This is a genomic window from Herpetosiphon geysericola (genome assembly GCF_001306135.1).
In the GTDB taxonomy this organism is placed as follows: Bacteria; Chloroflexota; Chloroflexia; order Chloroflexales; family Herpetosiphonaceae; genus Herpetosiphon; species Herpetosiphon geysericola.
The window spans coordinates 1-57,671 of the sequence record NZ_LGKP01000021.1; the positions used below are offsets into that span (position 1 = coordinate 1).

The following is a 57,671-nucleotide window of genomic DNA, read 5'->3' on the forward strand; positions in this document are numbered from 1 at the left end:
GGTGGCCACGCGATTTGAGAAACTGGCCCTGAACTATCTCGGATTCGTCCATCTGGCGATGATTCAACGCTTGGTGCGTATCCTTGCACCAGCGACATCGGTATCCTGAATTATCAGACAGAGCCTAGCCAAATTGGCGCAGCACCTGCCAATAGATCTGCATGCGCTGCCAACGCAATTGGCGTTTATGCCCAAGCAGCCACTTAGCGCTCTCAACCAGTAGCTCATACAAATAGCTGCTTGCTAAAAAGAAGTGTAAGGCGGTAGCAAAGGCTGGGCCTTCGTACAAGGCTGCATAGCGCAGCTTCGATTGTTGGAAGGCCCAATGTTTGCGGGCTGGCGCTTGTTCGCTCGATTTGCCTTCGTGGTGAATAATCACTGCTTGCGGCACATACCAAATTGGCCCAAACCGCCCCAAGCGAGCTTGCCAATCGACTTCCTCAGAATACATCCAGAAGCGCCGATCCATCGCGCCTGCTTGCTCGATTGCCGATTTGCGTACCAACAAGGCAGCACCCATCAACCATTCGACCTGCTGCGGCTGATCGTCAGGCAGATCGGCGCAACGATAGGCAGCAGCCCAAGGATTAGCAGGCCACCAGCGTTCTAGCAACGTGCTTTCGAAAAAGTAGCTGGCTTTGGTGGGTAAGCGGCGACGTGACGATTGAATTGAGCCATCGGGGTAGCGCAATTGCGGCCCAATCACACTCGCAGCGGGGTGCGCTTGCGCCCAATCCAGCAACTGAGGAATTGCATCTGCTTGCATAACTGTATCAGGATTGAGCACCAAAATCCATTGACCTTGGGCTGCCGCAACCCCAACATTAACGCCGCCAGCATAGCCTAAATTCGCCCCTGTTTCGATGATCTGGACACTGGGAAATTCATGGCGAACCATCGCAACCGAAGCATCGTGCGAGGCATTATCGACCACAATCACTTCATAGGTGTAGGTGCTAGCAGCCAGCGATTGGTCGATTGAGGTGAGACATTGACGCAGCAAATCTGCCACGTTCCACGAAATAATCACGACACTACAATCGAGCGCCATGTTAATCCTCCGGCCAATAGCTAGCCCGCGATTGCCAAAAACCATCGTAGTTGCGTGCTTTGGGCAAAAATCTGCGATCAAATGGCGTTCCGGCGATGGTTTCGAGCCAACTGAGCCATGTACCAGCACGCATCAGATTGCGCACACGATCAAGCTCAGTTTCAATCATCTCGCGCTGCTGATTGCTTAGCAAGCCAATTTGATTGGCCTCGATCACTTCATCTTCATCTTCGACCACATGGGTCACGCCATTGGCAGCCACAAAACAATCAAGATAGAGATCAGTTTGATAAAAACTGCCGCTAATATCAATAGCTTTGCTGGCAAAATCGATGCGCTGGACAATCAAATTGCCCCATTCATCATACATGCTGGTGATATTGAGTGGCCGCGAACGCCACCACCACGAACGCCCAAACGCCCGCGAGGCTCGTTGATCAAATAGCCGAGTGCGTGGTGCATTGCTACCCCAGCCAAGCGTATCGGTAATGCGCTGCGGCGTGCCAAGCGACCAGTCATAGATCAAAACCTCAGCATCGTTGCGCACAACCCGACCAAATCCATACGAATGGAACACATGATGGCGACCATCAACAAAACGGCGGCGGTAAAACGTAGGTGGGAGCTTATCCATCATGGTCTTCCCTAAATGCAGGTGGCTTTATCCCTACAGTATAGCAGATGGCCGTAGTTCAGCGAAACAAGCTCCTTGTGAGCTGAAATAATGATACATTTGTGCTGTATACTACACCCTTGGATCTTAAGGTAGATGGGAATTAAGCTATGGATTTGTTAGATCGTTTACTTGGCCATGATGTTTGGACAACTCGCCAATTATTATTGCAAGCTCAAAGCCTCACGCCGGAGCAACTTGATCGCCAGTTTCCAATCGATCAACGGAGTTTGCGTCAATGTTTCGAGCATATTATCGAAAACATGGAAGCTTGGTGCGATCTCATGGCCGAGCGCCCAGTGCGCGATTTGAGCGATACCTCGATCGAAGGTTTATTGCAACGCTTGGGGGCTGCTGGGAAAGATTTTGCCACGATTGCGCGCAGCATCAGCCGCGAACAACGCTGGGATGCAGTATATACCGATGGCTTGGATGATCCGCCAACCCAAAAAACCTATGGTGGCACGATTGGCCACTTAATTACCCATAGTATGCATCATCGCGCCCAAATTATGCTGATGTTGGAGCAACTTGGCTGCACCGAACATATCGAGGGCGATTTGCTCAGTTGGGAAGCCCAAGCTTTTGGCTGGTAATTACAGGCTCGATTGATTCATGCTACTCTTTAAAGCGCAATTGATTTAGTTGATGAGGTTTGGCAATGGCAACGAGCAGCGAAGTTTTGGCCATTTTGGCCCAACGCCGATCATACGGCTTAAAAGAAGTTTCTCCTGAGCCAATCGAGCGCTCAGCGATTGAATTAATTTTACAGGCAGCGACCTTGGCTCCAAGCCATGGCGTGACCGAGCCATGGCGCTTTGTGGTCTATACTGGCGCTGCGCGGGCAGAATTGGGCGCAGCCTTGGTTGCCGCCGCCCAAGGCGATCCATTTCAAGAGGCAAAGCAACGCGATAAAGTTTGGATGGCGCCAGTCTGGATTGCACTTGGCATGCAGCCACAGCCCAAAAATCCTGAATGGGAAGAACTAGCAGCGGTGGCGATGGCAGTCCAAAATGCCCACATTATGGCGGCGCAGCTTGGTTTGGCCGCCAAATGGTCGAGCGGCGCGATTGGAACCCACGAGCTTGTGGCCAAAACCGTGGGCTTTGAAGCCCCAACCAAATTGTTGGGCTTTTTGTATGTTGGCAAGCCTGCCGTAACCCCCAAACCGTTGGCGCGCGCCGATTGGCAAAGCAAAACCACCTGGAAAGAATAAAGGAGTTTGATCGATGAAGCTCTTTTTACAGCGCGCTTGCTTGCTATTGATAGTACTCTTGGCTGGCTGTAGCAACCAAACCCAAACACCAACCGTTGGCCCAACCTTGCAAGCTGAGCCTAGCCCAACCCAAGCCGAGGCAGCAGCAACCGCAACCACAACCGAGGCCACAGCAGTAGTCGGTGCGCCTCAAGTGCCGCTGGTCGCAGCGTTTGATGATCAGACCAGCCCGATTAAGCTGTTTGGTTCGCTGGTCAACGCGCTTAATCGCCAAGAGTATGAACGGGCCTATAGCTATTGGGCTAGCCCACCAGGCGGGATTGATCAGGCTGGATTCAACGCAAGTTTCTTTGGCATCGATGCAGTGGTGGGGTTGGTGACAGCTCCAATGGTGAACGCCAACCAAACCGAAGCGCGCATGGCAGGGATTGTGTTGCTCGGCATGAAGGATGGCGGCGCGCGCGCAGATACAGCCTGTTATGTGGCGACTCGGGCCGACGTGAATAGCCCATGGCGCTTGAGTTCAAGCAAATCGATGCCCACCAGCAGCAATGATGTTTTGGGCGTGCTCGATCAACAGGCCCGTGAATGTGGCACGCCGCTTGCGCAATTGCCACTTAGCACCCAAACCACGATTCCCGAGGTGCTGTTTAGCTACTATGCCGCGCTTGCGCAGGGAGATTCGGCCAAAACTGCTGAAACATGGGTTGAGGGAACCTTGCCCAATGTGCCCGATAAACTACGCCAAAGCAAGCAACTGAGCGTCTATGTGAATGTAAACCCAGTTGAAACTGCGGCTGCGGCTTTTCTGCAAACGATTGTTTTGGCCGATACCAACGCGCTTTGGGTAGGCTGTTATGGCGCGAGCAAACAAGCAGAGGTTTGGCGCTTAAACAGCGGCTATCTGCAAGACAGTGGGCCTACGACGGTGCTGATTCAAACATTAACCCAAGGCTGCGATATCTAAATGGCAACCCTCCGCCATACCCGCTATCAAATTGCGATTATTGAGCACGACCAGCTTTTAATGATTCGCTTTGCTGATGCAACGAGCAATTTTTGGCTGTTGCCCGGCGGCGGACGCGAGCCTGAGGAAAGCGAAATCGCCTGTGTCGAACGCGAAGCGTGGGAGGAGCTTGGCGTGCAAGTTGCGGTTGAAGGGCTGATTCTGCACCAACAGGATCAGCCTGACCCAACCTATCAAGCCTTTAAAACCTATCGTTGCCGGATTATTGCTGGCAGGCCAAAACCTGGCTATGAAACGCCTAATCCCAACGATCCAAGTGCAGGCATTGCTGAAGTTGGCTGGGTTAACCTCGCAGCCCCGCAAACTTGGCCCAGCCTAATTGTTAACGATTTATATACTTTTACGATTCTGCAACAGCTACGCCAAGCCTTGAACTACACCTAAAAACGAGCCACCCTTGGAGCTTAACCAGTAGGCTTTTGGCCGATTAGAATCGCCTAGAAGCGTGCTTGGTTAATCCCAAGGGTAGCTCACTAAGCTAGCAAATTGATAAAACTTATTTTTCAGAAAAAATTAAGTTTTTTATACCTTTAATGCTTGTCAGTGCTATCTATCTATGTTACCCTGCATGCTAATTAAAGGAACTATCCAATCGAGGACTCAATTCCTATTGTCCAACGAGTGTTTGCCGACACAGCGAGCGTGATTTTCGAGCTCTCCGGACACTGGAGCAGGTATGGCTTGTTTATATATTGTTGATGATCAACCAGACACTCACATTATTCTCGCGCGTCTTCTAGAGTTAGATGGCTATACGGTGGTTGGCGCTCACAATGGGAGTGAAGCGTTAAAGCAGATTCCGCTTGTTCGCCCAGCCTTGGTGTTATTGGATCTGGCGTTGCCAGGCATTGATGGTTTAACCGTGGCCAAGCAGTTACGCACCAATAGCAGCACCAAGCATCTGCCAATTATTGCTATGACCGCTTTTGGCAGCAACGAGTATCGCAGCCATGCAATTGCTGCTGGCTGTAGCGAATATCTTTTGAAGCCGCTGGATTTCGTGAAGCTGCGCAGCGTGATTGCCCAATTGGTGCTGCAAGTAGCCTAGAACAACGTTTGATCTGGTGAGGCTGCCAACCCGATATCCATCGGGCTTTTTTATTGTTAACGGGATGCAGCATGGAGTTAACTCCATGCTGCATCCCAGTTTTTTAGAAGCGATCGGTAATCGTTTTGGCTTGAGTGAACAACAAGAGGTAATCGGGGCCGCCAGCTTTGGAGTCGGTGCCGCTCATGTTGAAGCCACCAAACGGTTGCACCCCAACCAAAGCGCCAGTACACTTGCGGTTGAAATACAAGTTGCCAACATGGAAATCGCGGCGAGCTTCTTCGAGCCGTTCGCGGGAGCGGCTGAATACTGCGCCAGTCAGGCCATATTCGGTGTTATTGGCAATTTGCAGCGCATGCTTCCAGTCGTTAGCTTTGATAAACGCCAAGACTGGCCCGAAAATTTCTTCCAACGAGAGCCGAGCTTCGGGGGCAATATCGGCAATAATTGTTGGCGGAATGAAATAGCCATCTGCTGGATCGCCAGTTTCGCCACCGAGCATCAAACGGCCTTCGCTCTTGCCAATTTCAATGTATTCGCGAATTTTGTCGAAGGCTTTTTGATCGACCACAGCGCCCATGTGCTGCTTGGGATCGGTTGGATCGCCCATAGTGAGTTTCTTGGTGCGATCAACAACCTTCTTCAAGACTGAATCATACACGCTCTCGACGATAATTGCCCGCGAACAAGCCGAACATTTTTGGCCTTGGAAGCCAAAGGCCGAGGCCACAATCGCATCGGCGGCAGCATCGAGATCGGCGGTTTCATCAACCACAATCCCATCTTTGCCACCCATTTCTAAGATCGTGCGTTTAAGCCAGATTTGGCCTGGTTGCAATTTCGCTGAGCGTTCGAAAATCCGCAGGCCAATTTCTTTCGAGCCAGTGAAGGCAATCACGCGGGTTTTGGCGTGATCAACCAAGGCATCGCCCATTGCGCCGCCAGAGCCAGGCACGAAATTGACCACGCCATCGGGCAAGCCAGCTTCTTCGACCAACAAGCGCACAAATTGGGCGGCAATTGCTGGCGAGGCCGAGGCTGGCTTCAGCACAACCGTATTGCCAGCGGCAATCGCGGCAGTGGTCATACCAACCATAATTGCCAAGGCAAAGTTCCATGGTGGAATAACCACGGTCACGCCGAGCGGGATATAGCGGAGTTCGTTTTCTTCGCCGTTGTAGGCAACGACTGGTTGCGGGCCACCAAACTTAATCGCTTGGCGACCATAATATTCCATAAAATCGATAGCTTCGGCCACATCTGCATCGGCCTCAGCCCAACTTTTGCTCACTTCGTAAACCAACCATGCCATAAATTCAAACTTACGGCGGCGCATCACAGCCGCAGCGCGGAACAAATAGCGAGCGCGTTCTTCTGCCGCAACGTTGCGCCATGTTTCAAACGCTGTCGCGGCAACTTCGACCGCTTGATTGGCATGCTCAACCGTTGCCTTGGCAAAACTGCCAACAACTTGGCTTGGCTTGGCCGGATTCAGTGAATCGAAGGTGTCGGCCAATTCGATATGTTCGCCACCAATTAGCAGCGGATACGTCCGGCCTAATTCATCGCCAACTTTACTAAGCGCCGTGCGCATGGCATCGGCATTGGCTTTAACACTGAAATCGACAAACGGTTCGGGGCGGTAATCGGGTAACATGTACATCTCCTAGCGATAAGCGCCATTGCTTATTTGGATCAGGTTATCAATATTTTATCCGAAATTATGCCGATTAAGTTAGCTCAATTCGCGCAGATCAAGCGCTGGGCCATGGCTACACAACAATTTTGGCTGTTGACGGGTATTCTGCCAACACGCGCCACACATGCCAATCCCGCATGGGTAGGCTTGATCAACGATAAATGAGGCAAAGCCTTGTTGCCAAGCATAACGCTCGCGGCGAATCCGTTGGCTCAAACGATTCGCCAAATCGATGCTGCCTGCGGCTAACAAACGATTGGCCCAAACCAACGGCGAATCAAGTTTGCCGCTACTTTCCAGCAAATCAAGCACATCGTCGCTGGTTGCCAAATATTCAATCTCTGCTGGCAGCACAAATGGCGGCACGCGCAACTCATCGCTGGCGCTGGCAAGCAGCAGCACAGGCGCGCCCGTTTCGCTGATGCGTTGGGCATAGAACAACATGCTGTAGATTGCATTGCCCTCAGCAATCAGCAACGTTGCTTTTTGGCCATCGCTACTCAGCGGTCGGCCCAACGGCCCAAGCACATCAAGCTCGCTGGCTTTGGGCATGCGCGCAATCGTCGCCAAGAGTGGGTCGTGCAAATCCAAGGCCAAGGTGGCGGTGCTACTACGATTGGTCGCAATAATCCAAGCTCGACTGCGCAAGAATGGGTCGTTGCCCAAGCCATGATGCAGCATTGCCCATTGGCCTGGCTGCGCGCTGGCAAGTTGCGGCGAGGCCACAGTCAGCAAGCCATAGTGCGAATTCAATTGTTGCTGATCGAGTATAACTGTTTGCATATCAGCATTATCCGAGAAGATCGAGGCTTGTGCAAGGAGTGTCTGAATGAGGGGGCAGGAATTTTTTGTTGATCCACGAAGAGCACGAAGGTACACGAAGAGTTATTGGCTTTGGGCTATCGGAGATAGATTGGAAATACCAAAATTTTATATTGATCCACGAAGGACACGAAGCTACACGAAGGGCTATTGACTGAGGGTTAGCGGAGATTGTTTGCAAATACCAAGGATAGGCGAGACAACAGGAATTTTTCGTTGATCCACGAAGAGCACGAAGTTACACGAAGTTAAGGCTGATTGAGTGGTTGCCTAATAATTGTAGAAATTTCAGGCAACCACCTTACCCAACATTCGTGCCCTTCGTGTCCTTCGTGGTTAAAAACGTATCTCGTAACCGCGAAGAACGCGAAGGGCGCTAAGCTAAGGTTAATTGAGTAGTTGCCTGATAATTGTAGAAATCTCAGGCAACCACGAAACCCAACATTCGTGCTCTTCGTGTCCTTCGTGGATCAAAAAGCCTACGCTTGTGGCCCGGCGTTTACCACGGTTTCGCCAGCGCGTTCGGCATATTGCTCGAAGTTTTTACGGAAGCGAGCGGCCAAATCATCGGCAACCCGATCGTATTCGCTGGCATCGGCCCAGGTTTGGCGTGGTTGCAACACGCTGTTATCAACGCCTTCGATTGCCACAGGCACATCGAGGTTGAAACGCTCATCGTGCCACATTTCCACATTATCGAGCTTGCCTTCCAATGCGGCATGCACCATCGTGCGGGTATCGCGCAAGCTCATGCGCTTGCCAACCCCGAAGGCTCCGCCAGTCCAGCCAGTGTTGACCAAAAATACTCGCACTTTGTGTTCGCGCATTTTTTGGCCGAGCAAATCGGCGTAAACAGTTGGATGCAATGGCATAAACGGTGCGCCAAAGCAGGTACTAAACGTTGCTTGTGGCTCCGAGCCAACGCCCGTTTCGGTGCCTGCCAACTTGGCGGTATAGCCCGACAAGAAGTGGTACATCGCTTGTTCAGGGCTGAGCTTGGCGATTGGCGGCAAGACCCCAAAGGCATCAGCGGTCAAGAAGATGATTGTTTCTGGTTGGCCGCCCATACCTGTTTCGCTGACGTTGGGAATGTATTCCAAGGGATAGGCGGCGCGGGTGTTTTCGGTCAACGACGCATCATCATAATTGGGATCGCGGCTATCGCTGAGCACCACATTTTCGAGCACAGCCCCATAGCGAATTGCATCGAAAATTTCTGGCTCCGATTCGCGGCGCAAGCGAATACACTTGGCATAGCAGCCGCCTTCAAAGTTGAACACGCCGTTGGCGCTCCAACCATGCTCATCATCGCCAATCAAAATCCGTTCGGGGTCGGCTGAGAGGGTGGTTTTGCCCGTGCCCGAAAGCCCGAAGAACAAGGCCACATCGCCTTTGCTGCCAATATTGGCTGAGCAGTGCATTGGCATCACGTTTTGGCTTGGCAGCACCATGTTCAACACCGTAAAGATCGATTTCTTGATCTCGCCAGCGTATTCAGTGCCCACAATCAAAATCAATTTTTCATCGAGATTGATCATGGCGGCAACTTCTGAGCGCGAACCATCGACCGCTGGATCAAGTTTCAAACTTGGCAAGTTGAGCACTGTCCATTGGGGTTGTTGATCGCTACTGATCGCATCGCGGAACAATTGCTTAGCGAACAAGTTATGCCAGGCATACTCGGTCACCACACGAATTGGCAACGCATAGGCCGGATCAGCGCCAGCGCTGGCATCTAAAACAAACATCTCACGTTCGGCCATGTGCGCCAACGCCTTGGCCTTGATCGTGGCATAGGTTTCGGGCTGCATAGCTTTATGGAATTTCGTCCAGTGCATTGACACGGCTGCAGGTGTTTCCACCACAAACTTATCATCTGCAGAACGACCCGTGCGGGCGCCCGTGGTGGCAACGACAGCCCCAGTAGCCGATAAAACGGCTTCGCCCCGTTTGAGCGCAGCTTCCACCAATTGCGGCACCGTTAAGTTGCGATAGGCTTGCTTGACATGTAAATTAGCGCCTACAGTGTCGCCTTCACTTAATACGGCTCGTTCGGTCATGAGATGGCTCCTTTAGTAAAGAGAAATAGATTAAACTGCCGTAGCGGCTACCACCAGCACAAGCGCGTTTAACCTGCGCTTGGTGAGCCAGCTAGCGTAGCAGCTACAACACCGATACATCGTTTATCGAAAGCCCAAAGCGACTGCCAAGAAACTCGGCAGCCCTGCGGCACATTACCATTCGCGAGAGAAATATCTCAAAATAATCCATCACCGAGGCCATCTCGGTGTCGATCGTCAATTGCAGTGTAACACGCCGTTGCTCGCTATCAACCCGCAAGAACGATTTGGTCGCGGCGTAATTAACCCGATCATGAATATCAAAGGTCGTGGGATCGCTATTTTGCACCCGCGAACGATGGACATCAGATTTGTCGGCCAAAATCAGCGCCGCCGCCACCGTTGAAACCGCATGGCCGCGTTCTTCCTCGTGATTGCCAATCGCACCCATAATCGTGATGATCTCGTCGATTGGCATCGCGAGGCTGCTCAAAATATCTTTGGCCAGAATTGCCCCAGTTTGGCCGTGATCGTTGCGATTGATGCTATTGCCAATGTCGTGCAACAAGCCAGCAATTTCGGCCAGCTCAATCTCGCGCGCCGAAAAGTTAAGTCGCCGCAAGACATTCGCCCCAATGTGGCCAACCAAAGAAGCATGGCGACGACCATGCTCAGTATAGCCAATCAGCTTGAGCTGCTGGTTGGCAGCGTCAAGGTAGGCATAGGTATGGGGGTGATTGCGCACTTGGGTAATTGTCACACGGCGGGGGTCAGCCTTAGCTAATTCGCTGGCTGGAGCCTGGACAGGTTCACTGGTTAATTCGGCGACCATTGCCTCGCGTTGGGCAACCGCAGCCTCAATTTTAGGAGCAACAACCTCACGCATACGATCCTTCGCGTCAAGCGAAAGCGCATCCGCTGTATGGGTTAGCTTCTCGACTTCATTGGCGAGCCGCGCATCATCGCGCATATCCATAGAAAACCTCGCTGAAGCAACAACCGTAGCCCAAAACTACTCAGTTCATTACTTCAATGAATGGGCCAGCATTCCTGCCAGCTTGCATAAATGTCAATTGCCAATGCGATCATTCAACGTTGAATAATCATGATTGGGGACTGGTTGATGGGGATCGGGGGCTGGGAGATTTGAGCAAGCCCAAAATTCACCGATCCAAAACCATAAAACAACTACTTGGTGGCTGATCGTTGGAGATCAGGGTCTAGAAATCAATTTAGCAAATAGCTATGATTGAATCCCAAGCACTACCGATCCCCGACCCCCAACAACCGACCCCTAATTTATATCACTCCCCGACAAACTTTCGCGGAGAATTTCGAGATTTTCTAGGGCAAGACCTGTGCCGATGGCCACGCAGTTGGCGGGCTGGTCGGCAACATAACAGGGCACGCCGGTTACTTCGGTCAGCAATTCGTTGATCCGGCGGAGCATCGAGCCACCGCCAGTCATTACCATGCCTTTATCAATAATATCCGATGATAATTCTGGTGGCGTTTCGACCAAGACCGAGCGCACAGCGCTGATAATTGCTTCAAGCGGCTCTTGAATCGCATCGGTAATTTCGTTGGAATCGACCTCGATTGTGCGTGGCAAGCCAGCAACTTGGTCGCGGCCACGCACTTGCATGGTCAATGGTCGGTCGAGCGGCAAGGCTGAACCAATTTCAATTTTAATACTTTCAGCAGTCCGTTCGCCGATCATCATATTATATTTACGTTTGATATAGGCGGCGATGGCTTCATCGAACTTATTGCCACCAACCCGTACCGAATTGCTCACCACAATATCGTTGAGCGAAATTACGGCAACTTCAGTTGTACCACCACCAATATCAATAATCAAGTTGCCAGATGGTTGAGCCACCGGAATATTCGCGCCAATCGCAGCAGCAAGTGGCTCACGAATCAAATAGGCGCGGCGGGCGCCAGCTTTACGCGCGGCATCACGCACGGCCCGCATTTCAACGGTGGTTACCCCAGCCGGAATACAGATCATCACATCGGGCTTGCCAAAGCCACGGGTTTTATCAATAAAGTGCTCCAACATCGCCTTGGTGGTTTCATAATCGGCGATAACCCCATTGAGCATTGGGCGAATAACCTCAACGCTTTCTGGTTCACGGCCAAGCATCGCGAGGGCATCAGTGCCAACTGCGCGAATCTTATTAGTTTTGCGCGAGAGCGCGACCACCGACGGCTCGGACAAGGCAATTCCTTTGCCCTTGATGTAGACAAGCACATTGGCCGTGCCTAGGTCAATCCCAATTTTTCGTGCCATACCTTAGTTATTCCAAACGAAGAAAGAACACCAAGCGATTACCACTGGTTTGCATGCCATGGGTGCTAGCTGATGTTCTTTCGACTCATGCTTGCTATTGTTGACGGTTGCGGCGCAGCTTGGCAACTTGCAAACGAACCGTAGCGCGGCGCAGGGCAATTTCGGCCTGAGCAACATCGACAGCGCCTTGGCGATCGCGCACAGCTTGTTCAGCTTTGGCGCGTGCTTGTTCAGCCCGTGCTTCATCGATTTCATCAGCGCGTTCAGCGGTATCGGCCAAAATCGTTACCCGATTTGGCAAGACTTCCATGAAGCCGCCGCTGATGGCGTAGGGCATGCTAACACCATTTTTTACATAGTGCAATTCGCCTGGTTGCAAGACAGTCAATAGTGGCTCGTGGCGAGGCAAAATCCCCACCCGACCTTCATACGAAGGAGCGCTAACCATATCGACTTCTTCGGAAAGAACCACGCGCTCAGCGGTGACGATTTCCAATTGGAGTGGCATACATCCTCACAGCGATTATAGACAATGCGCCGGAATGGGGCGGGTATAATGCCCGTTCCAGCCGGCGCAGGGTCGCATAATCATTGATCGCTTATTGCTTTGATGCGTCGTAGGCGGCTACCACATCGTCGATGCCACCCTTCATAAAGAAGAAGCTTTCGGGAATGTGGTCGAACTCGCCGGCGAGAACGCGGGCAAAGCTCTTAACAGTATCGCCAACGGCGACGTACTTGCCTGGAATGTTGGTAAACACTTCAGCCACGCCGAATGGTTGTGAGAAGAAGCGTTCGAGCTTGCGGGCGCGGGAAACTGTCAATTTGTCGTCGTCTGACAATTCTTCGACACCCAAGATTGCAATAATATCTTGCAAGTCTTTGTAGCGTTGCAACATCCGTTGGACTTCGGTCGCGACGCGGTAGTGTTCTTCGCCCACAATGTTGGGGTCGAGAATCCGGCTGGTCGAGGCTAGTGGGTCTACCGCAGGGTAGATACCTTTTTCCGAGATCGAGCGTTCCAGCGAAATCGTTGCATCCAAGTGGGCAAAGGTTGTTGCTGGAGCTGGGTCGGTGTAGTCATCAGCAGGCACGTATACTGCTTGCAACGAGGTAATCGAGCCAGTTTTGGTCGAGGTGATGCGTTCTTGCAATTCACCCATCTCGGTACCAAGGGTTGGTTGGTAACCCACCTGTGAAGGCATCCGGCCCAAGAGCGCCGACACTTCCGAGCCTGCTTGGGTAAAGCGGAAGATGTTATCGACGAACAATAGCACGTCGCGGCCTTCTTCGCGGAAGTATTCAGCCATAGTCAAGGCTGAAAGCGCCACCCGCAAGCGAGCGCCTGGTGGTTCGTTCATCTGGCCGAACACCATCACCGTTTTATCGAACACGGTTTGGTCGGTGCCAGGAATCTTCGAATCCTTCATTTCGTGGATCAAGTCGTTACCTTCACGTGAGCGCTCGCCTACGCCTGCGAACACCGAGTAACCGGATTGTTCTTTAGCGATATTCGAAATCAACTCTTGGATAATAACGGTCTTGCCCACGCCTGCGCCGCCGAACACACCGGTTTTGCCACCCTTGGTGAAGGGTGCGATCAAGTCGATGACTTTGATGCCGGTTTCGAACAACTCAGCGCGGTTTGATTGTTCTTCGAAGGTTGGGGCTGGGCGGTGAATTGGCATTGTTTTGGTTGTACCAACAGCGCCTTCACCGTCGATTGGCCGACCTTGAACGTCGAACACCCGACCCAAGGTTTCTGGCCCGACTGGCACACTGATTGGTGCGCCAGTGTCGATAACGTCCATCCCACGGACAAGGCCGTCGGTGGTGGACATTGCGACCGCGCGCACGACGCTATCGCCCAACTGTTGTTGGACTTCGCAGATCAGCGAGGATCGGCCTTGGCCCAAGGGAATTTCCAACGCGTTATAAATTTGTGGCAGGCCATCGGCAGGAAATTCTGCGTCGATAACCACGCCAGTAATTTGTAAAATCTTTCCAGTTGCCATGGAATTCTCCAAATGGTCAACAATCGCTAGCCAAAACTAGCTGATTATTGGTTGAGCGCTGTTGCACCAGCGGCGATTTCGCTAATCTCAGTGGTAATGGCTGCTTGCCGAGCCTTGTTGTAGGTCAGGGTCAAGTCGCGCACCAACTCTTTGGCATTGTCGTTGGCATTGCGCATGGCCATCATCCGGGCCGAATGTTCACTTGCAATTGATTCAAGGATGGCTTGGTAGAGCTGCACTTCAATAAAGCGTGGCAATAATTGGTCAAGCACATCTTCTTGGCTTGGTTCGTATGAGTAATCGACCTTGGTTGCACCAGCGTTGCCTGGGGCTTCGACTGGCAAGAAACGGCGCAATTTTGGCCGTTGCACCAAGGTGTTTACGAACTCAGCACAAAGCAAGTAGACTTCATCGTAGGCATAGTTGCCATTCGCATCGGGGCTATAGCCGTTGATCGCGGTTGTGGCAGCAGGCAATACATCCACCAGCGGTGGCGCATCGCCCAAACCAATAATTTCAGAATCGAGCTTTTGACCAGCCCGCAAGATGAAATCGCGACCTTTTTTGCCGACAGCGATGACTGAAACACTACGACCTTGGCTTTTTTGATCTGTGATAAAGCGAGCCGCTGCACGCGTCAAGTTTGAATTAAGCGCACCGCACAGCCCACGGTCGGGCGTGATCAAAATCAACGCAACACGAGTTACTGTGGGATGCGGCTGCAACAACGGGTGTTTCGAGCTGCCACCCATCGAACGCATTGTCAACTCGCCCATAACATCGTACAGGCGATCGGCATACGGACGGGTTGCAAGCACGTTTCGTTGAGCGCGACGCATCTTCGAGGCCGACACTAGCTCCATCGCTTTGGTGATTTTGCCAGTGTTCTTGACACTCTTGATCCGCCGCCGAATTTCTCGTGCTGAAGCCATAAAATCCTCGTAAAGAAAGAGATTGAGGCAAGGGCGGGATCAAGGTTTAACTGACCCCTGACCCCCAGCCCCTAACCCCTATCTATTTATAACTCGCCGTTTGCTTGAATTCGGTCACGGCTTTGCGTAAGTTGGCGATGGTTGCTTCGCTCAAGACTTTTTCGCTGGCGATGCTGCGGCCAACCTCAGCATAGCTGCTGTGGATAAACTGCCAGAAATCGCGCTTGAAGTCGTTGATCCGAGCAACTGGAACATCGTCCAAGAAGCCGTTCCCAGCAACCCACAGAATAATCACTTGGTCTTCCAAAGCGATTGGTTGGTATTGTGGTTGCTTGAGCAATTCCGAAAGGCGTTGCCCGCGTTCGATTTGGGCTTTGGTGCCTGCATCCAAGTCGGAGGCAAACATAGCAAAGGCTGCCAATTCGCGGAACTGGGCCAATTCGAGCTTCATCTTACCAGCAACGGTCTTCATGGCTTTGGTTTGGGCCGATGAACCGACGCGGCTCACCGAAATACCCACGTTCAAAGCTGGACGTTGGCCAGCATAGAACAAGTCCGATTCCAAGAAGATTTGACCGTCGGTGATCGAAATCACGTTGGTAGGAATGTAGGCCGAAACGTCGTTGGCTTGGGTTTCGATGATTGGCAAGGCCGTAATCGAACCGCCGCCATTGGCATCGCTCAAACGAGCAGCCCGTTCCAACAAGCGTGAGTGCAAGTAGAACACGTCGCCAGGGTAGGCTTCGCGGCCTGGAGGGCGGCGCAGCAACAACGACACTTGGCGATAAGCCACAGCGTGCTTCGACAAATCGTCATAGATGATCAAGGCATCTTTGACGATGTTGCCATCGACCGTCACGCCGCCTTCCATCACTTCTTCAGCGATGGCACAGCCTGAGTAAGGGGCGATGTATTGCAATGCTGCTGATTCTGAGGCTGAAGCATTGACCACGATGGTGTAATCCATCGCGCCATTTTGCTCAAGCGTGGTGATGGTTTGAGCCACTTTCGAGCGCTTTTGGCCGATAGCTACATACACACACACCATGCCCTGACCGCGTTGGTTGATGATCGTATCGATCGCGATCGCAGTCTTACCAGTTTGGCGGTCACCGATGATCAACTCGCGTTGACCACGCCCGATTGGAATCAAGGCGTCGATCGCCAAAATCCCAGTTTGCACTGGTTGGCTAACCGATTTACGCTCGATCACCCCGGGGGCGATCCGTTCGACTTCGCGGGTTTTGGTTGCGCTGATTGGGCCTTTGCCATCGAGTGGGCGGCCCAGTGGGTCAACGACGCGGCCAAGCAACTCTTGACCAACTGGCACAGAAATAATCTTGCCAGTTGAGCGTACCAAGTCGCCTTCTTCAATTTCGAGATAATCGCCCAAAATAACGGCAGCGACGTTATCTTTTTCCAAGTTCAGCGCGATGCCCATGACGGTTTCGCCTGACTTCGTTTGCTTGAATTCAAGCAACTCCGAAGCCATAACATCACGCAGACCTGAGATCCGCGCTACGCCGTCACCAACGCTAGCAACCGTACCAACGTTGACCGCAGTTGGGTCAGCGCTGATTGGTTGCTGAACGCTGGCTTTAAGACGACTAAGAATATCTTCTGTTGTTACAGCCATTGTTTGCCTCTATGATCGAAGTATGAAGGATGAAGCTGGTGCTTCAGCACTTCTCACAGTTAACCGGCCATCATATTGCGTTGGACTGCGTTGAGGCGTTGGCGGAGAGTTGAATCAAGCACCTTATCGCCAACACGCACCAACAAGCCGCCCAGAATTTCTGGATCGACTTTGTAGGTGATGTCGAGCAATGCGCCATAACGCGCCTTGAGATCGTTGGCGATCTTGGTGCGTTGTTCAGCGCTCAGTTCTACGGCACTTGTAACTTCAGCCGCGGTTGGGCCGCCCGAACGCGCCAACTGCACCAACTCATCCAGCACGCTTGGCAAGAGATCTTCTTGGCCTTCGGCTTTGAGCGCTGCAACGAGTGAATCATAGACAGCGCGGGCGTAGCTTGCGGGTTCGCGGCTGCTCATTAATTCAGCCTCCCAAGTTGGTCAATTGATTTATTGATCAACTCGTCGTGACCTTTAGTTTGCAGTTCGCGACCAAGCACATTGCTGGCGGTTTCGGTAACCAAAGAAGCCAATTGGCCTTGCAAGCCACGCAACATTTGTTGGCGATCTTGTTCGGCTTTATTACGAGCTTCTTCTTCAATTTTGGCAGCATTATTGCGAGCAACAACCAACAATTCGGCTTCTTGCGCCCGAGCGCGTTCTTGCGCTTGGCTGATGATGGTTTGACCTTCACGGCGAGCTTCTTGCAGCTTCGCATCGTAGTCTGCATCAACCCGAGCCAATTGTTGCTTCACTTTTTCAGCGTTATCCAAGCTCTCGCGAATGCGTTCTGAGCGAGCTTGCAGGGCATTCAAAATTGGTTTGTAGAGAAACATATTCAACAAAATCGCCAACAATGAGAAGTTGACAATTTGTGAGAGTAGCAGTGGGAGATCGACCCCAAGCTTATCCATTACATCCCCCTTAGCAAGAGCGCCACGCCAACTAGGTGCATGGCGCTTGCAGGAATAGTGTCATTGAATCGTCGTTCGTCAGCGGCTTGGCTCTTAGATAACTTCGAAACCAATCAACAACGAAATAACCAGACCGAAGATCGCGAGACCTTCTGTCAAAGCGATACCGACGAACATATTGGTGCGGATTGTGCCTTCGGTTTCAGGATTGCGAGCAATTGACTGCAATGCGCCCGATACCAACATCCCAATACCAATACCAGGGCCGAGGGTCGATAAAGCAATAGCCAAGGCCGCTGCAATAAGGCGTACACCTTGATCGGTCATGAGCTGAATCCTCCAAAACTGAGTGTCAATAAGTAGTCAAAAGAAAAGTGTATGATCAAACCGTTAGTTTGCGTCGATCAAGCGCTTAGTGCGCGTGTTCTTCGTGGCCATGATCGCCATGCGATTCAGCAGCCATATCGATAAATGCCATCGTCAACATCGCGAACACGAAGGCTTGAATCAAGCCAACGAAGAGTTCGAGGCCGTAGAATGGCAGAGATAGCAAGGTTGGGAACAGGAATGCCATTACCAAGAGCACAACTTCACCGGCAAAGATGTTGCCGAAAAGCCGGAAGGCAAACGAGACAATCCGCGCAAATTCCGAAATCAATTCGATGATCCCAACCGCAGTTTGAATTGGGCCACCTTTGATGTTGAAGAACTTGCCTAAGTAGCCAAAGCCCAATGAGCGGAAGCCCCAGAATTCAGTCACCGCGAACGAGATCAAGGCCAAAGCCAAGGTCATGTTCAAGTCGGCGCTACCTGGGCGCAAGAATGGGTGGAAGGCCGTGCCGCTTGGGCAGTTGTTGGTATAGTTGCCACCTTCAGCTGCAGCAGCCAAAACTGGTGCAGCAACATCAGTGCTGATGCCAGCGGTTGCAACGTAGTTTGGGGCGGCGGCATGCTCGGCGCTGTGGCTATAGCACAACCCAATTGAGCCAACGCCTGGCACCAAACCAAACCAGTTTGATGGCAGAACCAAAAAGAAGATCGTAGCAACGACCACAAAGAAACGCCCTGCAAACTTGGGGCTAACCCCTTGCATGGTGTTGTAGAACATTTCAACCGCATATTCCAAAGCGTTCTGGAGACCACGTGGGTGCTTCAAGGCTTCGGTGTTGCCACTGCGCAATTTGCTGGTGCCAATCACCGAAAGAACGATCAAGAGTGCCATCACAATCCATGTCAGCACCAGCGAGTTCGTGATCGTATAACCACCAATGTGGAACAATTCTTCGGCTCGTACCGAAACCAGCGGCGTACCAACAGGCAGGAATATGCGCAAAGCAATCCCGATCACTGCGGTAAGTGCGACCGCTATAATTACCTTTTGTTTTGTGGACAAGGCGATCCCTCCGCGTTTATAGGCCCATCGTAAAGCGGTACACTGCTGGCTCTGCACAACGCTGGGCAATACAACTTTCACGACTGTTGGGATTTTGTGCTTTTTTGCACATTCTCAAGTATAAAGGATGGCTATGCTCTTGTCAAACTTGTTAACATTAGTCAAGAATAGGCTCAATCCCTTTGTAACGGGCAGAAATCGCCATAGCACGCATGAGCCTAGCCACATTTTTATCCCCAACGTCAACCATTTTGCTACTTTTGTGGCAATTGTCACAAAAGTGCCGCAACAATCTGCTAGGGGTTGGGGATTAGGGATTAGGGATCGGGTGCTGGGGGTCGGAACCGCGAAGAGCGCAATGTTTTGATCCACGAAGCGCACGAAGGGGAGAAGGATCTTGGCTTTTGGCTAGCGGAAAATCATCGGGGTTGGCAACAGAGGGTGGTGAGCGAGGGGTCAGTAGTCAGGGATCGGGTTGGGGTCGGGTAAACGGAAACCACGAAGAGCGCGAAGGTTTGATCCACGAAGAGTGCGAAGTTTGGGGGTAAAAGATGCACAGCAACACTCCAATGCATGAATATTTGGGGTGCAGGGGCTGAAAACCCCTGCGTCTCCCGCCTTGAGGCGGGACGGAACGGTGGTGACAAACACTGGATGCTGAACTGCAATCCTTGATTAACAACCATAACCTTGAATGAAAAGACTCATCATGAGCTGCATAAGCTAAATTATTAAAAAGCTAAATGTTTAGTCCAATTTTTGCTTGACAAGCCCAAATCGCTTGTGTATACTTCGTCCAACAAACGAACGAACCAAAAGTACCAGCCCAAATCGGGACATTTGCCTAATCGTGCTGACAACGCCAACCAACATTCCAGTTTTGTACGACGGTATTTTTCTAGGGCTAAAACTTTGTTCGATCTGTAAACAAATTGATAGTGGCTCGATGAATCGCTGTTGATTCATTCCCCGTAGATGCTGTGTGATCTCGATCATCCTAGGCCTGAGTATCATCCAGCAGACCTGACTCGATCAACCGTTCACGTCCCAAAGGAGGGTCGTTTATGTCACGGACCACTCGCGCAATCGCGCGGTTGACACTGTTCGTCTTGGTTGTGATCATCTTCTCGGTTGGCTTCCTTGGAACCACTCCACGAGCAACCCAAGCTCAAACGACGCCGCGCACGGCTTTCGTCCACTTGTTCGAATGGAAATGGACTGACATTGCCAAAGAATGCGAAAATTGGCTCGGACCCAAAGGCTTCGCAGCGGTTCAAGTCTCACCACCTCAAGAACATATCCAAGGCGCACAATGGTGGACGCGCTATCAACCAGTCAGTTATCAAATTCAAAGCCGCTCCGGCACCCGCGCCGAATTTGCCAACATGGTTTCCCGCTGTAAAGCAGTTGGCGTTGATATTTATGTCGATGCTGTGATCAACCACATGACTGGCGTTGGCAGCGGCACTGGCGTTGCTGGCACCAGCTATAGCAGCTACAACTACCCAGGCAACTACCAAAACCAAGACTTCCACCACTGTGGCCGCAATGGCAACGATGATATTAGCAACTATCAAGATCGCTGGGAAGTGCAAAATTGTGAGTTGGTGAACCTCGCCGACCTCAAAACCGAATCAGATTATGTCCGCGGCAAATTGGCTGCCTATCTGAATGATCTGCGTGGCTTGGGCGTGGCTGGCTTCCGCATCGATGCAGCCAAACACATGCCTGCCGCCGATATCGCCAACATTATGAGCCGCGCCAATAATCCATACATCTATCAAGAAGTGATTGACCAAGGCGGTGAGCCAATTACCTCTGGCGAATATACCGGCAACGGCGATGTAACGGAGTTCAAATATAGCACCAACATTGGCCGTATGTTCAAAACCGATAAGCTCGCCAATATGAGCAACTTCGGCACGCCATGGGGCTTTATCGCCAGCGATAGCGCTGTGGTCTTTACCGATAACCACGATAACCAACGCGGCCATGGTGGCGCTGGCAACGTGGTCACCTTCAAAGATGGCAAACTCTACGAACTTGCCAACGTCTTCGCTCTAGCTTGGCCATATGGCTATCCTCAAGTTATGTCGAGCTACAATTTCAGCAATGGCGACCAAGGGCCACCAAGCAGCAATGTTTACAATGGCAACACCGCCGATTGTGGCGGCAGCAACTGGGTTTGTGAGCATCGCTGGCGCGGCATCGCCAACATGGTTGGCTTCCGCAACTACACTAGCAGCGCATTTAGCACCAGCAACTGGTGGTCGAATGGCAATAATCAAATCTCGTTCAGCCGTGGCAACTTGGGCTTTGTGGCAATCAACCGCGAAGGCAATAGCTTAAGCCGCACCTTTGCAACTGGCTTGCCAGCAGGCACTTATTGCGATGTGATTCACGGCGATTTCACCAATGGGGTTTGTTCCGGCCCAACCGTCAGCGTCAATGGCAGTGGTCAAGCAACGATCACGGTGGCAGCAATGGATTCAGTGGCGATTCACGGTGGGGCAAAAATCAATGGCACCAACCCAACGCCAGTACCAACCACCCCACCAGTGCCAACCACCCCACCAAGCAGCACCATTGCTGTGACCTTCAACGAAAACGCCACCACGGTTTGGGGCCAAAATGTGTATGTCATTGGCAATGTTGCGGCGCTCGGCAGTTGGAATACCGCCAATGCTGTGCTGCTCTCATCAGCAAGCTACCCAGTGTGGAGCAAAACGATCAACTTGCCAGCTAACACCGCCATCGAATACAAATACATCAAAAAAGATGGCTCAGGCAATGTAACCTGGGAAAGCGGGACGAACCGCACGTTTAGCACGCCCGGTAGCGGCAGCGTCACCCGCAACGATAGCTGGAAATAACTATTGAGTTAAACCACGAAGGACACGAAGAGCACGAATGTTAGGTTAATTGGAAACCTGAGTTTTGTACAAGCCTCAGAGAACCAAAAAATCCAACCTTAGTGGAACTTCGCGTTCTTCGCGGTTAATTTGGTTATGGGCTAGTGGGTTGTGATGTTGCAATCAATTCCCAATAGCTCATACCTTTCTCAATTTCTCTGCGCCTCTGCGTTAATCACAACCTTCGTGAAACTTCGCGTTCTTCGCGGTTAATTGAACATAGAGTTTGATATAACCACGAAGAGAACGAAGGATGATGCTCTAGGCTATCGGCTAGCGGAACAAGTGTTGGTAGCTCCAAGCAATCTCCAAAAGCCCAAAGCCAATAGCCTTTCGTGTACCTTCGTGTCCTTCGCGGTTAAATCGTATCCTTGGCTATTTCGTAAAATGCTGGCTCAGCAAAGGCCAAACGCTGACGCATCACTTCGATCGCTTGGGGATTTTGATCGATCAGCGTGAAGTTGCGACCATTGCGCGCAGCGGCCTCGCCAAACGAGCCACTACCTGCAAAAAAATCGAGCACCTGATCGTTGGGGTTGGAGTGAACGCGCACAATCCGGTTGAGGATTGCGAGCGGTTTTTGGGTTGGATAGCCAGTTTTTTCCTTGCCATTCGGGCTAACAATCGTGTTCCACCACACATCAGTCGGCGTTTTACCGCGCGCCGCTTTCTCAGGGCCAACTAAACCTGGAGCCATGTAGGGAATGCGATCGATTGCCTCATAATTAAAGGTGTAATTTTCTGGATCTTTGGCATACCACAGAATCGTATCGTGCTTGGTTGACCATTTTTTGCGCGAGCGGGCACCATAATCGTAGGCCCAAATAATTTCGTTGATAAACGAATCGCGGCCAAAAATCTGGTCGAGCAGCACCTTGCAATAATGAACTTCGCGATAATCAATGTGAAAAAAGAAACTGCCTTGCGGTTTCAGCAAACGGTAGGCTTCGAGCAAACGTGGCTCAATAAAGGCCAGAAAATCATCAAAACTATCGCCATAGGCCCGCTCACCAACCTTGATGCTGCTATAACGATGCCCACCAAAGCCAACCCGATCGCCATGCTCGGAGCGAACGGTGCGCAATTGGGTGCGACTTTGCACTTTGCCCGTGTTGAAAGGCGGATCAATGTAGATTAAATCATAGCTGGCTGCTGGCAGGCTCGCCAAAACAGCCAGATTATCGCCAAAATAAAGTTTATTCATGATGCTGTTGTAGTGCTTCCTCAATCGCTAAGCGTTCGGCTTCACTCAATGAACGCTTGCCTTCCAACCAAGCCCGTAAAATCGCCGCATCGCAACCACTCGCCGCTGCCAGTTGGGCCACCGTCCAGCTGCGTTGCGCCAACCATAAGAGCACTTCGCGCCGCTGATCATTCAACGGTTGAACTTTACGCCGCCGCATTAGCTTAATAACTCACGAATTGGCACAATAAATTGGGGTAACAATCGGGCATGCTCTAGGCAATCGTTGCTACCCAATACCAAGCGTTGCTGATTTGCTTCAATCTGATGCACGCTACCCAAACGTGGATAAATAATCCACATTAAGCGCACATTTGCTGCTAGATAATCGTTGATCTTCTCTTCAACATCGATTGCGCGCGCATTGGGCGAGATAACCTCAACTGCCAACGTAGGAGCACCTTGCCAATAGCCATCATTGCCTTGTTGCGCTCCAAGTTGATCGGGACTAATAAAAAACACATCGGCTGCACGCAATGTATTTGGGCCAAGCACAAAGCCTAATTCAGTGCCAACGAGACCTTGATCTGGCTGAGATTGGTTCCATACACTAAGCCTAACGAGTAATTTGGTAACAACCAAACTATGTTGGAGTTGGACTGGACTCACAGGTTGAACCACTCCCTGAACCAACTCAGCATGCTGAAAATCTGCTTGCATAAAGCTTTGAAGATCAATTAGGGTTTGGGTTGGCATTGCAAACTCCTTATTAAACGCCCTCAAGCCATGAAGCTGGAGTCCAGTCGGAATCGCCGCCAACAGGTAGTTGCACGGTAAAGGTCGTGCCCCGGCCTTCTTCGCTATCAAACCAGATTTTGCCGCCGTGCAACTCTACCAACGATTTGGTAATATTCAGGCCCAAGCCAGTGCCACCAGCCTGCTCCTTGAGCGGGTTTTCCGAGCGGAAGAAACGGGTGAAAATATGCTGCTGATCATCAGCTGCAATCCCCACGCCGCTATCTTTGACCGCCAAGGTAACTGAATCGCTGCCATTGCTCACCACTACATCGATGCGGCCACCATCGCGGGTATATTTGTAGGCATTCGAAATTAAGTTGGTGATGATTTGGCGCATGCGTTCGGGGTCGGCAATCATCGGCGGCAAATCATCGGGCACATCAAGCGCCAACGAAATTTGCTTGCCGCTCCATTGTTGATGAATTGCCATGACCGTGGATTGAATCAGCTCATCAAGATTAATGGGCTTGCGCTGCAAGCGCACTTTGCCCGATTCGATCCGCGAAACGTCGAGCAAATCGTTGAGAATTGCATTCAAGCGTTCGATGTTGTTTTTGACCACGCTCAGGAATTGGCGTTGCTGCTCGGTCAAGGGTCCAAGTGTGTTCAACATCAGCAAATCAATATAGCCGCTGATCGAGGTCAATGGGGTGCGCAATTCGTGCGAGGCGGTGGCTACAAACTCAGTTTTCATCCGATCGGCTAATTCAGACGCCGTAATATCGTGATAAACCACCACACTACCAAGCCATTCGCTTTGCGAGGTAAAGACTGGCGTACTTGAGGCCCGAATCATGCGCCCGCTTAGCTCAAATTGTTGGTAGGTTTGCTTTTCGGTCAGGCGTGGCTCGCTCTCTGGCGCACCAGGTAGGCTCATCAAGGGCTTGCCTAACCATTCGACAGCTTCGATGTTGAGCAATTGCTCGGCAGCTGGGTTGATCAAACGAATTCGCCCAACCCGATCGCCAACCACCACCCCATCGCCGATTGAACGCACAATTGCCAAACTACGACTAACTTCTTCTTCACGTTGTTCGAGAGCTTGGCTCAAACGGCGGGCTTGCTCGGTTGTGGCCCGATAGAGTTGCACATTGCTGAGCATCGTCATCACCTGATCGCCAATGACCTGCACAAATTGAATATGCTCTTGGGTAAAGTGATTGATGCGGCTGTTGATCAGCACAATCACCCCAGCAACCCGCTCATCTTGCTCCATCGGCACGGCCAGCGCCGAACGACCTTTTTTGTCATAATCGCTGCGCACCATCCAACGGCTATCTTCGGCGGTGTTGGGGATGATAACCGGAGCACGATGCTCAACGACCCAACCAGCCAAGCCTTGGCCACGTTCCAACGAAATGGCCTCGGTGCGCGTAATGTTGCGATCAAGATTGGTGCTAAATGCCAAGCGCCCACTCTTAGGATCGATCAGCATAATCCCGCCGCGTTCTGCTTGGGTCGCTTGAGCAATCAACAAAAGCGCTTGATCAAGCAATGGTTGCGGTTCAAGCGTGCCGCTCAGCGCGCGCACAATCTGATACATGCTTTCGGCCCGAGTTCTGGCGCGCATCGCATCTTCGGCGGTGCGACCCATTTCGGCGGTGGTGGCTTCGATCCGTTGAGCCAAGGTATTTTGTAGCGCAGCGTTTTCGAGCACAGCGGCGGCTTGCGAGGCCAATAATTCAAGCAAGGGTGCGGTTTCGGTCAGGCGTTTGCGGGCCTTGGGATCATCATCGCCAACCGTGAGCAACCCACAAATCTCGCCAGTTGCGGTGCGCACTGGCACCAACATATAGTGCTCGCCAGCAATATCGCGGAAGGGCAGCGAATCGGCCAAATAGGCATTATCGCCAATGCGACGGTCGTCGCGCAAGAGCACCGAAATTTCATCCCATGGAATTGAGAGCATTTCGGTTGCGCCAAGCGTGCGGCCACTTGCCCCAATGGCCACCGCCATGCGCAGGGTACGCGCCCGCCAATCGACGGTTGAAGCGCTAGCAAAAATAAACGGGCCACAGGCTTTGGCAGCGCTAGCCAATTCTTCGAGGGTTTCTTCTGGGCTAAGCGAGCCGCGCAAACGCTCGGCAGCTCTGGTTGCACGCCGAATTGGCGCTTCTGGCAACATCGCTGGGTAATCAAAACGCGGACGTGCAGCCAACCAAACAGCGACCGCAACCAAGATAAAGCCTACGCTGCGCAAACCAACTTCCAGCGCAACCGTTTCAACCTCGACCGCTGGAACCAACACATTGCTGACCGCCCAAGCAATCAGCATCAAGCCAATTGCGCTGAAGGCCCAGCGGGGTGGCAACATTTGGGGAATCGCAATCGCTGGAATCAGCAGCACCGACCAAAGCGCCGTATGATAACCTTCGCTGAGAATCGCCACGCTCAAGGGCAAGGCCAAAATACCAAGCGTGCGCAACTCGCGCCAATCGCCTTCGGGATTAAAAAGCCATGGCAAGGCCACTGCAGTTACACCTAAAACAATCGCAATAATCGTCAAGCGATTAGTTGGAATGCTGGTGCTAAACGTGTAGCCAAAAAGCACGAGCGCAAAGCAAGCTAAGGCCCAAGCAAGAGGACGAATACGAGTTAGCCAAATGCGAAAAGACGAGTTGCGGCCCATGGATCGGTCTCCCCAAGTCCAAGATGGCGCTATTATACTACGATGAGTGGTGTTATGCAGTATGGTTCTTGAATTCGCTTAAGCAAAAGCCCCTTGGCATGAGTACAGACCAAGGGGCACAGGGTCAATTAAGCTTTGTTTTGAAAGGCAAGCATCGGCGGCATCGGCGTTTCCGGCTCTTCTTTATGCTCCCACGGCAACTCACCAGCCCGTAAATAGCGTGGGTCGTCTGGTTGGCGCAGCCGACCATTGATGTATTGATAGCTATCGCGGGCAACTGCCGCCATTGGGGCGAAAATAATCACGCCCAAAAGCCCCGAAACAGTGCCAGCAACCACCAAGAGCAACATCAAAATTGCTTCGTGAATTTCGACAATTGCCCCAATAATCCGTGGCACTAAGAAATTATTTTCGATTTGCTGGATCACAATATATAAGCCAGCAATCACCAATCCCATCGGTAGCGAGGTCGTCAAGCCGACAATAATCGCAGGAATTGCACCAATAATTGGCCCAATCACAGGGATTAATTCGGTAAAGCCAGCAACCAAAGCTAAGAGCAATTTGTATGGAATCTCGCCAGGCACGACCAAATCAACAATCCATAACCCAATGTACGACATGATTGCGATGATCAAACCAAGGGTTAATTGGCCACGAATATAGGAAGAAAAAACCCGATCGAAGATCGAAAGCACGGTTAATACGTCGGTTCGAATCGATTTGGGGATCATGCGAATGATCGCCGCTTTGCCCTTACGCTCATCAAGCAGCACATAAAACAGCCAAAACGGAATAATCAAAAAGCCCGCCAAAAAGATCAGGGTTTGAAAAATCACCCCCAAGCCATTCAACACGCCGTTGACCCCACTTTGGACATAGTTAGAAGCATTTTCTTTGAGCGTCGTAATACCCTTGCCCACCTGACCGTCAATATTGGTTTGAATATCCGTTGGCACTTCACGTCGATACCATGTGAGGCCTTCGTTAATTTTTGGTTCGAGCGTATTTTTATAAAAGTCGGGCAACGATTCAAAAAAGCCTTTTACTTGGGTAATTGCCGGCGGCACGATATACAAAACCGAGCCAATTAACAACCCCAAGCCAACCACATAGACCACCAGAATTGCAGCCCAACGTGGCAACCAGCGCTCTAGTTTGTTAACCAATGGCAACAGCAAATAGGCAAACATTAGCCCAAACGCAAAAGGCAACAGTTGCGTCCCTGTGCGCCAGAGTAACCACAGCACCAGCCAAATAGCAAAGGCTGTGAGCGTCCAACGGGCTAAATCGCGCCAAGTCGGGATTGTTTTGATAACTGGGACTGGTGCTTTTGGCTCCACAAAGCCTCCCTATTGCGTATAATAGCTATCCCAGCGGTCGCTGCGGCTTGTGCCATCGCGTTCGCTAATAGTCCGAAAAATTTGGAAGGCATTCCAGCCGTTGCCAGTCGCTTCCATCGTCACGGTGCGCCCAGTGTCGCTGCCATACAAGGTGAAGGTTTGGTTTTTGTTGACTAAATCAGTAGCAACATCGATTAAAATATAGCCGTTGGTGTCGTTGCGAAATTTCAAATCTGGCCCGCCCAAGGCAATCGTGGCATCCATGCCTGGTGGGGCATCGACTTCGTACCAAGCCAAACGCCAACTATGGTTATGGCGCTCCTCAATAGGCAGGCCAGCCCAAAATGCCGCCCGAAACAGGGTCGTCGAAACTTGGCAAATTCCGCCGCCAATGCTTGGCACTGACATACCATTTTCAATCATCTCGCCAATTTGATAGCCTTTTTCGAGCGAAATTTCGCCAACCGTGCCGCCAAACGATACAACTTCACCAGGAGCAATCAGTAGACCATCAAATTCCTTGCCACCAACTTCAACATTGCGATCGCGATTGTAATCCGGGTACGAACTGAAATCCGAGGCCCCCACGCCAATCACCTGATAAATCCCCAGCGCTTCAAGCTCACCAGCTGGCGGAGCGGTTTCATGCAAGTTAAAACTCAAGGCTTCGTTATTGGCAGTGCTTAGAGCTTGAGCAATCTGGGCCTGAAGTTTGGCCTGATCAAGCGTGTAGCCAATTTGGCCAAACTGCCATTCAGTAGCCCGATTGCCGTTACGTACCAAGCGCGAAGCTTGGGCTGGTTGATCGTAGGTTTTGGCCAATTCTTGCACCAATGCGGCAATTGCTGGTTGGTTGGGGCCAAAGCTCTGTCCAGCTTGCGGCAATGTGCTCAGATCGAGCAAGCTAGCCCGATCAAATTGATGCTGCGTGCCATTGATCGTCAACATTAATGGCGCGGCAGTTTGTTGATTGAGCTTTGGCAGCATGGCGTTAAGCGTCGAGGCTTTTTGGTTTGGGTGCAAGCCTTCTTGCACCACCAGCACCTCATAATCACGCGGCGCGGCAGTCCAATCGATCGCATCCCAAGCTGCTTGAAATGCGGCCTTGGTTTGAGCATGATCAAGCTTCAAGCCAATGACATCGTTGCTCACCGCCCAAGTTCCATCAGCATTACGCTGAAATTGGGCATCAACCGCAGGCCGATCGCTGGCCTCGGCCAAGGTTTGGATGGCCTGATCAAGCGCTTGTTGATTGAGCAAGAGACCATCAGCTTTGATTGTACTGACAATCCCCAAACTTTGGTTGCTTAGTCGCTCCGACCACGAATCTTCACGGCCAATCTGCAAAGCGCGCTCAGCAATCACTTGGGGGTCAAAGCTGGTCAAGGCATTCAAGGGCACAATTGCCGTTTGATCGCCTAATTGCACGTTAAAATGGTGGTTGTTCCAAGCTTGTAAGGTTGGCAGAATCGCATGGGCCGCCTCGTTGCTGGTCAAGCCGCTCAGCGATTGGCCAAAAGCTTGCACCCCAGGATAGACCCGATTCGCATAGGCAGCTTGAAAACCGCCAAAACCAAGCAAGGCCGCCAGCGCTGCTGCACTCGACCAACGGGCAATTCTGCGCCAGTTGCGCCGCCGTTGAGGCTTGGCTTTGCTGCGCACACTTGGCGCAGGAGCAGCAACCACGCTGGGTAAACGCGGAATTGTGGCCTGCGGCAACGAGCGTTGCGCCCAACGCAAACAATAGGCTTGGCGTTGACCGCTGTGCAACGCGCCCAACCAGCGCCATGCTTCGCCCAACATTGGGTCGATTTTAACGGCGCGGGTCAACAAAGCGGCACTATCACGATAACGCCCATATTTGATTGCCAACAAACCAGCTTTAGCCCAAGCAACTGCTTGTGGGCTCGGCGCAACTGCGGCCATACTACTCATCATAACTGCCCCCATCAATCGTTATGTCAGATGCGCTCTATCATAGGGCGTGGCAGATCCTAGCGTCAATCAAACCGTGCTCGTGAGCCGCTGATAAATCGCTGATACGGCAATTCTAGCCTACGCAGGCACAAAAGGTACTATTCAGCCTAAATCCTGTCGTGACAATTGGGGAATTGCCAAATTGTAGCATGAATTAGCCCATGCCTAAACGTTTAATCGCAATCGCAACCGCATCTTGCAAGCTGGCAACGGTTACCACTGCACTAAAATCAATCCCTAAACTCACCAAGGTTTGGGCCACGTCAGGCCGAATTCCGGCGATAATGGTCTGCACGCCAAGCAAACGGGCTGCCGCCGTGGCCTGAATTAAGCGCCGCCCAAGCTCAGTATCGATCGTTGGCACGCCAGTTACATCCAAAATTGCAATTTTGGCCCGATGTTGGCTAGCTCCAGCGAGCAAGGTTTCTTCGATGCCCTCGCTTGAAGTTGCCAAAAGATCACCAACTAAGGGCATAACGACTGTATGTTTAAGCACTGGAATAACTGGTAAGCTCAGCTGGCGTAATTGAGCACGCAAGGCTGCTTGAGCCGCTTGCTCGGCCTGAATTTGGCTATCGCGCTGGCTAATTTCGGCGAGGCTTTGGCTCAATTGTGCATTCAGTTGCTCGCGCTGAAGCGCTAATTCGCGCTCTTTGGCTAATTGCTGTTCAAGCTTAGCCTCAGTTTGGGCGACCACCGCAAAAGCCCCTTTGGCCCGCCCAACCAATAAGCGCACAGTGACGGCAATCACGCCAAGCACCAATAATTGGCAGAAGAAATTAATCAATAAGGCCGATTTAGGAACCAAAAACTTAATTGGAATAATTCCAGCGAATTCGCTGCCAATCACAAGCGAAAGAATAATCATCGACGCAATACAAATAATCGTGGTGGCACGTGAGGTATTGAGCACAATCGTGGCAATTAATGGCGGTGCTTGAAACAAAACCCAAACCGAGCCATCAACCTCGCCAATAATTGGCCCAGTTAACGAAAGCATAAGCGTAATTGAAGCCAAGTTGAGGTAAATGAGCCATTCAACGTAGCGCGAACGACGCAGCGCAAAAGTGATGCCCAACATTGCGCCAACAATCCCACAAATGCTCAAACCAAGCTGAATTTGTTGAGCATTGCCGACAAAAAGCAAAATGAGCATAACGGCGAACAAAGCCAAACCTTCGACCACACTAAACAACTTAATTCGTTGCTCGTTCGAGGTTTGAAGCAGATCCTCAATCTGACGGGGCGCGGCGGTGGTTTCTGCCATTGGGTGCCTCAGGTGCAAGATGCTGTTGCAGCATCCTACCATCATTTGGCCAATTTGTGGATTGACAAAGCCGCTAGACTTGGGGGGATTTTTCCACTATCAACAAGGAGTTAACCATGCGCCGCATTTTCGGGCTATGTTGCCTATGTTGTTTAGTCGTTGGAAGTTGGTCAAGCAGCTCAAGTGCTGGCCGAATCAATCAAACCCTGCCGCCTATCGATTTACCCCAAGGCGTAGCGGTTGGCGAGGTAACGACCAGTAGTGCAGTGTTGTGGGCACGGGCTGCTAGCCTTGGCAATGTCAATTTCGAATATAGCCTCAATCCAGATTTCAACCCAATTATTGGCTTGGTTCCAGTTGTGGTCAGCGATCCGATGTTGCCAGCCAAAGCCAGTATCAACAATTTACAGCCTGCCACAACTTATTATTATCGCGCCACAACCCTGAATAATGCTTCGGTAAGCGGCAAATTTCGCACTGCGCCAGCAATTGGCAGCTATAGCAATTTGCGCTTTGGGGCCAGCGGGGATCAACAAGGAGCACTTGCGCCGTTTCCGGCCTTAGCCAACGCCGATGAGCGCAAACTTGATCTTTTCATCCATCTTGGCGATTCGATTTACGCAGATATTGGCTCGCCGATACTCGGCACAACAGCCAAAACTTTAGCTGAATTTCGGCTTAAACACACCGAAAGTTATAGCACACGGCTTAATTTGAATAGCTTGGCCGATTTACGGGCAAGCACCGCATGGCTGGCCACCACCGATGATCACGAAGTTGCCAACGATCATGCTGGTGGCGCAGCTCCAAGCAGCGACCCGCGTTTTTTGCCCTCCAATGCAAGCTATATCAACGACACTGCGTATTTTGAGGCTGGCTATCAAGCCTTTGTTGAATATAACCCGCTGAATGAGCTTTTTTATGGCGCAACTGGCGACCAGCGCACTGCCAACGAGCGCAAACTCTATCGCTATCAACGCTATGGCAATACGGCAGCGTTTTTTATGCTCGATGGGCGTTCATTTCGCGACCAAAAGCTGGCAGCTCCCAACAATACTCCCGCCCAAATTTCAGCCTTCTTAACCGCAGTTTTCAGCCCAACTCGCACCTTGCTTGGTCAAGCCCAACTTGAGCAACTCGAAAACGATTTGCTGGCGGCCCAGCAAGCTCACGTTACGTGGAAATTCGTGGTTATGCCTGAACCAATTCAAAACCTTGGCATTGCGGCGGCGAATGATCGCTTTGAAGGCTACGCCGCCGAGCGAACGCGGATTTTGAGCTTTATCAATCAGCATTCAATTGAAAATGTTGTCTTTATTGCCGCCGATATTCATGGCACGGTTGTCAATAATTTAAGCTACCAAACTGCCGCTAACCAACCGCAAATTCAAACCAACGCTTGGGAGATTTCGGTTGGCTCGGTTGCCACAAGCTCGCCCTATGGCGCACGGATAGCTTCAGCAGCCTTGGCTACAGGCATCATTAGCCAAACCACCTACAACAATTATCTTCAACTACCCAACGACCATCAGGATGCAGCGGCAGAAGGTTGGCTCAATACTAGTTTAAATCTATTTGGCTATACGCCAGTCGGCTTGGACGATGCGCCATTTGCTGAAGGCACAACGTTGCTGCACGGGCGCTATCTGGCGGGCCACTATTTTGGCTGGACGGAATTTGGCATTAGCCTGCCCTCGCAGACGCTCCTGGTTTCGACCTACGGCATCGATACCTATGCAACCAGCGAATTGGCCAATAATCCAAATGAAGTCGTAAGTCGCGTCCCAGTAATCGTGCAGCAATTCACTGTTGAGCCAGTGGTGAGCGTTACGCCAACACTGATGCTCACCCATTTGCCTGTGGTAACAAATTAGGGTTCAGGGAAATGAAACCGCGAAGAACGCGAGGTTGCACTAAGCTGTGGTTCGTTGGAACTTTGAATAGGGTTCAGGGGCTAGGGTTCAGGGAAATGAAACCGCGAAGTTACACTAAGATTTCATTAATTTGGAACCCTGAATATTGAATCTATTGCAGGGTTCCAACCTAATCTAAACATTCGTGCGCTTCGTGTCCTTCGTGGTTAAGAACTATTTAATCGTCATTGGCAGGTAGATGTTGTGAATGCCAACCGTAAACGTGCCCATCACATCGGGGCCTTGCACACCGCCATTATCGTCGGTGGCATATAGCTCAATGTTGTAGCGGCGTCCGGCGGCGCTGGCCTTGAAGCGAACTGTGAAATTCACCTGCATGCTAAAGCCAGTTGGCCCGCTGCCTGCAAAGGTGCTATCAGCCAAATCAAGAATCGCGCTATCGCCTTCTAATGGCTCGGTTGTGCCAGCTGTGGCATAGCCAAGCACATCACCATTGCTATCGAGCAGACTGAACGTGCCCGAAACGCCCTCGGTAAAGCGGGCCCACAAGGCCACACCATCGCTATCGACCAAGCGCAAATCAAGGTGCTCGATAATGCGCCATGGATCGGTGGTGTGGGTCCAGCTGACGCTAAATGTCGTTTGTAAATCAACCTCAGTCCCGCCAACATTGGGCGTAATGCTGCTTACGCCAACAATTCCAAACGAAACCCGCAAACTCACGCTATTTGAATCGCCGCCGCCTGGCGTGGGGTTGCGCACCAACACCGAATACACGCCTTGATTAGTCGTCGCTGGCATACTAAATTCAAGCCGATTACTGTTGATGAAGCTTGTACTGCGTTCAGTTCCAGCCACAACGACCTTCGAATTGGCCACAAAGCCTGTGCCGTTGACCGTAATCCGCACTGCTGGCGGTGGTGGAAAGCCAATCGGCTGCCGAATAAAGCTATCAGGCGTGATGTTGCTAATCGTTGGCACTGGGTTGCCTGGCACAATCACTTGGGTCGTGAGCGTGCGCGTGTTGTTGCTCGAAAACGCCTCATTCGCTGGTGATGAAACAGTGCCTGTACTGCTGATCAGACCAACTTGGCTGGGCGTGGCATTAATCGTAATGCTGGCACTGGCATTGGCCGCCAACGTGCCCAAATTACAGCGCAAGGTCGTGGCCGTAGGAAAGCTACATGTACCTTGCGAGGTCGTCACTTGGCCAAAAATCAATGTACTAGCAAAGCTTTGCTCATACACGACACTGCTCGCGCTAATCGTGCCCAAATTGCTAACACTGGCGCGGTAGCTCATAGCATTGCCAACCGTCACTGGATCAGGCGAATCAGTCAGTTTCAGACTCAGATCGACTTCCGGCTGCCGCCATTCTGCAAAACGATGCGAAACTTTATCGCCAGCCCGATCGAAGCGCCCGCCAACATACAAATTATCGCCGTTGACCGCTAATCCGCCAACCTCGCTATTTGGCAGGCTGCCACCAGCAACCCCGCTGCCCAGCGCATTCCAATTGTTGCCATTCCAACGCGCAATATGATTGACTGTCAGGCCATCCATCCGATTGAACAAACCACCAGCATACAAATCGTCGCCCCGCACGGCCAGGCTGGTCACATAGCCATCGCTGCCAGTGCCCAGCGCCGTCCATGCTAAGGTACTGTGGTTCAGCAAGGCAATGGCGCGGGTGTTGGCAACGCCACCAGCGCTGCTAAAGCGCCCGCCAACCGCCAGCGTGCTGCTATTAACATCGGCCAACGCCAGCACTTCGCTATTTGTGCCTGCACCAATTGCTTGCCACGTTGTGCCATTCCAGCGCGCAAGATTGCTGGCTGGTGCGCCGCCAGCGGCGGCAAACAAACCACCAGCATACAACTGGCCCGATTTGAACAACAAGCTATTGATTGCGCCATCGCTGCCAGCGCCTAACGCTTGCCAGACCCCACCACTCAAGCGGGCAATTCGATTGGCGGGCACACCATCAACTTGGGTAAACTCGCCGCCAATGTAAATATCGCTGCCGCTGACTGCAACAGCATTGACTCGCCCGTTGATGCTGGTTGCCAAGGCCGTCCAGGTCGAGCCGTTCCAACTAGCGACTCCTGCTGTATCAACGCCGCCTGCTTTGCTAAATTCACCAACTGCGATCAAATCAGTACCGCGCAAGGCTAAATCGCGCACATCGTCGTTAACGCCGCTATCGTTTGCGCCAGCCAAGGGCGACCAAACCCGCTCAACTGGGTCGAAACTAGCAATATTATTCAGCAGGCGATTGCTGCCCAACTCAAAACGCCCAGCAGCAATAATTTGGCCCAAACGTGGCTGAATCGCAAATACTTTGGCGTTAGCGCCTTCAAGGCCACCAGCCAAGGGAAAGAAGCGATCAGTTGCGCCTGGCAAGAAGCCTTGTTGCGGCAAAACCATGCCCACAAAATTCAATTCAAGGCCATGGGCTGTGCCAAACGCCCCAGCAATGAAAAAGCTATCGCTGCCACTGCCAAAGCGTTCGGTGCGTAAAATCGCCCCGTTTGTGCCGAGCGCATTGCTGGCATTTGGCACAGGCGACCAAATATTGCCATCCCAACGAGCAATATTTGGCGAGAAAACGCTATTGCCATTGGGATTCACGCCACTGCCAAAATTGCCCATCACATAGGTAAAATTCACATTTTCGACGATGCCGCGCACATCGCCAGCAACCCCGCGTCCGGCCATGGCTTCCCAAGTGTTGCCACCTTGCCAAACCGCTGCGCCGCCAACATTGGTGATGGTGCCAGCGTTGCTAAAACTACCGCCAACCACAACCATATTCGTGCCGCGAAAATCGACAAAGCGCACAACGTTATTGACCCCGTTGCTACTGCCAGTGCCAAGGCTTTGCCACGCCGAGCCAGTCCAAATTGCCACGTTGTTGGCAGTGCTACCGCCAGCCGAGCTAAACGTGCCGCCAGCCACAATTTGGTTGACGTTAGCTGGATTAACCGCCAAATCAAACACTTGCGGCGCGCTTCCGCCACTCAGCCCACTGCCCAAGGCCGACCAAGCACCATTGCTGAACTTGGCGATGCGATTGGCGCTTACCCCATTAATCGAGGTAAAGGTGCCGCCAACATATACCACATCGTTGCCACCAACCTGTTGCACGAGAACGGCAGTAACTGCGCCATTGACGTTGGTAGCCAAGGCCGACCATTGGCCAGTGCCCGAATTCCAGCGCGCAATCCCATCGGCGGCAATGCCACCAGCGCTGCTGAATGAGCCAACCACATACACCGAGCCACCAGTTGAGGCATCGAGATCATCGACAGGGCCGTTAACTCCACTGCCCATTGCATTCCAGCGATCGCCATCCCAAAATGCTACCCGATTGGCGCTAATGCCAGCGATGCGGTCGAACAAACCACCAACAAATAAATCCCCAGCTTGGGAACTAAGGGCACGAATTGTGTTATTTGCCCCTGCAATCAAGCCGCTATTATTCCAAAATTGATCATCGGCGACGGCTTGAATTTCGTCGGGAGCCAAAAGAACCTGAGGTTGAGCTTGGGCTATAGGCAGATTAATACTAACGATTAATGCGATGATTAGCCCAAACTGGAGCACGAAGCGTGGCATGGAACCCTCCTTAGCGACACATTCAATGTCCAGCAGCATAAACCAAGGCTATCACGCACCTATCACGCGCTCATTCCACTAGCATTCATAGCAGCCAAACTATTGTGACAAAACCTAAGCGAGACCAGAGAACAAAAGTCAAAATCGCGCTGAGTCTATAGGCTGTTGGCTCTAGGCTATCGAAACATTGTTCGTGGAATTCGTGGAATTCGTGGCAAAAAAGACCATACTCTGGCTAATCTGTGGCTAAAAATAAATCTTCGTGACGCTTCGCGCGCTTCGCGGTTCCGATCCTTCGTGCCCTTCGTGGATCAAAAAAAGGGATCAGGAATCAGCGACAGGATGCTTCACCATCCACATCCCTGATCCCTAACCCCCGATCCTCAGCTTTATAATGAGCCACCATCGGCCAACTTATAGCCAACGCCGCGCACTGTCAGAATCCGGCGGGGCTTCGATGGCAGTTCTTCGATTTTTTCGCGTAGGCGGCGCACACAAACATCGACAAGGTTAGTTTGGCCAACGTATTCGTAGCCCCACACTTCGCGAAACAGCACTTCGCGGTCGAAAACTTGGCCTGCATTCGCCGCCAGAAAATAGAGCAACTCAAATTCCATCGGCGTGAGATTCACGTCCTCGCCAGCGAGCAGCACCTTGTGGCGTGGCTCGTCAATTTCCAAATCGCCAATCCGCACAATCGGCGAGGCTTTGCGATGTTGATAGCCTTCCACCCGTCGGATAATTGCTTCAACCCGCGCTTGCAGCTCGGCAGTGCGAAACGGCTTGGTAATATAATCATCAGCGCCTAGCTCAAAGCCATGCACCACATCATCGGTGCCATCGCGGGCGGTGATAATAATAATTGGCACATCGGAACGCGAACGAATGCGCTCGGTCACCGTGAAGCCATCAACATACGGCATCATCACATCAATCAACAACAGCTGATATTCGCCATCGCGATACATTTTGAGCGCTTCGAGACCATTGGAAACTGTGACAAGTTGATAGCGCTGGCCGCTTAACGCCACCTCGACCAACCGCAAAATCGCCGGATCATCATCGGCAACCAGAATTTTACGTTGATGAGCATTTTCTTCATGGCGTTCATTAGTTCGGTTGAGCAAACGCATACAAGCACTCCTTGCACAGTTAACCAATCTCTGTGTATGCTACCAAGAAAGTGCGCATTCGGCTAGGGCCATTGAGGTAATTTAAATTCAATCAATGCTTCGCCACCCTTCCGTCCCTCCGCCGGAGGGAAACGCCGGGGGTTTTCATCCCCCAGCCCCCCTAAAGGACAATGAGTGGTAATCAGGCATTGTTTGATGAACATAAAAATTTGTAGTTAATTTCGGCTAGAGGTTCTAGTTTAGCCTTTGACGGTGCCAGCAGTCAGGCCGCGAATCAATTGGCGCGAGAAGATGAGGTACAACACCAGCACTGGCGCAATCGCCAAGGTCAACATCGCCAGCAACGCGCTCCAATCGGTTTGGAATTGACCAAGGAATTGTTGTGCGCCCAAGGTAAGAGTGCGCGAAGCCTCGCCAGGAGCCAAAACCAGTGGAAACCACAAATCGTTCCAAATTGGCAGCATCACGAAAATCGCCAAGGTTGCCAAGGCTGGGCGCATCAAAGGCACAACCAACCAAAACACTTGATATTCGCTGGCTCCATCAAGCCGCGCCGCATCTTTGAGGTCGCTTGGCACTTGGCGCATATATTGCGAAAGCACAAAAATCGCCATCGGCAAGCCTTGAGCGCTATAGACCAAAATCAACGACCAAATTGTGTCTTGCAGATTGAGCGCAACCATCAGTTTGAGAATACTCACGGTGGCCAAGCGAATCGGAATCATCAAGCCAATCAGCGCATACAAGCTCAAAAAGCCCCGCCCACGGAAGCGATATTCGGTCAAGCCAAAGGCAGTCATAGCGCCAAGCAGCAAAATCAGCCCAATCGAGCCAAGCGTTACCAGCAAGCTATTGCCAAGATAATGCAAAATCGCTGTTTGTTTAAAGACCGTCGCATAGCCAACCGGATCAAATAGCTCGCCGATTGGCGGCAGATAGGGCTTTTGGAAAATTGCTTGCGAGCCTTTGAACGAATTCATCACCACCAAAATAACCGGCGCAATCGCCAACAGCGTGTAGCTACCCAAGATCACATGCACCAACAACGGTGTGAGCCAGCGGCTTGGGCGGAGGGCATTGGGGGCGGTTTTTGGTTGGGTCATGGGCGGTTTACTCACAAGCGAATTAGAGCTCATAGCTTACAACCTTGCGTTGCCACACTAATAAATACAGCAAGCTGCCAAACAAAATAATCAAAAAGATCACCATGGCAACCGTCGTACCCATCGCATAATCGCCAAGTTGCAGCTGGAAGCCATAGAAGGTGCGATAGAAGAAGGTGCCAAGCAAATCAGTCGAGAAGTTTGGCCCTGCCAGCGCACCCTTGGCGGTGTACACCAAATCAAAGGCGTTGAAGTTGCCAATAAAGGTCAAAATGCTCACAATCCCAACCGTCGGCAAGATGAGCGGAAACTTGACCCGCCAGAATAATTGCCAAGCACTAGCACCATCAACCCGCGCTGCTTCCAAAATATCTTGCGGCACAGCCAGCAGCGCTGTCATAAAAAAGAGCATCGGAATGCCAACAAATTGCCAAATTGAAATTAAGGCCACGGTTGGCAATGATGTGCTTTCTAAACCAAGCCATGGCCGATAGCGAATGCCTAAAAAATCGCTAATTGCTGGCGCAATGCCCCAGGTCGGGCTGAGAATTAGTTGCCAAATAAAGCCCACAATCACAAACGAAAGCATGGTTGGCGAAAACAGCAACGTGCGATAGATGCTGCGCCCACGCAGATTTTTGCTATCGAGCAGCGCCGCCAACAGCAAGCCCAAAGGGTTTTGCAACAGCATGTGTAATAGGAAAAAGAGCACAGTATTTTTCAGCGCCCGCCAAAAATAGGGCCACCACTGGCTATCAGTAAACAGCCGCTGATAATTGCTTACGCCCACAAAATTGGCTCCATCGGAGCTAAACAGGCTTAAGCGCAAGGTATCGAGCAACGGAAAAACCATTACGATGCTGTAGAGCAAGAGGGCTGGCGCAAGAAATACCGCAATATGCCAGCGTGGGCGCGATTTGTTGGGGCGCAGCATAGGCAACTCTTTCATCAAACCATGCCACCTCGCCAAAAATTCAGCGAGGTGGCAATTCGTGAGGCTAGTTAGGGTTTTTTATACCAATTATCTAAGCCCTTTTGGAGGTCTTGGGCTGCTGCTTCAGGCGCGAAGGTTCCATCAATTACCCCAACGCTGGTGCGCCATAGTTCGTTTTCGAGGTTTGGCTCGCCGCGTGAGAGAATTTGGTAGGAGTTGCGGATGGTCGATTGACATTGTTTGCGCCAATCAACAAAGGTTTGGGCCAACGGATTCTTGAGGGTTATCGGATAATCCGACAGGCTGAAGAAGCCAGGCAAGGCATTGCTGAATTCGCTGGCGAATTCAGGCCCAGTCATCCATTCAAGGAAGGTGCGGGCTTCGGCCATATGCGTGGTTTTGGCGTTAATCCCAATCCCAATGTCGGTGTGATCGCTGATAAAACATTGATCGTTGGCATTGACCACCGGAGCTTTGAATGCGCCAAGCTCAAATTTGGCATTTTGGTTGAAGTAGGCAATATCCCACGAGCCAGCGGGGTAGATTGCGCCGCGACCAGAGGCAAATAACATCTGGGCATCGGCATATTTGACTGCTTGAAAGCCTTCGGGCAGATAATCGCCCCAGCGTTCAAGGTCTTTGAAGGTTGAAACATAGGCGGCATCGGTTAATTTGGCGCTACCGTCAATTAAGGCTTTGCGGCCATTTTCGCCAAGCCAATAATTTGGCCCGATGTTTTGGAAACCCATGGTTGCTGCTTCCCATTGCTCTGCTGTGCCCATCACCAATGGCGTATAGCGGCCATCTTGCTTGATTTTATCGAGCACTGCAAAGAATTCAGCGACCGTTTTGGGTTCGGTTAGGCCAAGTTCGTTGAAGATAGTTTTGTTGTAGATAAAGCCATGAATCACCGAGGCCATTGGCAAGCAGAACAGGGTTTTGCCATCGTCGGTTTGCCAAGCGCTTTTGGCTACATCGCTAAAATGCGGAACCCCTGGCAAATCATTGAGCGCAGTCAGATGACCTGCGGTGTACAAACCCAATGAAACATCAAAAGGCCGACAGGTAATCAGATCGCCAGCAGTGCCAGCCTCCAATTTGCTATTGAGCGCTGCGTTGTATTCGGTGGGCGCGGTTGGCCGAAACTCCACATGAATATTTGGGTTGCTCTTTTCAAACAATGGAATAATTTGTTCAGTCCAAACCTTTTGGTCGTCGCTGCGCCAGCTTTCAATCGTAATAGTCAACCGATTGGCATTCGTGTCAGGAGCTTCGGTGGCACTGCCGCCACCACACGCGGCTAAAACCGTCGTTAATAAGCTAGCGCAAGCCAGCTTCCAAGGCCATTTGCGAACCATAACACACTCCTGTCTAGGACGCTGCGGATTGTTGAAGCTTTTAAATTTGAACGAGCTTTGATGCGGGCTAGAATGTAGCGAGGATTGAATAAACTTTATTAGTTCATTGGATTTAGTAAACAGACAGTACCATAAAGGCTTAAGAATTGTCAAGTTTTGGCTGAAGGAGTGGGTTAAGAGGCTAAAACAAAGCACTCACTGCGTGGACAGTGAGTGCAAATGGTGACGCATACGGGATTCGAACCCGTGATCTTCACCTTGAAAGGGTGACGTCCTAGGCCGCTAGACGAATGCGCCGTTTGGTTTAGGGCTTGAGTATTCTACTCGTAACGGAGCCTTTTGTCAAATTGGAACATGGCTGCAAAATCAGCCAGATTATTGATGCTCAAACTGCCAACATCTGCGACGATATTCGACAGATTTTTTGCTTGATTGCGCTGCTTTGGCGGCTCAATTCATGTTGAGCGCGAGTGATCTATGGCTCAACCCCAAGCAGTACTGTTGATTGGCTTACAAGCCAGCAGCCACTTTAGCCTTGCGATTCAACAGCAAGCTAGTTTTGATTGTCGAATTTGCCAATTGCCCACCGATCAACTGGTGTATGATTATTTTCGCTGGCGGATGGAAGATGCGCATCGCAATGCACTGAATGCCTATTGCTACTGGACATTGCGTGATAAAGTGGTTGATCCGCAAACTGCCAATGATCAAGTTGCTCGCCTTTCGGTCGCTCAGAAAAATGAGTTGCTGTTTCAACATGGCATCAATTTTAACGATCTGGTTGCCTGGCAAAAGCGTGGCGTTGGGCTGTATTGGCGGAACGTTGATCATGCGGGCTTTAATCCGCAAACCCAAACGCCAACTATCAGCCAACGCCGAAAAATCCATGTTGAATTTGAATTGCCGCAGCGTGAACACTACACAGCCTTGCTGCGCGATTTACTAGATCGCTGATTTTACTAGGAGGTTCTATGGCGATAAACGTGGCCTTAGTTGGCTTTGGAATGGCCAGCCAAGTTTTTCATGCACCGCTGATTATGGCCGAACCAGGCTTGAATTTGCACACAGTGGTGCAACGCCAGAGCCAAACTGCCCGCGAAATCTACCCAACTGTGCAGGTGGTCGCCGATCTGAGCGCAGCATTGGCGAATCCAGCGATTGAGTTGGTTGTGATCGCCACCCCAAATCAAACCCACGCCGATTTGGCCGCCCAAGCCTTGCGCGCTGGCAAACATGTGGTGGTCGATAAGCCGTTTACGCTCAACAGCGGGCAAGCTGATCTGTTGATTGCGCTGGCTGAGCAAGAGCAACGGTTGCTGAGTGTGTTTCATAATCGGCGTTGGGATGGCGATTTTCTGACCACAAAGGCAGTAATTGAGGCTGGCTGGTTGGGGCGATTGGTGAGCTACGAATCCCATTATGATCGCTATCGGCCCCAGCTCAAACAAGGAGCTTGGCGCGAACAAGCAGGCGCTGGCAGTGGCATTTTGTATGATCTTGGCTCACATTTGATCGATCAAGCTGTGGTGTTATTTGGTATGCCCCAAACGATTACAGCCCACCTTGCCAAGCAACGTGATGGCGCACAAACTGTTGATTATTTTGATTTACGCTTGGGCTATGCAGGGTTGCAGGTAACGCTCAAAGCTGGCATGTTGGTGCGCGAACCAGGGCCGCGCTTCAATATGCATGGCACCCATGGCTCGTGGCTCAAAACGGGCAGCGATCCCCAAGAAGCTGCTTTGAAAGCTGGCCAAACGCCAAATAGCCCAAATTGGGGCCAAGAGCCAGCCGCCGATTGGGGCATGCTCAACACTGAAGCCAATGGCTTAGCGCTGCGAGGCACAATTGAAACGTTGGCAGGCAATTATCCTGCCTATTATCGCAATCTGGCTGAAGCGATCAGTGGCGAGGCCAAGTTGGCTGTAACTGCCAAGCAAGCCCGCGAAGTTATTCGTTTGATCGAGTTGGCAGAACAAAGCGCCGCCGAACAACGCACGCTAGCAGTTTAAAGACACAAAGCCCTACTCCAAACCAACGGAGCAGGGCTTTGCCAACGTGTCAAACTAGCACAGTTTAGCGATAGTTATTGAACTGCAAGGGCAAGGCAAAATCATCGCCGCGTTCGCGCAACAGCGACATCACCGCTTGCAACTCATCTTTGCTTTTCGATGAGACCCGCAGCGAATCACCTTGAATCCGGGCTTGGGCCTTGGGAACTTCGGCCTTAATCAATTTTACAATTTTCTTGGCAATATCTTCGGCAATTCCTTTGCGTAGGGTAATCACTTGGCGAATTTTCATGCCGCCAATTTCCTCAGGCTCGCCATAATCGAATAATTTGATCGAAAGATTGCGGCGCAAGGCTTTGGTTTCGAGAATATCGCGCACCGCAGTTAATGCCAATTCGCTGCCAGTTACAAGCGTAATTTCCTTTTCGCCAAGCGTAATTTCGGTATTCGTATCCTTCAAATCATAGCGAGTACCAACATCGCGCTTGGTTTGGTCGACGGCATTAATCAACTCTTGCCGATCAAAATCTGAAACCACGTCAAAACTAAATTCAGCCACAAAAAGCCTCCCAATACTGGTGTTCGATATATGAATGCAGCTTTAACTATACCCCAAGAATGGGGTATGGCGTTCAGCTACGGTTAATTGGGCGTATAGATTGTGGTGACAACTTGGTTGGGCGCGCCCATGCGGACTGGCGCTTTGCCATTGTGAATCACTTCGACCACAGCAGCATTGCCAGCCTTGACCTGAACTGTTTGCTGGGCCGAGAAGGTCTGCGTCCAGCCATTACTTTGAATCCCTTCGATCGCATTTTGGCCATCGACCAAGACTTGGAGCCACGACGAACCACCATCAACCCGCAGCACCACTTGGACAGGAACATCCTGGGTTGGGGTGATGGTAACAGTTGGCGTCGCTAATGGGTTAATTGGCGATGGAACTGAGCCATCGGGATTGGTTGGTTGCGCGGTTGGCGTTGCTAATAAGGTTGGGGTGGGAATGACTGAGGTGGAGGTTGCTGCCCCCGCCACTTGAGTACTATTGATCGTCGTAAGTCCAAGCGCATTGAGCGTTAAATAGCCGATCACAACCAACGCCAATACCACCAAAATCACTGTCCAGAGACTGGGTAGAAAAATTGTATTCCGGCGCGGCGGCACTGCTGCGGGCACAACCTGAATCGGCGTTGAAGCACCACGCTCAATCCGATACAGATCAATTAACTCATCTGCGGGCAGATTCAAATATTGGGCATAATTTCGAATAAAACCACGGGCATACACATCGCCCGGCAGATGATGATATTCACCATTTTCGAGGGCCGCCAAATAGCGTTGGATAATTCGGGTTTCACTTGAAGCTTGAGCCAGCGAGATACCACGGGCTTCACGGGCTTCGCGAAATCGAAGGCCTAATCTGTTGTTTCCAGCGTTTGTCATGCTTTGCCTTGTGCCATGATGATGGTTGTCTGCATGCTGGTATTCGTCCATGGGGAACGGAGTGGATGAAGGTGCAGTTATGGCAACGCTGCCATCAAGCAATCTCATGTTCACTATAAATGGGCCCAATCGGACGAATGTCCGTAAGAAACAAGCCATGCTTGCCTCAGCCAAGCGCATTATACCACAGCCACTTTTATGCTCTGTGAAAAATGAGAAACTAGGATTAACAATCGTTAAGAATCCCTTGGCCCTGGCTGCTTTCGGGCAGCAACCAGCGCCAAGGGATGAATTAAGCCCCATTTGATGCTGAAAAAGCTTAGGCGTCGCGGAAGAAGTCGATCACGTTGCCGCGTTCTTCTTCGCTAACCATCATTTCGATGAAGGTCACCCGATGCCATGGGTAAATGACCGATTGCACCCCGCCGCCAATGTAGGGCACATCTTTGCCATCGCGGCGTCGCATATTGCTGACCCGAATAAAGGCATCAGTTGGCTGGGGATCGTCTTCCATCTCAGCCACAATCGGATCTTCGCCGCTCAAGTGCAAAATAACAACCCGTGTACCCATAAAGAAACTCCTTCTACTAGCGAGGATGATTTACTGACTCGTCAATTCAATCCGTAACAAGATATTGCCCAAGCGCACTTCATCGCCATGGCGCAAGGCTTTGGGGCTATTCGCAGTCAGCTTTTCGCGATTAATAAAAGTACCATTTGAGCTACCTAAATCTTCGAGCGTGCAGACATTGCCCGCTTGAATGCGAATAATTGCATGGCGCCGCGAAACCCCAGCCTCTAGCCCGCCATCGGTCGAAAGATCAATATCGGGATAAAAACTGCCCTTGTTGTCTTGGCGCCCAATCACGATCGGCTGGTTGGTGTTGAAGCCAAGCTTGCGCCCGCTATTCAGAATGACCACCCGCAAAACCGGAACCGCCGTATCGCGAGGCGGCGCAGGTGGCGGAATGACCAAATTGCCAGAGCCACCAGCCATCGAGGATGCCCCGAGCGAAGCGGTGGTCTCACGAATGCGCGAAGGCAAAAACGACGAGCCACAGTCAATGCAGAAAAAGGTGCCTGGTAAATTTTCGGTTTCACACGCTGGACACTTAATCATAACAACTTCCTATTGCTCTCCGCCCCGTTCGCGAGCTACCAAGCCACGGGTGCCGTACTTAATCCGTTTGCGACCTTCATCGCTGGTTGTGCCGCTGCGTAAAAGCCTAGTAGCTTCTTCTTGCACGGTTTGGGCCAGATCGGTTTGTCCCGATTCGAGCAAGCGCGTGCCAGCCATGCGCAGTTTTTTGGTAGCTTCTTCAATATTGCCTTGCTCGACATGTTGCCACGCCGAGGCTTGCAGACGATAGGCCACCGTGCGTTCGAGCCAGTGTTTGACCACACCATCAACATCAGGCCGAATTTGCTCGGCAGGCCGAATTGGCAATTGCACATCGACCTTAGTTTGCAAGGCTTGGCTGCTGATGCTTGGCACTTCGTAGAACATCTCGACCCGACAGATCGTTTGGTTGCCTGCTGGCATTGGCGGCACGACCAGCTCCAACAAAAAGACTTGATCTTCGCGGCCAACCCACTCGCCGAGCGGCATGCGCCACAGCGTTTCGTTATGGAGTTGCGGGGTGAGCGCGGCAATAAATGGGCGCACCCGAAACAGCGAACGAATCTCAGCTTGGGGGTGCAAGTGAAAGCGCAATTCAACCTTATGCGCCATCACATTTTGCAGCCGTTTGATCTCCTCGGAAAAGACGTTAACAATTTGCTGGGCGTTGGTAATATACTCGGTGCGGCTATTTTCAGCAGAAGCGATAGTTTCAAGCAGATCTTCATTCCACTCATCGCCAATACCCAGCGCGGTGATGCCGATGCCCTTGGATTGCGCGCGGCGGGCGATTTCGACGCAGCGGCTTTCATCGCCATAGGTGCGACCATCGGTCAACAAAACCATGCGGCTGATGCCGCGGCTCATCATGGGTCGCGAGATTTCTTGCAAGCCCATCATCATGCCGGTGGCCATTTCGGTGCCACCTTTGGCCTCGATCATGCCAATCGCACGTTTGATTTGGTCTTTATCGTTGGGGCGTTGGCAGGGCACAACCACTTCGGCGCGGTCGTTGAATGACACTACCGAGAAATAATCTTGGCGATTCAATTGGTTGACGACGTTATTACAGGCCTCTTTGACTTGGTAAAGCCGTTCGCCGCGCATAGAAGAGCTACGATCAACAATAAAGCCAAGATTGACCGGAATCGCCAAATCGGCATCGGGAATGCCTGAAGGCGAGGCTTCGACCAACAAATAGACAATTTGTGGATCGTTGCTTTGGGCAACTGCTGGCCGCCCAGGGGTGATGCGCAGTTGAACCATTGCTTGGTTACTCATCGGAGCGCTCCTTGGGCTTGCAAGGGTGGCAATGAAACAACCACCGCGCTAATATTATCTTCGCCGCCTTCTAAGTTGGCGCGGGCAATCAAACGCTGGCAGGCATCTTGAGGCCAAGGCGTTTCATTGATGATCGCGGCCATCTCATCGTCGTCAACCATACTCCACAAGCCATCGCTACACAATAACAAATGGCTAATGCCCTCAAGGCTTTGATAGATTGCATCGACTTGCAGCTCAGGGTGTTGGCCAACTGTCCGATAGAGTTGATTGCGCAGCGGATGATTGCGGGTTTCTTCTTCGGTCAACTGACCCATCGCAATCAAGCGCCCAACTGTCGAGTGATCATTGGTAATCAGGCGCAACTTGCCATCGCTCATTGCATACAAGCGGCTATCGCCAACATGGGCAATGTAGAGGCCATCGCCAACCATTAACGCTGCCGTGCAGGTTGTGCCCATATCGGTGCCTTGGGCTTGGGCTTCGTTCCAAATCCGCGTGTTGGCATCCTGCACCGCTGTCATCATCAGCAATGGCAGCGTATTACCTGGATCTTCATCGGCCATGGCTGGCAGGGCCAATTGCTCCAATACGGCGATCATGACGGTTTCGATAGCGCGCCGTGAAGCGATTTCGCCGCCTTCGTGGCCGCCCATGCCGTCGGCAACCACAAACAGGCCAACACTTAAATCGTGCTCGCCATCGGGCAAACTCATCAACAGCGAGTACACGCTATCTTGGTTGTTGCGGCGAATCCGCCCGATATCGCGCGCGGCCCAGCTTGCCAAGCCACGGGTTGAAACTGCTTTGGCCACAATCGGCGCATTGCTAATATCACGCGTCCCAAGATAGTTCGTGCCATCAGGATCGCGCTCCGGCAGTTGCTCCGGGTCGAGTGGCGCGGTGGTTTTTTGCGAGCGTTCGGTCGCCAAAGCGCCAGCAGCTTGGGCTGCTGGCAATTCGGTTGCTGGTTCTGGGCTAGTTGGTAGCTCTGCTGGCTCAACATCAACCGTTGCGGTGGCTGGTTCGACAAGTGGATCATTGCTGGCAGGGTTTTCAAGCGCAACCGCTGGTTGCTCGGTTGCAGCAGGAGCCGAATCAAGCGTGCTTGGCTCAGTTGAAGTACGCCCGAATAATTTACGAAAAAATCCCATGGCGGACTCTCCTAAGCACGTAAGGCATAGACATGGTGATCCATCGACCCGATATAGACAACCCCTTCGACGACCGCTGGTGTAGAAACGATTGGGCCTTCGCAGGTGTGCGTCCAAACAGGCGTGCCCGAACCAGCATCGAGACAATAGACCGTTCCATCTGCGGCCCCGATGTAGATGCGACCTGAATCGGCAACAGGCGACGAGACGATTTGCGCCCCGGTGTTGTATTGCCAAACCTGCTTGCCATTTTTCAGATCAACTGCATAGACATTGCCGTCGATCCCGCCAACAAAGGCACGGTTGCCAATAATAATCGGCGATGAATTCACGTAGTGGCTGGTGCGGAATTTCCAGATTGGCCAGCCGCCTTCAAGGTCGAGCGCATGCAGATTGTTATCCATACAGCCAACCAAGACCATGGTATCGTTGGCCGCAGCGCTCGAAACAATCCCACCTTGGAGTTTTTGTTTCCAGCGAATGCCGCCCTTGAACAGGTCAAGTGCCACAATGCTGCCATCGCCTGAGCCAAAAATAATCATACTTGAGGTCAAACATGGCGATGAGCGAATCCATTGCCAACCGCGATAGCGCCAAATTTGACGGCCATTGGTGGCATCAACCGCATACATGTGGTAATCGTCGGAGCCAAAGTAGACCAAGCGGTCTTGGACGCGCGGCGAGGAGCGCACTGGCTTTTCGGTGCGAAAGACCCAGCGTTGGGTGCCAGCACGGGTATCGAAGGCATAGACGTTGCCATCATCAGAGCCGACAATCACCATCTCATCCCAAACGGTCGGCGTTGAGGAGATACCACCCTCGGTTGGCTTCTTCCAGCGAAATTCGCCGCGCTTGGTATCCAAGGCGTAGAGGTTGGTGTCGTAGCAGCCGATGTAGAGCGTGCCATTGCGCACAAATGGCGATGAACGCACTTCATCTTCGCAGCGAAACTTCCAAAGCAGCTCGGTATTTTTGCCACCTCGGCGAATTGCCGCCCCAAAGGCTGGGGTTGCTGGCGTAGCAATGGCTACCCCAGCTGGGGCTAGGCCTGGCACGCTCATCAAAACCGCTTGAAATTCAGCTGCTGAACCCCAACGATTGGCCATATCGTATTCGAGCGATTTCATAACAATCGCTTCTACTTCGGGCGAAACACTTGGGTTCAATTGGCGAATCGGGCGATCGCCAAAGGTAAATGGGGTTTCTAAGCGGGGGTCGATGTTGGTGAGCAAATGGTGCAAGGTCGCACCCAAGGCGTAGACATCGCCACGCGCTTCGGCAATCCCGCGATATTGTTCTGGTGGCGAATAGCCTTCCGTCCCAATCATGGTGCCTTTTTTATCGGTGCGCGTAAAGACCCGCGCAATCCCGAAGTCGATCAATACAATCCGATCGCTCGGCGTAACGATCATATTCGATGGTTTTAAGTCGCGGAAGATAATTGGCTCTGGCTCGTGGCCATGCAAATAATTCAGCACATCGCAGATCTGAATTGCCCAGCGCCCAACTTGCTGCTCTTCCAAGGGGCCGTTGGCTTTTTCGAGCACGGTTTCAAGGTCGTGACCTTCGATCAATTCCATCACCAGATAGGCGCGACCAGCTTCTTCGAAAAAGTCGTAGACCTTGGGAATTGCTGGATGATTGAGGGTTGCCAACAAGCCAGCTTCGCGCTCGAAGTTCTTCAAGCTCAGCAAGCGGGTTTGCGAATCGGGCGAGTTTTGAAACATCTCTTTGATCGCACAAAAGCGCGTGACATCTTTAAAACGGGTGTCGCGGCCTTTATAGACCACGCTCATCCCGCCGATGCCCAAAACGCCTTCGATCACATAGCGGCCTTCAAGCACCGTGCCAGTTTTGAGCGTTGGCGAGCTTGCTTGGGGCGTGCTTGGCTCTGCTTGTTTTGCGCCTGACTGTTGCAAACGGGTTGCATCAGGGTTTGGCGCCCGATTGCGAATATCTTCGGTGCCAAGCCGTGAAACCCCTTGATTGCGTAAGATCGAGCCAATCCGATTGCTAACGCTTCGAGTTGCATCAGGGTTCTCATTGATCCCACGGGTCGCATCAGGATTTGGAGTGATGCCACGGGTGGCATCGGGATTGACTGGTGGAGCAATGCTTCTAGTTGAATCATTGCCCGCTGCGACTAAGCCACGAGTCGAATCGGGATCGGCTGGAGCAATCGTGCGGGTTGCGTCTAAGCCGCGAGTCGAGTCATCGCTGATTGGTTGTGGAGAGAAAGTACGTGTTGCATCATCGGGCTGCCCTGTTGATGAACCGCCATCCGGCCCATCGATTGGGGTTAAACGCGATGTCCCACCTCGTTTGATTAACGCCATACAGCCCCCTTGGCTTTAAGGAACGATCAATGCGCGGCTTGCCGAAGTAGGGGTGATGTTGTAGGACAGCAAATAAACAAGAGCATAAAAATAATTGCTACCAACATCCCAATCCACCTACAACTACTGCATCTCGCAGGAGCTTCTTCAAAGCTGCTGGTTGAATAAATCCAGTCGGCTTTGTAGGAACAATGTTGATCAAGTCTTTAAGAAAGAAAATGTTACGATGTATTATACGAAATCGCCCGAAGGCGGGCAAGGTAGCTGGTTAGGCAATTTTAAGTAAAATTCGCGGCTGATGGGTGGTTTCTTCAGCAACATTGCTCGTCAAATAGTCCTCAGTTGGCCTAGTACCTAGTTAAATGACCAGCGCCGACTGCGAATCGAGACACTGAGCACAATCCCAATTCCCATCAAAACTGTTAGGGTAAACGAGCCACCATAGCTCAAAAACGGCAGCGGAATCCCAGTCATGGGCATCATAATCAGGTTCATGCCAATGTTTTCTAAGCAGTGAACCAAGAGCAAGCCCCCAATTCCGGCTACCATCAAGCGTCCAAAAGGATCGCGTGCTCGCTCAACGACTCGCCAAATTTGCCAGATAATGATTAATTGCAGCACAATCACCACTGCTGCGCCAATAAAGCCCAGTTCTTCGGCGGTTACGGCAAAAATAAAGTCGCTTTCTTGGACGGGCAAGTAGTTTAATTGGCTTTGTACCCCGCGCAGCAAGCCCATGCCGCCCAGCCCACCGTTGCCAATTGCCAAACGCGATTGGATAATTTGCCAGCAGGCGCGCATGCGAAATTCAATATCAGTCTCGCAGCGTTCTGGAGTCAAGAATACGGTCAAGCGTTCGCGCTGATATTGGTCGAATTTAAGCCAAGCCAGCACCACAATCGGCGCACCAAGCAGGCTTAATAAGCCATATTGCACCCAGCGGGTATTGGCCACCAATGACATCACCAGCCAAATCCCAATCATCACCATGCCTGAGCCAAAATCGGGCTGAAGCATAACGAGGCCAAGCGGCACCGCCAAAATGACGAGCGAAACAAAGACCGATTTCCACGGGCTTGGCTCATCGCCATGCTTGCTCCAAAAGGCAGCCAGCGCGATAATCACCATGAGTTTGGCAGGCTCGGTTGGCTGAAACGACAGTTGGCTTGAGCCGATCCAGCTTTGGGCACCATATTTGACCTGGCCAAGCGCCACCACCATGCCCAACAAACCCAAGGCCGCAACATATAAAACAATTGCCAACGAACGCAGCAACTGATAATCGAGCAGCGCCAGCCCAAACATCAGGCTCACGCCCACGCTGATCCAGACAATATGTTTGGCAAACGATGAGCCAAGCCCAAACACCAAGGTGCCTGCTGAACCCACCGTCGTGGTATAGACCATTGGTAAGCTAATTGCTAGCAACAGCAAGACAGCAACAACCATTAATGGATTAAACTCGCGCCATGAGCGGGCGCGAATGCTAGTGGACATAATAACCCTCCTGACTCAAAATAATACCATATTGGCTTGGCGCATGTGATCGTTTGGCCAATTGGGCATCGATTGAGCGTTTGTTGCTGCAATTATAGCAGTTGCGCTTGCTACTGTTTGGACTATTTGGGCGTGAGGGCTGCTTAACCCTGAATGAGCAATTCGCGCATTGTCATCAAATTGTTGGGAATAAGGCTAGCCTATTCGCTATAATTCAGTGTATTATCACCAAATAGCAGCATCTGCTATCCCACTCGCGTTTAACCTCTTGATTGCTGATGCTCGTCGTCGTGTATAATTGCGCATATCTTCTATTAAAGAGGATATGCTTAGGATTCCAGAAAGAGTGGATCGTATGCAAGCATCTGCGGAAGGCCCGCGCCGCCGCGGCGATACAGCCGCCAAAACCAATCTTGTTTTGGTTCATGCCCACACGATTTATCGCGAAGGGTTGCGCTATCACTTTGGTCAAGTGCCACGCTACAAAATTATTGGCGAGGCAAGCAACGGTCAACAAGCAATTCGCTTGGTCGATTATAGCAACCCCGATATTATTGTGATGGATGTTGATTTGCCTGGGGTTAATGGGATTGAAGTTGCCCGCACCGTCAAATTAAACCACCCCAATATCGGCGTGATTTTGCTCAGCGATATTAACGATCAAGAAGGGATCGTCAAATCTCTGCGCGCTGGCGTTGCAGCCTATCTTTCGCGCACGATCGATTGGGACGATTTGATCAATTCGGTCGATATGGTGCGCTCAGGCAATTATCCCATTAATGATTTGGTGCTGAATACGCCAGCGGTTGCTGCTGCTGTGATGGATTCATTTCGTCAACTCACGATGGATACCCATACCGAGCATGTCTATTCGCCGATGTCACCACGCGAAATCGAAGTGCTCGAATTGGTTGCTGCTGGTCAGACCAATAAAGAGATTGCTGCCCGGCTCGAAATTAGCAATCAAACAGTCAAAAATCATATTTCATCAATTTTGCGCAAACTAGCGGTTAACGATCGCACCCAAGCTGTGGTATTTGCATTACAGCGGGGCTGGATTAAAATTGTGCAAAACGATAATTCGTTTTCTGGGATGTAATTGCGGCGTTGCCCACCGCCGGTTTGGATTTGTCCAAGGAGTGTCGTTTGAAGTTGTTGTTACGGCAACGTGTGAGTTTAGCCTTGGTCGTTGTGGCGCTCGCAGCATGTCAACAAGCCCCACAGCCCACTGCTCGCCCGTTACAAAATCAGCTAACTATTCTCGCCTTAACTCCGACAGGCACGGCTACTCCAACGGCTACGGTGACATTAACGCCTGCACCTGCGTCGCCAACCACCGCGCCTTCGGTTACGCCAACTCGCACAGTTGGCCCGTCGCCAACCAAAGGTGCTACGCCAATTAACCCTTCAGCAGTTATCCCACAATCAACGCCGCAGGCAACGCCGCTGAGCACGCCAACTGCCAATCAGAGCAGCAGTTTTTGTACGCAAAATTTTGGGGCGGTAACTGATGAGCGGTTTAGTGCTCGGCTCAATAATGCTGGGCTTGATCGCACGCCAAATGGCGATCGGCTCTTTTTAGAATTAACTTCAAGTAGCGGCCCGGTCAACGGCCAAGTGCGTTGTGTACCACCAGCCGCCGCGCAGTTGCTCTCCAGCGATAGCTCAATCGCCAGCGTTATTCAAATCGATCTGCCATTATGGCGCCACGATGAGCTGTGGAGTTCATCTTCGGTCACGCTGACCAAAGTCTTACGCCTTGATACTTTGCAACATGTGCGCTCGGTCGTTTCGCAATCGAGCAGCGATTCAGCAGGCGTATTGATCGAAATTGGGCTCGATCAAGCCTTGCCATTTACCGTGCAGCTTGATGGTGGACGCTTAAATGTGGTGATTGCTGATACTGCCAATACCGTGCTTAGCGATGATGCCCTATCCAAGAGCAATGGCAAACCAACCGCTCCCAAGCAGCCAGTTGTTTTTGTTAGCAAGGGCGATTTATACCGCTACGAAAGCGCGCGGGTTGTGCCGATTACCACAACTTTGGCCATCGAAAGCGCTGTTGCGCTTAGCCCAGATCGCACCCAAATTGCCTTCTGTCGCGCCAATCCTGATGGCTTGCCAACCCAAGGCGCACTCTGGACTAGCACGATCGATGGCGATAACGAAACCTTGGTTGCCGATGTGGGCGGCTGTGCCGAGCCAGCTTGGGCACTTGATGGCGGCGTAATTTGGTTTACTGCGCCATGGAGTGATGCAGCGCCTGATAGTTATCGCTTATGGCAAGTTACCGCCAATGGTGGCGATGCCAATGCGGTCTCGCCGCTTGATGAGTGGAGCCGCCGCATGCCCCATGCCTTGCCCGATGGCTCCGTACTCACGGTTGGGCATACCGATGGCGGCCAAGGTGCATTGCTAATCAGCAATCCGTTGAGCGGCACCGATAACTTGCTCGGCCAAGCTAGCCTTGGCAACTATGCCAGCGTTGGCAAAGCCAGCGTTTCTGCTGATGGCACACGGATTGCCGTCGAAGCCATTCGCGCTGATGGTGGCGCCGACTTAGTTGTGCTCGATCAGAGCGGCAAACAACTCGACCTGATCAACGGCCAATGGTGGGTGCGCCCGCTGGCGTGGGGCAACGACAACACCCTCTACTACTTAAATGTCATTTGTCGTAGCGGCCAAGTGCTGAACTATAGCCTCCACAGCCGCCAAGGTAGCAAAGATAGTCAACTTATCAAAGGCTCGACCCTTGGCGATTTAGGCTCGGTTGCGGTCGTTGATGATACGATGTTGTATGTACGCTCTTTACAATCGCCAGATACTGAGCGTGGCGCGCAGCCAGTAATTGGTGGGGCCAGCGAATTATGGCTGTATGATCTCTCAAATTCAGCCCGCACGCGCCTCATTGCTGCCGACGATGGCATTACCAGCGTCAAGTAAGCGCAAGCAAATTAGCGTTTGGGGCAAGTCACACGACTTGCCCTTTTTGTTAGCAAAAGATGGTGTCTATGTTTCAAGCCCTTTATAGCTTGCCCGACCAAGCGTTGCGCAAACTTAGCAGCGTTGATGAAATTCGCGAAGTGCGTGCCAGCGGCGAAGGCATGCTGTGGGTTAATTTGTATTCGTGTCAGTCAAGCGAATACGATATCTTTTTGCGCGACATGTTTCATTTTCACCCGCTTGCAATCGAAGATACGCTGAGCACTGGCTATCAACCACCAAAGGTTGATGATTTTGGCGATTATCTGTTTATTATTGTGCATGCGCTTGCGGTAGGCGAAGATGTATCGCGCTTGAGCACCGACGAATTGAACTGCTTCGTAGGCCGCAATTTTGTGGTTACCGCCTCGCATGTGCGCTTAGCGGCCTTGGATTCAATTTGGGAACGGGCTGGTCGCGATGGGCGGATTCTTGAGCGTGGCGCTGATTTTTTGGCCCATGCAGTGCTCGATGCAATTGTTGATGAATTTTTGCCCTACCTTGACCGAATTGATGAAGAAGTTGATTTTCTGGAAGATAGCATTATTCAAGACCCCAAGCCTAGTGCTTTACGCCGTATTTTGGAGCTGAAGCACAGCATTTTAGGCTTGCGGCGGGTTGTATCACCTCAACGTGAAGTGATGCAGCGACTTTCGCGCGGCGAGTTCGATGTGATTTCGCGCAACTGTGAAATTTATTTTCGCGATATTTACGACCATCTGGTGCGGATTACCGACCTCAGCGAAGGCGTGCGCGACGTGGTTGGCAGCACCTTGGATACCTATCTCTCGGTTTCTTCGAACAAAATGAACGAAATTATGAAGGCGCTTACTATCGTCAGCACGATTTTCTTACCCCTAACCCTCGTTACCTCGCTGTATGGCATGAACTTTGAAATGATGCCCGAACTCCATTGGCGCTATGGCTACTTAATGGTGTGGGCAATTATGTTGCTGATTATCGTCGGTATGCTCTGGTTTTTTCGCCGTCGCCGCTGGCTGTAAGCGAGGGATCAGGGGCAATGGGCAAGACAGACGAAAACCGCAAAGAGCACGAAGGACACGAAGATTAATTTTAGCCACAGATTCCCACAGATTTTCTTGATTATTCTTGCTATAGCCCAAAGCCGATAGCCATATTCCTCTGCGCCTCTGCGTTAACGGATTGATCCACGAAGAGCACGAAGCTTGTGAAGAAAAATTATTGGGGCATAGCAATCACACCAACAATCCAACACCTAAACATTAGGGGGTGCTGGGGGATGAAAACCCCCGGCGTTTCCCGCCTTGAGGCGGGACGGAAGGGTGGTGATATTAATCATTGTCATTAATGAACACTTGATTAATATCACCACCCTTGCTTGTTGCCTGAGAGCGTTATATAAGATAGAAAATCTCTACGAACTAGCCACGTAGCTAGCTGATTGAGTTTTTAAGCGCCAACCCTTGCATCCCCATAGTAAGCGATCAACAATTAATAAAGCCTCATCGTTTTTTCACAATGGTGACATTGTATGACACAGGGGCATGCGATAGTATCTAGGTGGAAGGTATTGTCGTCTACAGGTTAAAAGTTAGCGTTGGAATGACGATGTTGTTAGCAGAAAGCCAGCAATGCACCCGCGATCTCGTCTGATACTAAATCGCTGCTTTGAGGGAATCCTCGCGACCTATGCTCCAATTCCTAGGTTTGAGGGAACCAAACTTTCTGCATGGCGGTTATTAACATATCAGGCTTCAGACCGAGCAACAATCGGTTTATTTGCCCTGATCAACACAGCAACGCTCGGCTATACTTTGGGCATCCTGTTGGCAAGCCAAGCGCCTAGTGTGCTTGAGCGTTGTTCGCAACGTCAGCGTTTATAGGGGGGAACCATGAGCAACTGGGAAAAAACGTTTGGTAAGCGCGAATTACCAACACCTCCAGCATGGGTCAATTTTTTTAGTCCACAGCAATGGCAAGATTTTTGCCAAATCGTGCAGCGGTATTTGAAAAACCTCGGTTTACCGGTTCGCCCCGAAAACCAAGGCTTTGTGGTGCTGGCCGATTATGCTGGTTGGACCAAAGACACCCGCATTGGGCTTAGCTCTTTGGCACAAAAATGCTATGCCCATCCCCAATCGCAATGGCTGGCAGTTATTACCGATCACTTTGAGGCAATGCACAAGGGCTTTGAAAACGAAGTGCTCTTGCAAGATGAAATAGACGATTTTGAAAGTGTTCGCGATTTGTTGGCGATTCGCTTGTGGGCCTTGGAGCCTGAATTGCGCGAAAAGCTGATCTATCGAGAGGATTTGCAGGATGTGTGCTCGGTGTTGGTCTTCGATTTGCCAACGACCATCCGCAGTGTTAGCAGCGACGAGGCCGCTGTTTGGGGCAAGAGCAACGATGAATTGTTTGCGATTGCCTTGGAAAACTTGCGGGGACGCGAGTTGCGCCTGACCGAACACGAGTTGGATGATGGGATCAATGTGCTGGCGATTACTGGCGACGATTTCTTGATTGGCTCGCAAAGTTTGTTGCTTGAGCACTATCCTCAATGTTTGGGCCGCTTTGGTACGTTGGTGGCTGTTCCCAATCGCCATGTGGTCTTGTGCTACCCAATTAATGAACCAATTGCCTTGGAAGCGTGGACGAGCATGCTGCCTGTGGTCGAAGGCATGTACCTGAACGGCCCTGGCTCGATCTCGAATCAGGTTTTTTGGTACGATAATGGCACATTTACCCATTTGCCGCATTCGCAAGAGCAACAATCGCTGCGCTTATCGCCGCCAAGCACCTTTTTAACTACGTTCCAAGAATAAAACCCACTCGATTGCAATTCAGCGCCTGCTGTTGTCAGAGAAAGCCAACAGCAGGTTTTTTTATCTTAGGTAGCAAGTTTAGCCAAGACCTTCAGAACATATTTACACCTTGATCTTGTCATGTATCCAGAAAGC

48 protein-coding genes and 1 tRNA gene are annotated in these 57,671 nt (G+C 51.5%); 13 read left to right on the forward strand and 36 right to left on the reverse strand.

Features of this window, described 5'->3' with window-relative positions:
• Positions 1 to 124: 124 nt before the first annotated feature.
• Positions 125 to 1,051, reverse strand: coding sequence for a glycosyltransferase family 2 protein (locus tag SE18_RS11425; protein WP_054534594.1), 927 nt, complete (start codon positions 1,049 to 1,051; stop codon positions 125 to 127).
• A 1-nt stretch (position 1,052) separates the two neighbouring features.
• Positions 1,053 to 1,685: a hypothetical protein gene (locus SE18_RS11430; protein ID WP_054534595.1), complete on the reverse strand. Its 633-nt coding sequence runs from the start codon at positions 1,683 to 1,685 to the stop codon at positions 1,053 to 1,055.
• 149 nt (positions 1,686 to 1,834) lie between these two features.
• Here SE18_RS11430 and SE18_RS11435 point away from each other — a divergent pair, with 149 nt between their 5' ends.
• From SE18_RS11435 to SE18_RS11455, 5 genes are all read left to right on the forward strand, one after another.
• Positions 1,835 to 2,320: a DinB family protein gene (locus SE18_RS11435; RefSeq protein WP_054534596.1), complete on the forward strand. Its 486-nt coding sequence runs from the start codon at positions 1,835 to 1,837 to the stop codon at positions 2,318 to 2,320.
• A gap of 65 nt (positions 2,321 to 2,385) precedes the next feature.
• Positions 2,386 to 2,940, forward strand: coding sequence for a nitroreductase family protein (locus SE18_RS11440; protein ID WP_054534597.1), 555 nt, complete (start codon positions 2,386 to 2,388; stop codon positions 2,938 to 2,940).
• Positions 2,941 to 2,953: 13 nt separating this feature from the next.
• Positions 2,954 to 3,907, forward strand: coding sequence for a hypothetical protein (locus SE18_RS11445; protein WP_054534598.1), 954 nt, complete (start codon positions 2,954 to 2,956; stop codon positions 3,905 to 3,907).
• On the forward strand, positions 3,908 to 4,351 hold the full coding sequence (locus SE18_RS11450) for an NUDIX domain-containing protein (RefSeq protein ID WP_054534599.1): 444 nt from the start codon (positions 3,908 to 3,910) through the stop codon (positions 4,349 to 4,351).
• A gap of 292 nt (positions 4,352 to 4,643) precedes the next feature.
• Positions 4,644 to 5,015, forward strand: a complete 372-nt coding sequence (locus SE18_RS11455; RefSeq protein WP_054534600.1) for a response regulator — start codon at positions 4,644 to 4,646, stop codon at positions 5,013 to 5,015.
• A gap of 103 nt (positions 5,016 to 5,118) precedes the next feature.
• Here the strand turns inward: SE18_RS11455 and pruA are convergent, their stop codons facing one another.
• The 13 genes from pruA to atpB all read right to left on the reverse strand — a co-directional run bounded on the left by pruA (position 5,119) and on the right by atpB (position 18,778).
• Positions 5,119 to 6,672 (reverse strand): L-glutamate gamma-semialdehyde dehydrogenase, encoded by a 1,554-nt coding sequence (gene pruA / locus SE18_RS11460; protein ID WP_054534601.1) that lies wholly within the window; start codon positions 6,670 to 6,672, stop codon positions 5,119 to 5,121.
• A gap of 78 nt (positions 6,673 to 6,750) precedes the next feature.
• Positions 6,751 to 7,497 carry an iron-sulfur cluster-binding protein gene (locus SE18_RS11465; RefSeq protein WP_054534602.1) on the reverse strand — a complete coding sequence of 249 codons (747 nt, stop codon included), beginning with the start codon at positions 7,495 to 7,497 and terminating at the stop codon, positions 6,751 to 6,753.
• A 518-nt stretch (positions 7,498 to 8,015) separates the two neighbouring features.
• Positions 8,016 to 9,596, reverse strand: coding sequence for a phosphoenolpyruvate carboxykinase (ATP) (gene pckA, locus SE18_RS11470; protein WP_054534603.1), 1,581 nt, complete (start codon positions 9,594 to 9,596; stop codon positions 8,016 to 8,018).
• Positions 9,597 to 9,699: 103 nt separating this feature from the next.
• Entirely contained in the window at positions 9,700 to 10,572 is an 873-nt protein-coding gene (locus tag SE18_RS11475) for an HD domain-containing protein (protein ID WP_152976624.1), read from the reverse strand.
• A gap of 318 nt (positions 10,573 to 10,890) precedes the next feature.
• Positions 10,891 to 11,892 (reverse strand): rod shape-determining protein, encoded by a 1,002-nt coding sequence (gene mreB, locus SE18_RS11480; RefSeq protein WP_054534604.1) that lies wholly within the window; start codon positions 11,890 to 11,892, stop codon positions 10,891 to 10,893.
• A 94-nt stretch (positions 11,893 to 11,986) separates the two neighbouring features.
• A complete protein-coding gene (locus tag SE18_RS11485; RefSeq protein WP_054534605.1) occupies positions 11,987 to 12,400 on the reverse strand; it encodes a F0F1 ATP synthase subunit epsilon in 414 nt (137 codons plus the stop codon).
• Positions 12,401 to 12,491: 91 nt separating this feature from the next.
• On the reverse strand, positions 12,492 to 13,907 hold the full coding sequence (gene atpD, locus SE18_RS11490; protein ID WP_054534606.1) for a F0F1 ATP synthase subunit beta: 1,416 nt from the start codon (positions 13,905 to 13,907) through the stop codon (positions 12,492 to 12,494).
• 44 nt (positions 13,908 to 13,951) lie between these two features.
• A complete protein-coding gene (locus SE18_RS11495) occupies positions 13,952 to 14,839 on the reverse strand; it encodes a F0F1 ATP synthase subunit gamma (RefSeq protein ID WP_054534607.1) in 888 nt (295 codons plus the stop codon).
• An 82-nt stretch (positions 14,840 to 14,921) separates the two neighbouring features.
• A complete protein-coding gene (gene atpA, locus SE18_RS11500) occupies positions 14,922 to 16,475 on the reverse strand; it encodes a F0F1 ATP synthase subunit alpha (RefSeq protein ID WP_054534608.1) in 1,554 nt (517 codons plus the stop codon).
• A gap of 59 nt (positions 16,476 to 16,534) precedes the next feature.
• Complete coding sequence (gene atpH, locus SE18_RS11505) at positions 16,535 to 16,891, reverse strand: ATP synthase F1 subunit delta (RefSeq protein ID WP_054534609.1); 357 nt, start codon at positions 16,889 to 16,891, stop codon at positions 16,535 to 16,537.
• Positions 16,891 to 17,385, reverse strand: a complete 495-nt coding sequence (locus tag SE18_RS11510) for a F0F1 ATP synthase subunit B (protein ID WP_054534610.1) — start codon at positions 17,383 to 17,385, stop codon at positions 16,891 to 16,893. Before SE18_RS11510 ends, atpH begins: the two co-directional genes overlap by 1 nt.
• 93 nt (positions 17,386 to 17,478) lie before the next feature.
• Positions 17,479 to 17,712, reverse strand: coding sequence for an ATP synthase F0 subunit C (gene atpE, locus SE18_RS11515; RefSeq protein WP_054534611.1), 234 nt, complete (start codon positions 17,710 to 17,712; stop codon positions 17,479 to 17,481).
• A gap of 85 nt (positions 17,713 to 17,797) precedes the next feature.
• Entirely contained in the window at positions 17,798 to 18,778 is a 981-nt protein-coding gene (atpB, locus tag SE18_RS11520) for a F0F1 ATP synthase subunit A (protein ID WP_083469885.1), read from the reverse strand.
• A gap of 1,064 nt (positions 18,779 to 19,842) precedes the next feature.
• On the opposite strand from atpB, the gene SE18_RS11530 reads away from it, so the two are divergent.
• A complete protein-coding gene (locus tag SE18_RS11530) occupies positions 19,843 to 21,651 on the forward strand; it encodes a carbohydrate-binding module family 20 domain-containing protein (protein ID WP_054534614.1) in 1,809 nt (602 codons plus the stop codon).
• A gap of 397 nt (positions 21,652 to 22,048) precedes the next feature.
• Here SE18_RS11530 and SE18_RS11535 read toward each other — a convergent pair whose 3' ends face one another.
• The 7 genes from SE18_RS11535 to SE18_RS11565 form a co-directional block, all read right to left on the reverse strand.
• Positions 22,049 to 22,894 carry a DNA-methyltransferase gene (locus SE18_RS11535; RefSeq protein ID WP_054534615.1) on the reverse strand — a complete coding sequence of 282 codons (846 nt, stop codon included), beginning with the start codon at positions 22,892 to 22,894 and terminating at the stop codon, positions 22,049 to 22,051.
• Positions 22,887 to 23,093 (reverse strand): hypothetical protein, encoded by a 207-nt coding sequence (locus tag SE18_RS11540; protein WP_054534616.1) that lies wholly within the window; start codon positions 23,091 to 23,093, stop codon positions 22,887 to 22,889. The genes SE18_RS11535 and SE18_RS11540 overlap by 8 nt, the downstream gene beginning before the upstream one ends.
• Positions 23,093 to 23,629, reverse strand: a complete 537-nt coding sequence (locus SE18_RS11545) for a Uma2 family endonuclease (RefSeq protein WP_054534617.1) — start codon at positions 23,627 to 23,629, stop codon at positions 23,093 to 23,095. The genes SE18_RS11540 and SE18_RS11545 overlap by 1 nt, the downstream gene beginning before the upstream one ends.
• A gap of 13 nt (positions 23,630 to 23,642) precedes the next feature.
• Positions 23,643 to 26,300: an ATP-binding protein gene (locus tag SE18_RS11550; protein WP_054534618.1), complete on the reverse strand. Its 2,658-nt coding sequence runs from the start codon at positions 26,298 to 26,300 to the stop codon at positions 23,643 to 23,645.
• 128 nt (positions 26,301 to 26,428) lie between these two features.
• On the reverse strand, positions 26,429 to 27,643 hold the full coding sequence (locus SE18_RS11555) for an AI-2E family transporter (protein ID WP_054534619.1): 1,215 nt from the start codon (positions 27,641 to 27,643) through the stop codon (positions 26,429 to 26,431).
• Between the two features lie 9 nt (positions 27,644 to 27,652).
• Complete coding sequence (locus SE18_RS11560) at positions 27,653 to 29,581, reverse strand: VanW family protein (protein WP_160319503.1); 1,929 nt, start codon at positions 29,579 to 29,581, stop codon at positions 27,653 to 27,655.
• Positions 29,582 to 29,774: 193 nt separating this feature from the next.
• Complete coding sequence (locus tag SE18_RS11565; protein ID WP_054534621.1) at positions 29,775 to 30,887, reverse strand: STAS domain-containing protein; 1,113 nt, start codon at positions 30,885 to 30,887, stop codon at positions 29,775 to 29,777.
• Between the two features lie 116 nt (positions 30,888 to 31,003).
• Between SE18_RS11565 and SE18_RS11570 the strand changes: the two genes are divergently transcribed.
• On the forward strand, positions 31,004 to 32,761 hold the full coding sequence (locus tag SE18_RS11570; protein ID WP_054534622.1) for an alkaline phosphatase D family protein: 1,758 nt from the start codon (positions 31,004 to 31,006) through the stop codon (positions 32,759 to 32,761).
• Between the two features lie 213 nt (positions 32,762 to 32,974).
• On the opposite strand, the gene SE18_RS11575 is transcribed toward SE18_RS11570, so the two are convergent.
• The 6 genes from SE18_RS11575 to SE18_RS11600 form a co-directional block, all read right to left on the reverse strand.
• A complete protein-coding gene (locus tag SE18_RS11575) occupies positions 32,975 to 36,379 on the reverse strand; it encodes a DUF11 domain-containing protein (RefSeq protein WP_054534623.1) in 3,405 nt (1,134 codons plus the stop codon).
• Positions 36,380 to 36,768: 389 nt separating this feature from the next.
• Positions 36,769 to 37,512: a response regulator transcription factor gene (locus SE18_RS11580; protein WP_054534624.1), complete on the reverse strand. Its 744-nt coding sequence runs from the start codon at positions 37,510 to 37,512 to the stop codon at positions 36,769 to 36,771.
• 239 nt (positions 37,513 to 37,751) lie between these two features.
• Complete coding sequence (locus tag SE18_RS11585) at positions 37,752 to 38,615, reverse strand: carbohydrate ABC transporter permease (protein ID WP_236706855.1); 864 nt, start codon at positions 38,613 to 38,615, stop codon at positions 37,752 to 37,754.
• A gap of 22 nt (positions 38,616 to 38,637) precedes the next feature.
• Positions 38,638 to 39,564: a carbohydrate ABC transporter permease gene (locus tag SE18_RS11590; protein WP_236706857.1), complete on the reverse strand. Its 927-nt coding sequence runs from the start codon at positions 39,562 to 39,564 to the stop codon at positions 38,638 to 38,640.
• A 53-nt stretch (positions 39,565 to 39,617) separates the two neighbouring features.
• Positions 39,618 to 40,907 (reverse strand): ABC transporter substrate-binding protein, encoded by a 1,290-nt coding sequence (locus SE18_RS11595; protein WP_054534625.1) that lies wholly within the window; start codon positions 40,905 to 40,907, stop codon positions 39,618 to 39,620.
• A gap of 220 nt (positions 40,908 to 41,127) precedes the next feature.
• Positions 41,128 to 41,204 (reverse strand) — tRNA-Glu (locus SE18_RS11600).
• A gap of 180 nt (positions 41,205 to 41,384) precedes the next feature.
• Here SE18_RS11600 and SE18_RS11605 point away from each other — a divergent pair.
• Entirely contained in the window at positions 41,385 to 41,861 is a 477-nt protein-coding gene (locus SE18_RS11605; RefSeq protein ID WP_236706858.1) for a hypothetical protein, read from the forward strand.
• A gap of 17 nt (positions 41,862 to 41,878) precedes the next feature.
• Entirely contained in the window at positions 41,879 to 42,919 is a 1,041-nt protein-coding gene (locus tag SE18_RS11610; RefSeq protein WP_054534626.1) for an oxidoreductase, read from the forward strand.
• Positions 42,920 to 42,983: 64 nt separating this feature from the next.
• Here SE18_RS11610 and SE18_RS11615 read toward each other — a convergent pair whose 3' ends face one another.
• From SE18_RS11615 to SE18_RS11655, 8 genes are all read right to left on the reverse strand, one after another.
• Positions 42,984 to 43,478 (reverse strand): YajQ family cyclic di-GMP-binding protein, encoded by a 495-nt coding sequence (locus SE18_RS11615; RefSeq protein WP_054534627.1) that lies wholly within the window; start codon positions 43,476 to 43,478, stop codon positions 42,984 to 42,986.
• 83 nt (positions 43,479 to 43,561) lie between these two features.
• On the reverse strand, positions 43,562 to 44,362 hold the full coding sequence (locus tag SE18_RS11620; protein ID WP_054534628.1) for a helix-turn-helix domain-containing protein: 801 nt from the start codon (positions 44,360 to 44,362) through the stop codon (positions 43,562 to 43,564).
• Positions 44,363 to 44,681: 319 nt separating this feature from the next.
• Positions 44,682 to 44,933: a hypothetical protein gene (locus tag SE18_RS11630; RefSeq protein ID WP_054534630.1), complete on the reverse strand. Its 252-nt coding sequence runs from the start codon at positions 44,931 to 44,933 to the stop codon at positions 44,682 to 44,684.
• A gap of 30 nt (positions 44,934 to 44,963) precedes the next feature.
• Positions 44,964 to 45,482, reverse strand: a complete 519-nt coding sequence (locus SE18_RS11635) for an FHA domain-containing protein (RefSeq protein ID WP_054534631.1) — start codon at positions 45,480 to 45,482, stop codon at positions 44,964 to 44,966.
• A 9-nt stretch (positions 45,483 to 45,491) separates the two neighbouring features.
• On the reverse strand, positions 45,492 to 46,763 hold the full coding sequence (locus SE18_RS11640) for a VWA domain-containing protein (protein WP_054534632.1): 1,272 nt from the start codon (positions 46,761 to 46,763) through the stop codon (positions 45,492 to 45,494).
• Positions 46,760 to 47,917, reverse strand: coding sequence for a PP2C family protein-serine/threonine phosphatase (locus tag SE18_RS11645; protein WP_054534633.1), 1,158 nt, complete (start codon positions 47,915 to 47,917; stop codon positions 46,760 to 46,762). The genes SE18_RS11640 and SE18_RS11645 overlap by 4 nt, the downstream gene beginning before the upstream one ends.
• 11 nt (positions 47,918 to 47,928) lie before the next feature.
• Positions 47,929 to 50,253 carry a beta-alanine-activating enzyme beta-propeller domain-containing protein gene (locus SE18_RS11650; RefSeq protein WP_054534634.1) on the reverse strand — a complete coding sequence of 775 codons (2,325 nt, stop codon included), beginning with the start codon at positions 50,251 to 50,253 and terminating at the stop codon, positions 47,929 to 47,931.
• Between the two features lie 354 nt (positions 50,254 to 50,607).
• Positions 50,608 to 51,750 carry an FtsW/RodA/SpoVE family cell cycle protein gene (locus SE18_RS11655; RefSeq protein WP_054534635.1) on the reverse strand — a complete coding sequence of 381 codons (1,143 nt, stop codon included), beginning with the start codon at positions 51,748 to 51,750 and terminating at the stop codon, positions 50,608 to 50,610.
• A 355-nt stretch (positions 51,751 to 52,105) separates the two neighbouring features.
• Here SE18_RS11655 and SE18_RS11660 point away from each other — a divergent pair, with 355 nt between their 5' ends.
• From SE18_RS11660 to SE18_RS11675, 4 genes are all read left to right on the forward strand, one after another.
• Positions 52,106 to 52,849 carry a response regulator transcription factor gene (locus tag SE18_RS11660; RefSeq protein ID WP_054534636.1) on the forward strand — a complete coding sequence of 248 codons (744 nt, stop codon included), beginning with the start codon at positions 52,106 to 52,108 and terminating at the stop codon, positions 52,847 to 52,849.
• A 47-nt stretch (positions 52,850 to 52,896) separates the two neighbouring features.
• Complete coding sequence (locus SE18_RS11665) at positions 52,897 to 54,693, forward strand: TolB family protein (protein WP_054534637.1); 1,797 nt, start codon at positions 52,897 to 52,899, stop codon at positions 54,691 to 54,693.
• A 68-nt stretch (positions 54,694 to 54,761) separates the two neighbouring features.
• A complete protein-coding gene (gene corA, locus SE18_RS11670) occupies positions 54,762 to 55,736 on the forward strand; it encodes a magnesium/cobalt transporter CorA (protein ID WP_236706859.1) in 975 nt (324 codons plus the stop codon).
• A gap of 870 nt (positions 55,737 to 56,606) precedes the next feature.
• Complete coding sequence (locus tag SE18_RS11675) at positions 56,607 to 57,536, forward strand: hypothetical protein (RefSeq protein WP_054534639.1); 930 nt, start codon at positions 56,607 to 56,609, stop codon at positions 57,534 to 57,536.
• The last annotated feature ends 135 nt before the right edge of the window (positions 57,537 to 57,671 follow it).

Excerpts from the sequence above, each read along its gene's own strand:
- SE18_RS11425 (WP_054534594.1), bottom strand. The coding sequence starts at position 1,051 with ATGGCGCTCGATTGTAGTGTCGTGATTATTTCGTGGAACGTGGCAGAT.
- SE18_RS11430 (WP_054534595.1), bottom strand. The coding sequence starts at position 1,685 with ATGGATAAGCTCCCACCTACGTTTTACCGCCGCCGTTTTGTTGATGGT.
- SE18_RS11435 (WP_054534596.1), top strand. The coding sequence starts at position 1,835 with ATGGATTTGTTAGATCGTTTACTTGGCCATGATGTTTGGACAACTCGC.
- SE18_RS11440 (WP_054534597.1), top strand. The coding sequence starts at position 2,386 with ATGGCAACGAGCAGCGAAGTTTTGGCCATTTTGGCCCAACGCCGATCA.
- SE18_RS11445 (WP_054534598.1), top strand. The coding sequence starts at position 2,954 with ATGAAGCTCTTTTTACAGCGCGCTTGCTTGCTATTGATAGTACTCTTG.
- SE18_RS11450 (WP_054534599.1), top strand. The coding sequence starts at position 3,908 with ATGGCAACCCTCCGCCATACCCGCTATCAAATTGCGATTATTGAGCAC.
- SE18_RS11455 (WP_054534600.1), top strand. The coding sequence starts at position 4,644 with ATGGCTTGTTTATATATTGTTGATGATCAACCAGACACTCACATTATT.
- pruA (WP_054534601.1), bottom strand. The coding sequence starts at position 6,672 with ATGTTACCCGATTACCGCCCCGAACCGTTTGTCGATTTCAGTGTTAAA.
- SE18_RS11465 (WP_054534602.1), bottom strand. The coding sequence starts at position 7,497 with ATGCAAACAGTTATACTCGATCAGCAACAATTGAATTCGCACTATGGC.
- pckA (WP_054534603.1), bottom strand. The coding sequence starts at position 9,596 with ATGACCGAACGAGCCGTATTAAGTGAAGGCGACACTGTAGGCGCTAAT.
- SE18_RS11475 (WP_152976624.1), bottom strand. The coding sequence starts at position 10,572 with ATGGATATGCGCGATGATGCGCGGCTCGCCAATGAAGTCGAGAAGCTA.
- mreB (WP_054534604.1), bottom strand. The coding sequence starts at position 11,892 with ATGGCACGAAAAATTGGGATTGACCTAGGCACGGCCAATGTGCTTGTC.
- SE18_RS11485 (WP_054534605.1), bottom strand. The coding sequence starts at position 12,400 with ATGCCACTCCAATTGGAAATCGTCACCGCTGAGCGCGTGGTTCTTTCC.
- atpD (WP_054534606.1), bottom strand. The coding sequence starts at position 13,907 with ATGGCAACTGGAAAGATTTTACAAATTACTGGCGTGGTTATCGACGCA.
- SE18_RS11495 (WP_054534607.1), bottom strand. The coding sequence starts at position 14,839 with ATGGCTTCAGCACGAGAAATTCGGCGGCGGATCAAGAGTGTCAAGAAC.
- atpA (WP_054534608.1), bottom strand. The coding sequence starts at position 16,475 with ATGGCTGTAACAACAGAAGATATTCTTAGTCGTCTTAAAGCCAGCGTT.
- atpH (WP_054534609.1), bottom strand. The coding sequence starts at position 16,891 with ATGAGCAGCCGCGAACCCGCAAGCTACGCCCGCGCTGTCTATGATTCA.
- SE18_RS11510 (WP_054534610.1), bottom strand. The coding sequence starts at position 17,385 with ATGGATAAGCTTGGGGTCGATCTCCCACTGCTACTCTCACAAATTGTC.
- atpE (WP_054534611.1), bottom strand. The coding sequence starts at position 17,712 with ATGACCGATCAAGGTGTACGCCTTATTGCAGCGGCCTTGGCTATTGCT.
- SE18_RS11530 (WP_054534614.1), top strand. The coding sequence starts at position 19,843 with ATGTCACGGACCACTCGCGCAATCGCGCGGTTGACACTGTTCGTCTTG.
- SE18_RS11535 (WP_054534615.1), bottom strand. The coding sequence starts at position 22,894 with ATGAATAAACTTTATTTTGGCGATAATCTGGCTGTTTTGGCGAGCCTG.
- SE18_RS11540 (WP_054534616.1), bottom strand. The coding sequence starts at position 23,093 with ATGCGGCGGCGTAAAGTTCAACCGTTGAATGATCAGCGGCGCGAAGTG.
- SE18_RS11545 (WP_054534617.1), bottom strand. The coding sequence starts at position 23,629 with ATGCCAACCCAAACCCTAATTGATCTTCAAAGCTTTATGCAAGCAGAT.
- SE18_RS11550 (WP_054534618.1), bottom strand. The coding sequence starts at position 26,300 with ATGGGCCGCAACTCGTCTTTTCGCATTTGGCTAACTCGTATTCGTCCT.
- SE18_RS11560 (WP_160319503.1), bottom strand. The coding sequence starts at position 29,581 with ATGATGAGTAGTATGGCCGCAGTTGCGCCGAGCCCACAAGCAGTTGCT.
- SE18_RS11565 (WP_054534621.1), bottom strand. The coding sequence starts at position 30,887 with ATGGCAGAAACCACCGCCGCGCCCCGTCAGATTGAGGATCTGCTTCAA.
- SE18_RS11570 (WP_054534622.1), top strand. The coding sequence starts at position 31,004 with ATGCGCCGCATTTTCGGGCTATGTTGCCTATGTTGTTTAGTCGTTGGA.
- SE18_RS11575 (WP_054534623.1), bottom strand. The coding sequence starts at position 36,379 with ATGCCACGCTTCGTGCTCCAGTTTGGGCTAATCATCGCATTAATCGTT.
- SE18_RS11580 (WP_054534624.1), bottom strand. The coding sequence starts at position 37,512 with ATGCGTTTGCTCAACCGAACTAATGAACGCCATGAAGAAAATGCTCAT.
- SE18_RS11585 (WP_236706855.1), bottom strand. The coding sequence starts at position 38,615 with ATGACCCAACCAAAAACCGCCCCCAATGCCCTCCGCCCAAGCCGCTGG.
- SE18_RS11590 (WP_236706857.1), bottom strand. The coding sequence starts at position 39,564 with ATGAAAGAGTTGCCTATGCTGCGCCCCAACAAATCGCGCCCACGCTGG.
- SE18_RS11595 (WP_054534625.1), bottom strand. The coding sequence starts at position 40,907 with ATGGTTCGCAAATGGCCTTGGAAGCTGGCTTGCGCTAGCTTATTAACG.
- SE18_RS11605 (WP_236706858.1), top strand. The coding sequence starts at position 41,385 with ATGGCTCAACCCCAAGCAGTACTGTTGATTGGCTTACAAGCCAGCAGC.
- SE18_RS11610 (WP_054534626.1), top strand. The coding sequence starts at position 41,879 with ATGGCGATAAACGTGGCCTTAGTTGGCTTTGGAATGGCCAGCCAAGTT.
- SE18_RS11620 (WP_054534628.1), bottom strand. The coding sequence starts at position 44,362 with ATGACAAACGCTGGAAACAACAGATTAGGCCTTCGATTTCGCGAAGCC.
- SE18_RS11630 (WP_054534630.1), bottom strand. The coding sequence starts at position 44,933 with ATGGGTACACGGGTTGTTATTTTGCACTTGAGCGGCGAAGATCCGATT.
- SE18_RS11635 (WP_054534631.1), bottom strand. The coding sequence starts at position 45,482 with ATGATTAAGTGTCCAGCGTGTGAAACCGAAAATTTACCAGGCACCTTT.
- SE18_RS11640 (WP_054534632.1), bottom strand. The coding sequence starts at position 46,763 with ATGAGTAACCAAGCAATGGTTCAACTGCGCATCACCCCTGGGCGGCCA.
- SE18_RS11645 (WP_054534633.1), bottom strand. The coding sequence starts at position 47,917 with ATGGGATTTTTTCGTAAATTATTCGGGCGTACTTCAACTGAGCCAAGC.
- SE18_RS11650 (WP_054534634.1), bottom strand. The coding sequence starts at position 50,253 with ATGGCGTTAATCAAACGAGGTGGGACATCGCGTTTAACCCCAATCGAT.
- SE18_RS11655 (WP_054534635.1), bottom strand. The coding sequence starts at position 51,750 with ATGTCCACTAGCATTCGCGCCCGCTCATGGCGCGAGTTTAATCCATTA.
- SE18_RS11660 (WP_054534636.1), top strand. The coding sequence starts at position 52,106 with ATGCAAGCATCTGCGGAAGGCCCGCGCCGCCGCGGCGATACAGCCGCC.
- corA (WP_236706859.1), top strand. The coding sequence starts at position 54,762 with ATGTTTCAAGCCCTTTATAGCTTGCCCGACCAAGCGTTGCGCAAACTT.
- SE18_RS11675 (WP_054534639.1), top strand. The coding sequence starts at position 56,607 with ATGAGCAACTGGGAAAAAACGTTTGGTAAGCGCGAATTACCAACACCT.